This window comes from Enterobacter cloacae complex sp.6700776, from assembly GCF_048284255.1.
Lineage (GTDB): Bacteria > Pseudomonadota > Gammaproteobacteria > Enterobacterales > Enterobacteriaceae > Enterobacter > Enterobacter intestinihominis.
Genome location: NZ_JBLVYK010000002.1, coordinates 288981 through 345503, shown reverse-complemented (window position 1 = coordinate 345503; position 56523 = coordinate 288981). Strand labels below are relative to the sequence as shown.

Genomic DNA, 56523 nt, shown 5'->3' with positions numbered 1-56523 from the left:
GGGTATTACATCGGCTATAAGTACCAGAAAGGACTGGAGAAAGTCACCCCGGAAAAACGCGAGGAACTCAAAGGTTTTGCCCTCGATTTACTGATGGATCTGTATGACAACGAGCTGAGCTATACCGAGGAGCTGTACGCCGGAACGGGCTGGGAAGAGGACGTAAAAGCCTTCCTCTGCTACAACGCCAACAAGGCGCTGATGAACCTGGGCTACGAAGCGTTATTCCCACCGGAAATGGCGGAAGTGAACCCGGCGATCCTCGCGGCGCTGTCGCCCAACGCCGATGAAAACCACGACTTCTTTTCCGGGTCCGGCTCGTCGTACGTGATGGGTAAAGCGGTGGAGACGCAAGACGAGGACTGGGATTTTTAATGAATGAATTAACGTTCATTAATTAACTCTACATTTCATTATTTTCAGCCGAATATTCCACTACGTACTACACTGTAATTTCTCCTTCATATTCGCCTGAATCACACCGATTCAGGCGAAATTCTCCCATGCAGTAGCAAAAAATTGAGAAAAATTCAAAGCGCCCTCAGCCCTTTATTCATGGGAAATTCAGCCGTTTCGCTTGCGGTAAAATTCCGACCTCAGGCAGGTCCAGGGTTGTCTCAGATTCTGAGTATGTTAGGGTAATGCCAGTTAACTATTTACCATGGTAATCATATCGACATAAACAAATAACAGGACACTCTCTATTGCATGGCAATTAAATTAGAAGTGAAAAATCTTTATAAAGTATTTGGCGAGCACCCACAGCGTGCTTTCAAATATATTGAGAAAGGCCTTTCGAAAGAGCAAATTCTGGAAAAAACCGGGCTATCGCTTGGCGTTAAAGACGCCAGTCTGGCCATTGAAGAAGGCGAGATTTTTGTCATCATGGGATTATCCGGTTCGGGTAAATCCACTATGGTTCGCCTTCTCAATCGCCTGATTGAACCCACCCGCGGACAGGTGCTGATTGACGGCGTTGATATCGCCAGAATATCAGACGCGGAACTCCGCGAGGTGCGCAGAAAGAAAATTGCGATGGTGTTTCAGTCATTTGCACTGATGCCGCACATGACGGTACTCGATAATACCGCCTTTGGCATGGAGTTAGCCGGCACGCCCGCTCAGGAACGTCAGGAAAAAGCCCTTGATGCACTGCGTCAGGTCGGGCTGGAAAATTATGCTCATGCGTATCCGGATGAGCTCTCCGGCGGTATGCGTCAGCGCGTAGGATTAGCGCGCGCATTAGCGATTAATCCGGATATTTTATTAATGGACGAAGCCTTCTCGGCGCTCGATCCCTTAATTCGCACCGAGATGCAGGATGAGTTGGTAAAATTACAGGCCAAACATCAGCGCACCATTGTTTTTATTTCTCACGATCTGGATGAAGCCATGCGTATTGGCGACCGTATCGCCATTATGCAAAATGGTGAAGTGGTGCAGGTCGGCACACCGGATGAAATTCTCAATAATCCGGCGAATGATTATGTGCGCACCTTCTTCCGCGGCGTGGATATTAGCCACGTATTCAGTGCGAAAGATATTGCCCGCCGAACACCAAACGGCATTATTCGAAAAACGCCAGGTTTTGGTCCGCGCTCCGCGCTGAAGCTGTTGCAGGACGAAGACCGTGAATACGGTTATCTGGTTGAACGCGGCAATAAATTTGTCGGCGTTGTCTCCATCGACTCCCTGAAAACCGCCCTGAGCGAAAATCAGGGAATCGATGCGGCGTTGATTGACGCTCCGCTTGCCGTGGACGCCGAAACGCCGCTCAGCGAGTTGCTCTCTCACGTGGGTCAGGCGCCGTGCGCCGTGCCGGTTGTCGGTGAAGAACAACAGTACGTTGGCATCATCTCAAAACGGATGCTGCTACAGGCTTTAGATCGCGAGGGGACAAACAATGGCTGATCAATCAAACCCATGGGGCACCACTGAAGCAGCGGACAGCGCGGCGCAATCTGCCGATGCGTGGGGGTCGACGCCTGCGCCTGCCGATGGCGGCGGCGCGGCAGACTGGCTCAACAGCGCACCGGCGCCTGCCCCAGAGCATTTCAATATTATGGATCCGTTCCACAAGACGCTGATCCCGCTGGATAGCTGGGTAACGGAGGGTATCGACTGGGTCGTTACCCACTTCCGTCCGGTGTTCCAGGGGATCCGCATCCCGGTGGATTACATCCTGAACGGCTTCCAGCAGCTGATGCTGGGCATGCCCGCGCCGGTGGCGATTATCCTGTTCTCGCTGATCGCATGGCAGTTCGGCAGCGCGGGTATGGGGATCGCCACGCTCATCTCCCTGATTGCCATCGGCGCGATTGGCGCGTGGTCTCAGGCGATGATCACCCTGGCGCTGGTGCTGACCGCCCTGCTGTTCTGCGTGGCGATCGGCCTGCCGATGGGGATCTGGCTGGCGCGCAGCCCACGGGCCGCAAAAATTATCCGCCCGCTGCTGGATGCGATGCAGACCACGCCAGCGTTCGTTTACCTGGTGCCTATCGTGATGCTGTTCGGCATCGGTAACGTACCGGGGGTGGTCGTGACCATTATCTTTGCCCTGCCGCCGATTATTCGCCTGACCATTCTGGGCATTAACCAGGTGCCTGCGGATCTGATAGAGGCATCACGCTCGTTTGGCGCCAGCCCGCGTCAGATGCTGTTTAAGGTTCAGCTTCCGCTGGCGATGCCGACCATTATGGCAGGTGTTAACCAGACGCTGATGCTGGCGCTGTCGATGGTGGTGATCGCCTCAATGATTGCCGTTGGCGGGTTAGGTCAGATGGTACTGCGCGGCATTGGCCGTCTCGATATGGGGCTGGCGACCGTCGGCGGCGTCGGGATTGTGATCCTCGCCATCATTCTTGACCGCCTGACCCAGGCTGTCGGTCGTGATTCACGCAGTCGCGGCAACCGTCGCTGGTATACCACCGGCCCTGTCGGGTTACTCACCCGCCCATTCACAAAATAAGGAACAACGATGCGACATAACGTACTTTTTGCCACAGCGTTTGCGACCCTTGTCTCCACCAGCGCAGTTGCCGCTGACCTGCCGGGCAAAGGCATTACCGTGCAGCCGGTGCAGAGCACCATTTCGGAAGAGTCCTTCCAGACCCAGATTGTCAGCCGTGCGCTGGAGAAACTGGGCTATACGGTGAATACCGCCAGCGAAGTGGATTACAACGTGGGCTATACCTCTATTGCCTCCGGCGATGCCACCTTTACCGCCGTGAACTGGCAGCCGCTGCACGACGATATGTATGCCGCCGCAGGCGGTGACAAGAAATTCTACCGCGAAGGCACCTTTGTGACCGGCGCTGCGCAGGGATATTTGATCGACAAGAAAACCGCCGATAAGTATCACATCACCAATATTGAACAGCTGAAAGATCCGAAGATCGCCAAACTCTTTGATACCAACGGTGACGGCAAAGCCGACATGATGGGCTGCTCGCCGGGCTGGGGCTGTGAAGCGGTGATTAACCACCAGAACAAAGCCTTCGATCTGGCGAAGACCGTCGACGTGAGCCACGGCAATTACTCTGCGATGATGGCCGATACCATCGCCCGCTTTAAAGAAGGCAAGCCGGTGATCTACTACACCTGGACGCCGTACTGGGTGAGCGACGTGCTGAAGCCGGGCAAAGACGTGGTATGGTTGCAGGTGCCCTTCTCCTCCCTGCCGGGCGAGCAGAAAGATATCGACACCAAACTGCCAAACGGCATGAACTATGGCTTCCCGGTGAATACCATGCATATCGTGGCGAACAAAGCCTGGGCCGAGAAAAACCCGGCGGCGGCGAAGCTGTTCTCGGTAATGAAACTGCCGCTGGCAGACATTAACGCCCAGAACGCGATGATGCACGCGGGTAAATCATCCGAAGCTGATATCAAAGGCCACGTGGATGGCTGGATCAAAGCCCACCAGCAGCAGTTCGATGGCTGGGTGAAAGAGGCGCTTGAGGCGCAGAAGTAAAAATACTACCCCTCACCCTGCCCTCTCCCCAAAGGGGAGAGGGATAGGGTGAGGGGATCAAACCGCACCCAACCTAAACCGCACAATCCACCACGTAACAATCCCCCAACATTCACAATCATTGGTTATTATGTTTCCGGAAAAATAATCACTTAACTTACGATTCCTGAAACAAATGACAAAAACAACTCAAGGGCTTAGCCCCGCACTCATCCTTTTAATGTCCGTGGCAACGGGACTGGCCGTCGCCAGCAACTATTACGCACAACCTCTGCTTGATACTATCGCGCGTGCTTTCGATCTTTCAGCCAGCTCCGCCGGCTTTATCGTCACCGCTGCGCAGCTCGGCTATGCGGCCGGGCTGCTGTTCCTGGTGCCATTAGGCGATATGTTTGAGCGCCGGATGCTTATCGTCTCCATGACGCTGCTGGCCGCAGGCGGGATGTTGATCACCGCCAGCAGCCAGTCGTTAACGATGATGATTATCGGTACCGCGCTGACGGGGCTGTTCTCGGTGGTGGCACAAATTCTGGTTCCCCTCGCGGCGACGCTGGCTTCCCCGGAAAAACGCGGCAAAGTGGTTGGCACTATTATGAGCGGCCTGCTGCTGGGCATCCTGCTGGCGCGAACCGTTGCCGGGCTGCTGGCGACCCTCGGCGGCTGGCGCACCGTTTACTGGGTGGCAAGCGTGCTGATGGTTATCATGGCGCTGGCCCTGTGGCGCGGCCTGCCAAAGGTGAAGCAGGAAAATCACCTGAACTATCCGCAGCTCCTCGCCTCCGTTTTCAGCCTCTTCACCCGGGATAAACTCCTGCGCACACGCGCCGTTCTGGGGTGTCTCACCTTCGCCAACTTCAGCATCTTATGGACGTCGATGGCGTTTCTGCTCGCCGCGCCGCCGTTTAACTACTCAGAAGGCGTGATTGGCCTGTTCGGGCTGGCAGGCGCGGCTGGCGCACTGGGCGCGCGCCCGGCGGGTGGCCTGGCCGACAAAGGTAAATCTCATATGACCACCTCCGCAGGGCTGGTTTTACTCCTGCTCTCATGGGCGGCTATCTGGTACGGACACGTCTCAGTGCTGGCGCTAATTGTCGGTATTCTGGTACTCGACCTCACCGTGCAGGGCGTACATATCACCAACCAGACCGTGATTTACCGCGTGAAACCAGACGCCCGTAACCGTCTGACGGCCGGGTACATGACCAGCTACTTTATCGGCGGCGCGGCGGGCTCGCTAATCTCAGCCTCCGCCTGGCAGCATGCGGGCTGGACGGGCGTGTGCGCAATCGGCGCCATCGTGGCGGCGATAAATCTGCTGGTATGGTGGCGCGGCTATCACCGCCAGGAAGCAATTCACTAAGTTTTACATTGCTTTGGGCCCCCTGGGGTGTAAAGGGGGCCTGCATCTGTTAAGGTAACGGTAATCATTTATCCCAGAAATTTTACTGTGGGTGACATATTTACTACCGGCATGAATAGTTCAGACCCCAGTCCTCACATCCCCTCTTTCGCGGGTACACACCCCACACTTTCTGTGCTCACCGGGTCACGGATTTACCCGGCGCTTTCTGATGGTGACATACGTTTGGCGGATATAACCGCACAAATAATTCATTTACATTATTTGTCACTATCGTTACTATATCGGCTGTAATTAATGAGGTTATGCCCAAAATGGATAGTTCGTTTACGCCCATTGAACAAATGCTTAAGTTCCGCGCCAGTCGTCATGAGGACTTCCCGTATCAGGAGATCCTGCTGACCCGCCTGTGCATGCACATGCAGGGTAAGCTGCTGGAAAATCGTAACAAGATGCTGAAAGCGCAAGGGATTAACGAGACGTTGTTTATGGCGTTGATTACGCTTGAGTCTCAGGAAAACCACAGCATTCAGCCGTCTGAACTGAGCTGCGCGCTGGGTTCATCCCGTACCAATGCAACCCGTATTGCTGATGAGCTGGAGAAGCGCGGCTGGATCGAGCGCCGTGAGAGCGATAACGATCGCCGCTGCCTGCATCTGCAACTGACCGAGAAAGGTCACGAATTCCTGCGCGAAGTGCTGCCACCGCAGCATAACTGCCTGCACCAGCTTTGGTCTGCCCTCAGCACCGCCGAGCGCGACCAGCTTGAGCACATTACTCGCAAGCTGCTCACCCGTCTGGACCAGATGGATGAAGATGGCGTCATTCTTGAGGCGCTGCGCTAACGCGACGATCCGCTCAACATTCCAGATTGCAAAAGAAAAACTGACAGGCCAGCACGTGAAACTGCTGGCCTTTCTGACAACAGGTCGGCTCAGCCGATGTGAAAATAAAAAGATCGTGGAGAACAACAATGAGCGCAAATGCGGAGAACACCCCCCCGCAGCAACCGGTCAACAAGAAGGGCAAACGTAAGAGCGCCCTTATTCTGCTGACCTTGCTCTTTATTATTATTGCCGTGGCATATGGGATCTATTGGTTTTTAGTCTTGCGTCATGTTGAAGAGACAGACGATGCATACGTGGCAGGGAATCAGGTTCAAATCATGGCGCAGGTGTCAGGCAGCGTGACGAAAGTCTGGGCTGACAACACCGACTTTGTGAAAAAAGGGGATGTGCTGGTCACGCTCGACCCGACCGACGCCCAACAGGCGTTTGAAAAAGCACAGACGGCGCTGGCCTCCAGCGTTCGCCAGACCCGCCAGCTGATGATCAACAGCAAACAGCTTCAGGCCAATATCGACGTGCAGAAAACGGCCCTGGCCCAGGCGCAGAGCGACCTCAAGCGTCGTGTTCCTCTCGGCACCGCCAACCTGATTGGCCGTGAAGAGTTGCAGCACGCCCGCGATGCGGTGGCAAGCGCACAGGCGCAGCTGGACGTGGCGATCCAACAGTACAACGCCAACCAGGCGATGGTGCTGGGCACCTCTCTGGAAAACCAGCCGGCGGTGAAACAGGCGGCGACCGAAGTGCGTAACGCATGGCTTGCCCTGCAACGTACCAAAATCGTCAGCCCGATGACCGGTTACGTTTCCCGTCGTTCCGTGCAGCCGGGTGCGCAAATTAGCACCACCACGCCGCTGATGGCGGTCGTTCCGGCGAACAACCTGTGGGTGGACGCGAACTTCAAAGAGACCCAGCTGGCGCATATGCGTATCGGCCAGACCGCAACCGTGGTCAGCGATATCTACGGTGATGACGTGAAGTACACCGGTAAAGTAGTCGGTCTGGACATGGGGACCGGCAGCGCGTTCAGCCTGCTGCCTGCACAGAACGCCACCGGCAACTGGATCAAAGTGGTACAGCGCTTGCCTGTACGTATCGAGCTGGATCCTAAGCAGCTGGCAGACCATCCGCTGCGAATTGGCCTTTCCACGCTGGTGACGGTCGATACCGCCAACCGCGACGGTCAGATCCTCGCAAGCCAGGTGCGCAGCACGCCAGCTTATGAAAGTAACGCCCGTGAAATTAGCCTCGATCCGGTCAATAAGCTGATCGATGACATCGTGAAGGCAAACGCCGGTTAAGCCGAAGGTGAGCGTTATGCAACAGCAAAAGCCGCAAAAACCGCTTGAGGGGGCGCAGCTGGTCATTATGACCATTGCGCTGTCGCTGGCGACATTCATGCAGGTGCTGGACTCCACCATCGCAAACGTGGCGATCCCTACGATCGCCGGGAACCTTGGCTCATCGCTGAGCCAGGGGACCTGGGTCATTACCTCATTCGGGGTGGCGAACGCCATCTCTATTCCCATCACCGGCTGGCTGGCGAAGCGCGTCGGTGAAGTGAAGCTGTTCCTCTGGTCGACGATCCTGTTCGTGCTGGCCTCCTGGGCCTGCGGCATGTCCAGCAGCCTGACGATGCTGATTTTCTTCCGCGTCATCCAGGGGATTGTCGCCGGGCCGTTGATTCCGCTATCGCAGAGTTTACTGCTGAACAACTATCCGCCCGCCAAGCGCTCCATCGCGCTCGCGCTGTGGTCGATGACGGTGATTGTCGCCCCAATTTGCGGGCCAATCCTCGGCGGCTATATCAGCGATAACTATCACTGGGGCTGGATCTTCTTCATCAACGTACCCATCGGTGCGCTGGTGGTGCTGATGACGCTACAGTCTCTGCGTGGTCGCGAAACGCGGACCGAACAGCGGCGGATCGACGGCATCGGGCTGGCACTGCTGGTTGTCGGCATCGGCAGCCTGCAAATCATGCTCGACCGCGGCAAAGAGCTGGACTGGTTCGCCTCTACGGAAATCATCGTGCTGACGGTGGTCGCCGTGGTTGCCATTAGCTTCCTGATTGTCTGGGAGCTGACGGACGAAAATCCGATAGTCGACCTCTCGCTGTTTAAATCGCGAAACTTCACCATCGGCTGCCTCTGTATCAGCCTCGCCTATATGCTCTACTTCGGCGCGATTGTTCTGCTGCCGCAGCTGTTGCAGGAGGTGTACGGCTATACCGCAACCTGGGCGGGGCTGGCCTCCGCGCCGGTGGGGTTAATTCCGGTTCTGCTGTCGCCGATTATTGGCCGTTTCGCCCATAAGCTCGACATGCGCAGGCTGGTGACGTTCAGCTTCATCATGTACGCCGTGTGCTTCTACTGGCGCGCGTATACGTTTGAACCGGGAATGGACTTTGGCGCCTCCGCGTGGCCGCAGTTTATTCAGGGCTTTGCTGTGGCGTGCTTCTTTATGCCACTGACCACCATTACGCTTTCGGGCTTGCCGCCTGAGCGGATGGCGGCGGCATCGAGCCTGTCGAACTTCACCCGTACGCTGGCGGGCTCCATCGGGACATCGATCACCACCACGCTGTGGACCAACCGGGAAGCGATGCACCATGCCCAACTGACCGAAGCGGTGAACCCGTTCAACCCTAACGCTCAGCAGATGTATAGCCAGCTTGAGGGGATGGGGATGACGGAGCAGCAGGCGTCCGGCTGGCTTGCCCAGCAGATCACCAACCAGGGGCTGATTATCTCGGCAAACGAGATTTTCTGGATATCGGCGGGGATCTTCATCGTCCTGCTGGGGCTGGTGTGGTTTGCCAAACCACCGTTTGGTGCCGGTAGCGGGGGCGGTGGAGCGCACTAGCCCTGTGCACGGGTTGCCCGGTGGCGCTACGCTTACCGGGCCTACGAACGTAGGCCGGATAAGGCGTAGCCGCCACCGGCAAAACACCGCACCGTGTCCAAAACGCGACAGCGATTGTCAGTTCCGATAAAGCAGCGCGCCTGAAATTGATTCACGAGAGTGAAAAGACAACAGGAGCGTACCATGCTGAACACACCCGCGCCACGCGCTGGCTCTCGACAAACTTACGTCGAAGTGAGCACGCCGAACGTCTATCTCGACCAGATCGAATATTTCTGCCACCACTTCAGCTGCCGCAGCGACGTCTGTATCAGCGTGCATCCGCAAAACGATCGCGATACCGGCGTCGCCAGCGCGGAGCTGGCCGTGGTTGTCGTCATCAGTATTGTAGGCCCGGTCAGCGAAGCGCCACCGGGCATCCACAGGCACAATACTAAATGTGCAGTTCCTGAAGTTTTTCTTTTGGCAGGGCCAGCTCGTCGTTGCTGTTTACACGAACATCACGTTCGATGATATGGCGGGCAATCTCCTGAGCTTCTTCCAGAGAGTGCATCTGGTAAGTGCCGCACTGGTAAACGTTCAGCTCTGGGATCTGGTTCTGCTCTTTCACCTTCAGCACGTCTTCCATGGCCGCTTTCCACGCATCCGCGACGCGTTTCTCTTCAGGCTGACCAATCAGGCTCATGTAGAAACCGGTGCGGCAGCCCATCGGAGAGATATCGATGATCTCCACGCCGTTGCCGTTCAGGTGGTCGCGCATGAATCCGGCGAAAAGGTGTTCCAGCGTGTGAATGCCTTTCTCTGGCATCACTTCTTTATTCGGCACGCAGAAGCGCAGGTCGAAAACGGTGATCGTGTCGCCGTGCGGCGTGTTCATGGTCTTCGCCACGCGGACTGCTGGTGCTTCCATACGGGTATGGTCGACAGTAAAGCTATCTAATAACGGCATACGTCACCTCCGATAGTGATTTTTTTTAAAATAAACTGAACTCTTCTACAGAATGCGCGTCTGAGTATATGAAAGACGCGCATTTGTTATCATCATCCCTGAATTCAGAGATGTATATTTTGGCCACAGCGATGTGGCCTTTTTCTTTTGGTTCAGGCCTGCTTCGCCAGAAACGCCTCAAACGACTCCGTATCCGCCGCTTCGACCTCTTTCTGACGCACAACGGACGCATCGCGCTCTGCCACAAAATCCGCTTCGCTCAGGATCTCTAACGGCTCCTGCATCAGCATCTCACGGTACTCCGCTGAGAGTGAACGCCCTGTGCCACCAATTCCCTGTTCAATCATAGAACGCAGAATACGTGCTGAGAATGTCAGTTCCGGGTTATCGAAGCTTTCAACCAGTTCGTCGCAGACCTTCTGGTAAGCTTCGCCGCCGTACACGCTATCCAGCGTCTGGGCTACGCGCTTCAGGTCATGGAACAGATCCTTCCCTACCTTAGACAGTGGGAACTGGGCCGTTTCACAGCCAATACCTAACGTCAGACCCGGCTTGCGCCCTTCCAGAATCACGCGATTCCAGTTGGCACGAGTACACAGCAGTTCGTCGGAACTCATTTCCGGCGCATCCGCCAGTACGCACCAGACCATAAACAGGTCAAGGAAGCGAACCTGCTGCTCGTCAACGCCAATCGGTGAGAACGGGTTGATATCCAGCGAGCGCACTTCAATGTATTCGATCCCGCCGCGCTGTAGCGCATCCGACGGCGTTTCACCGCTGCGCGTCACGCGCTTCGGACGAATCGGCGCATACAGTTCATTTTCAATCTGCAATACGTTGGTGTTAATTTGCAGGCGCTTGCCGTCTTTTTCGAGGCCGATTTTTTCGTACTCTTCCGACGGGGTTTTTATCGCCCGCTTCAGGCCTGCCACATATTCGTGCAGATCGTTAAACGTAATTCCGAGATTGCTTTGCGACTTATTGGTATAGCCAAGGTCGCTCAGGCGCAGCGAGGTCGCGTACGGCAGATAGTACATGCCACACTCAGTCTTCTCGAACGGCAGCGTGGTCGGTTTCCCTTGCAGGAACGATGAACAGATAGCCGGGGACGCGCCGAACAGATACGGAATAACCCAGCCAAAACGGTAGTAGTTGCGGATCAGGCGGAAGTAGCCCGCGGAGATCGCTTCTTTATCCGTTTCACCGCACTTCGCCTGCCAGAACGCCATCGGCAGAGAGAAATTGTAGTGCACGCCAGAGATCGTCTGCATCAGTGCGCCGTAGCGATTTTTCAGTCCTTCGCGATACAGCGTTTTCAGCCGTCCAATATTCGAGGTGCCGTACTGAGCCAGCTCGATATCCTGCCCCTGCTCGATATAGCACGGCATGCTGAGCGGCCACATACGCTCGTCGCCGAGGTTGCGGGCGGTGAAGCGATGCACGTCGCGCATGATCGTCAGCATATGATCAATATCACCGTCTACTGGCGTAATGAACTCCAGCAGCGCTTCGGCGAAATCGGTTGTGATCCATTTATGTGTCAGCGCCGAGCCTAACGCCTTCGGGTGTCCCGTAGTCGCTAAGCTACCATCCGCATTTACGCGCAGCGTTTCGCGCTCAAGCCCACGCTGAATCCCCTTCAGTGCCTGAGGGTGATTTTCCAGCCAGGCCAGCGCCTGTGATACGTCCGGGATCAATTTGACCTCCCGCCTGTCAAAAAATTGTCACTCAGCATAATTGTAATGGTTGACGATTGAAGGTCGCGAATTCATTCCACCAATTAGTGCCACCACGTCATACCCTGTAGTGTTACCCATGCCAGTAAAACATAGCGTAACGCCTTGCCAAGGCACAAAAAAAAGAGCACCGGTCCCCAGGAGATGCGCAACCATCCCGCCAGCAGACACAGTAAATCGCCTATTACAGGCATCCAGCTTAATAACAGCGTGGCAGCGCCATAGCGTTTTAGCCAGCCCACTGCCTTTTCCTGCCAGCGAGATTTTTCGCGTAGCGGAAAGAAACGTCCAAGAATAACGTTAGTCAGCCCTCCAAGGCTATTACCCATTGTTGCTATTAAGACCAGCAACCAGGGCTGACTCACGCCGGACAACAGCATCGCCACCAGCACCACTTCCGAATTCCCCGGTAAGAGGGTGGAGCTTAAAAAACTGCTGGCGAATAATGAAGCGAGTGACAGCGCGTCACTCACAGTAAGCGAACATCCACCGCCGCCATTCCGGCATCACGCGCGGCCTGAATGCCAAAATCAGCATCTTCAAACACCACGCATTTTGCAGGTGGTACACCCATTAATTCTGCACAGCGCAGGAAGGTATCCGGTGCGGGTTTGTGATGTTTAACATGATCGGCAGCAACGACGGCAGAAAAATAGTGGCGCAGGCCAAGGTGTTTGAGTAGCGCTTCAGCAATCGCGCTCTCGCTGCCCGTACCGACAGACATAGGACGACGGCCGTGCCACTCCTTGACGACGTCAATGAGTGGTAAAGGCTGCACGGTGTCTAACAGTATGGCTTTTACCGCTTCGGTTTTTTCACGCGCGAGCTGGTGCGGGTCGAGATCGGCCTGATTCAGCTCAATCACGGCCTGTGCGATACGCCAGGTGGGCGATCCGTTGAGGGCAATCATCGCCTGTAAATCGAAACGCATACCGTAACGGCCCAGGACTTCGGTCCAGGCCTGACGATGCGTGGGTTCGGTATCCAGGAGGGTGCCGTCCATGTCGAAGATCAAACCGTCATACTGTGCGTACATCGTGCTCTCGCTAAACGATTAACAAAGCATTACTTTATCGTAAAAGGGGATTTTTGTCGCTGATTGCGAAGTGATAACAATGAGAGTGATTAAGAACTAAACATCGAAGGGGATCACAAGAAGAGATGGTGCATCCGGGAGGATTCGAACCTCCGACCGCTCGGTTCGTAGCCGAGTACTCTATCCAGCTGAGCTACGGATGCATCGGGATTTGCTGCTGTACTTCTCGATACTCATATCACTTCAAAAGCAATATGAATTAAAAAATGGTGCATCCGGGAGGATTCGAACCTCCGACCGCTCGGTTCGTAGCCGAGTACTCTATCCAGCTGAGCTACGGATGCATCGGGATTTACTGCTGTACTTCTCGATACTCATATCACTTCAAAAGCAATATGAAGTAAAAAATGGTGCATCCGGGAGGATTCGAACCTCCGACCGCTCGGTTCGTAGCCGAGTACTCTATCCAGCTGAGCTACGGATGCATCGGGATTTACTACTGTACTGCTCGATATTCATATCACTTCGAAAGCAATATGAAGTAATAGATGGTGCATCCGGGAGGATTCGAACCTCCGACCGCTCGGTTCGTAGCCGAGTACTCTATCCAGCTGAGCTACGGATGCAAAATGGCGGTGAGGCGGGGATTCGAACCCCGGATGCAGCTTTTGACCGCATACTCCCTTAGCAGGGGAGCGCCTTCAGCCTCTCGGCCACCTCACCACACAACGCCTCTTTCGAGTGCTTCGAGCAACTCGTTAAGAGCTTCTCGTCGCTGCGTGGCGCATATATTACTTTCTGGGACTTATAAGTCAAACAATTTTCCACATGCTTTTTTCGTTTGCACAATTCGCACGCAATTCGCATGTAAAAGCCGCAAAGAGAGTGTTTTATAAGCGGATTTTGCAGGCATCTTCACAGAATTGTGTTGAGAGAAGCGCGTCATTTGGATGAGATAAGATTATGAGAGTGGTCAAAAACGAAGCGTTTGAAATAGAACGGTAACTTTATGCAGGAAAAATAGCGGGAGGGTTGCGTCTCGCCCGACAGCGAGACGCGACAATATCAGTAACTGGACTGCTGGGATTTTTCAGCCTGGATACGCTGGTAGATCTCTTCACGGTGGACAGATACTTCTTTAGGAGCGTTAACACCAATACGTACCTGGTTACCCTTTACCCCTAAAACTGTCACGGTGACCTCATCCCCAATCATGAGGGTCTCACCAACTCGACGAGTCAGAATCAGCATTCTTTGCTCCTTGAAAGATTAAAAGAGTCGGGTCTCTTGTATCCCGGCATTATCCATCATATAACGCCAAAAAGTAAGCGATGACAAACACGTAAAGTGTAAGCAGTCACGGCATCACATTCTGTTAAACGTAAGTTTAGCCGATATACACAAACTCAACCTGACTTTATCGTTATCGATAGCGCAGTGAGCAAGACGCCATAACGTTACCGCTATGGCGTCTGCTTGTGCTTTGTAGTTATTACAGTTTCGCGCTTACCCAGCTTTCAACGCTGGCTAATGCCGCGGGAAGTGCCGCCGCATCCGTACCACCGGCTTGCGCCATGTCCGGACGACCGCCACCTTTGCCACCCACCTGCTGGGCGACCATGCCAATCAGTTCCCCTGCTTTGACACGATCCGTCACATCCTTAGAGACGCCCGCAATCAGAGAAACCTTACCCTCTGCGACCGTTGCCAGCACGATAACCGTCGAACCAAGCTGGTTCTTTAGATCGTCGACCATGGTACGCAGCATCTTAGGCTCAACGCCCGCCAGGTCGCTGACCAGCAGTTTGACGCCCTTAATGTCTACCGCTTTGCTGGAGAGGTTTGCGCTCTCCTGCGCCGCAGCCTGTTCTTTCAGCTGCTGGAGTTCTTTTTCCAGCTGACGGGTACGATCCAGCGCGACACGCACTTTCTCGCCCAGGTTCTGGCTATCGCCTTTCAGCAGCTGCGCGATCTCGTGCAGCTGGTCGCTCTGCGCATGCAGGCTGGCAATTGCACCTTCCCCGGTCACCGCCTCAATACGACGCACGCCTGCCGCCGTACCCGACTCGGAAACGATGCGGAACAAGCCGATGTCACCGGTGCGGGATGCGTGAGTACCGCCACACAGTTCGGTAGAGAAGTCGCCCATGCTCAGCACGCGAACGCGGTCGTCATATTTCTCGCCAAACAGCGCCATCGCACCTTTCTTCTTCGCTGCCTCAAGATCCATGATGTGGGTTTCGATTGGCAGGTTACGGCGGATCTGGGCATTCACCAGGTCTTCCACCGCACGAATTTCAGACGGCTTCATCGCTTCAAAATGCGAGAAGTCGAAACGCAGCACTTTGTCGTTAACCAGAGAACCTTTCTGTGCAACGTGCGTACCCAGCACTTCGCGCAGGGCTGCGTGCATCAGGTGGGTTGCCGAGTGGTTCAGACGAATGCGCGCGCGGCGAGCTTCGTCAACGTTGGCCTGAACGCCCTCGCCCACTTTCAGAGAACCGGAAACCAGTTTGCCCTGGTGACCAATTGCCTGACCGTATTTCTGGGTATCGCTTACGCTGAAGCTGAAGCCATTGCCTTTCAGTTCGCCTTTATCGCCAACCTGGCCGCCGGATTCCGCATAGAACGGTGTTTTATCCAGGATAACAACCGCGTCCTGACCTGCGCTAATGCTGTCTACGGCTTTACCGTCAACAAACAGCGCGGTCACGTTGCTGGTCAGAGCCAGCTCTTCGTAGCCTTTAAATTCAGACGCGCTATCAACGCGGATCATCGCGTTGTAGTCCGCGCCAAAACCGCTGGATTCACGCGCACGACGACGCTGCTCTTCCATTGCGGCTTCAAAGCCTGCTTCGTCAACTTTGATGTTGCGCTCGCGGCAAACGTCCGCCGTCAGGTCAACCGGGAAGCCGTAGGTGTCGTACAGGCGGAAAGCGGTTTCGCCATCCAGCGTGTCGCCCTTGAGTTTCGCCAGCTCGTCGTCCAGCAGCGCCAGTCCGCGCTCCAGCGTACGGGCAAACTGCTCTTCTTCGGTTTTCAGAACCTGTTCAACCTGCGCCTGCTGGCGTTTCAGCTCGTCACCGGCAGAGCCCATCACGCCAATCAGTGGCCCAACGAGTTTATAGAAGAAGGTGTCCTTCGCGCCCAGCATGTTGCCATGACGGATCGCACGACGAATGATACGACGCAGCACATAGCCACGGTTTTCATTCGACGGGATAACGCCGTCAGCAATCAGGAACGCACAGGAACGAATATGGTCTGCGATAACGCGCAGTGATTTGTTGTTCAGATCGGTTGCGCCCGTCACTTCGGCAACGGCTTTGATCAGGGTGCTGAACAGGTCAATCTCATAGTTGGAGTTAACGTGTTGCAGAACGGCCGCGATACGCTCAAGACCCATACCGGTATCTACGGACGGTTTTGGCAGCGGCTCCATGGTGCCGTCGGCCTGACGGTTGAACTGCATGAAGACAATGTTCCAGATCTCAATGTAGCGATCGCCATCTTCTTCCGCGCTTCCCGGAGGGCCGCCCCAGATGTGGTCACCATGATCGTAGAAGATCTCGGTGCACGGACCGCAAGGGCCGGTGTCACCCATCTGCCAGAAGTTATCAGACGCGTAAGGCGCGCCTTTGTTGTCACCGATACGGATGATACGTTCGCGAGGGATACCCACTTCTTTTTCCCAGATGTCGAACGCTTCGTCATCGGTCTCATACACGGTCACCCACAGACGCTCTTTCGGCAGATTAAACCAGTTTTCACCGGTCAGCAGTTCCCACGCATATTGAATGGCGTCGTGTTTGAAGTAGTCGCCGAAGCTGAAGTTACCCAGCATTTCGAAGAAAGTGTGGTGGCGCGCGGTGTAACCGACGTTTTCCAGATCGTTGTGTTTACCGCCCGCACGCACGCAACGCTGTGAGGTTGTGGCGCGGGAATAATTACGCTTGTCGAGACCAAGGAACACATCCTTGAACTGGTTCATCCCGGCGTTGGTAAACAGCAGAGTCGGGTCATTGTTCGGTACCAGGGAGCTGCTGGCAACAACCTGGTGTCCCTTACTATGGAAAAAATCGAGAAACGCCTGACGGATCTCAGCGGTGCTCTTGCTCATAATTATCCTGAAATCAAGCTAACGAAATGTCGCAGCAGATCTGTATCTGTAAACAGTTGGACGGACCAGCTACTGGAAAAAGTGGGAATAAGATAAGTTTTCTTTAGTGGGAAGTAAAATCCCGCATGCGTTCAATCGGTAAAATTACGCCAGATATCCTGAATATCTTCCATCAGGAAGCCGCGGTAGAGCAAAAAGCGCTGGATTTTAACTTTTTCTGAAAATTCACGCGGCAGCGGCTCACCGTACTTTCGTACCGCCTGCTCACGCGCCAGTTCGCACCAGTCGATTTCACTTTCGCGCATGGCTTTTTCAATCGATTCACGGGCTACACCTTTCTGGTTCAGCTCCTGGCGGATACGCGCTGGCCCATAGCCTTTACGACCACGGCTGGCAAGAAAGCGAGCGGCAAAACGGCCGTCATCCAGATAGTGATGCTCGTAGCACCAGGCAACCACGCGGTCATAATCTTCCGCGGTGGCATCAATGTCTTCCGGACCGTTTTTGCTCATGACGGGCGCTGACAGTTTCCGCCGCAGCTCCTGTTCGCTATGGTCACGCACGGCAAGAATACGCACGGCCCGATCCAGCAAGCGTGAGTAGGCTGGTCGGCGTGATGTCGGTTCACTCATAAAAAACCTGTCGATTCAGAAATGCAAAAAGGGCCGCATCAGCAGCCCTTCATTTTTATCCGAGAGGATTAAAAGTCTTCGTTGGTTTCTTCAGCATCCGCGCCGTCGACCACGAAATCAGGTTTAGAGTCCTGGTTGCTCAGCAGGAGTTCACGCACCTTCTTCTCAATCTCTTTCGCCGCCGCCGGGTTCTCTTTCAGCCAGGAGATAGCATTCGCTTTACCCTGACCAATCTTGTCACCGTTGTAGCTGTACCATGCGCCCGCTTTTTCAATCAGCTTCTCTTTCACGCCCAGGTCAACCAGCTCGCCGAGGAAGTTGATACCTTCGCCGTAGAGGATCTGGAATTCAGCCTGTTTGAACGGTGCTGCGATTTTGTTCTTCACAACCTTCACGCGGGTTTCGCTACCGACGACGTTATCCCCCTCTTTCACCGCGCCGATACGGCGGATATCCAGACGGACAGAAGCGTAGAATTTCAGAGCGTTACCGCCGGTGGTGGTTTCCGGGTTACCGAACATTACACCAATTTTCATACGGATCTGGTTGATGAAGATCAGCAGCGTATTGGACTGCTTCAGGTTACCCGCCAGCTTACGCATCGCCTGGCTCATCATACGTGCCGCGAGGCCCATGTGAGAGTCACCGATTTCACCTTCAATTTCTGCTTTTGGCGTCAGCGCCGCAACGGAGTCGACGATGATCACGTCAACCGCACCTGAGCGCGCCAGCGCGTCACAAATTTCCAGGGCCTGCTCGCCGGTGTCCGGCTGTGAGCACAGCAGGTTGTCGATATCAACGCCCAGTTTACGGGCATAGACCGGGTCCAGCGCGTGCTCGGCATCGATAAACGCACAGGTTTTACCTTCGCGCTGTGCCGCCGCAACAACCTGCAACGTCAGGGTGGTTTTACCCGAGGATTCCGGACCGTAGATTTCTACGATACGGCCCATCGGCAAACCGCCAGCGCCCAGTGCGATATCAAGAGAAAGCGAACCAGTGGAGATAGTTTCCACGTCCATGGAACGGTCTTCACCCAGGCGCATGATGGAGCCTTTACCGAATTGCTTTTCGATCTGGCCCAGTGCTGCCGCCAACGCTTTCTGTTTGTTTTCGTCGATAGCCATTATTACTCCTGTCATGCCGGGAGAAGCAACTGCGCTTCACCATGGACTTCTGTTCTGTTGAGGCAATTATACTGTATAGTCATACAGTATCAAGTATTTTGTAGAAATTGTTGCCAGAGCGTTTTTAACGCGTATTCCGTTGCCTGACGACGCACGCTTTCGCGATCGCCGCTGAAGCATTCCCGGCGGGTGATCCCTTCACCTTTTGAGGTGGCAAAGCCAAACCAGACGGTGCCGACAGGCTTCACGTCGCTGCCGCCGTCCGGCCCCGCGATACCGCTGATGGAGATAGCGTAATCTGCGCGCGCCTCTTTCAGCGCGCCAATCGCCATTTCGATCACCACCGGCTCGCTGACCGCGCCATGCTGCTCAAGCGTGGCTTCACGCACGCCAATCATCTGCGCTTTAGCCTCGTTACTGTAGGTCACAAAGCCGCGTTCAAACCAGGCGGAACTGCCAGCAATATCGGTAATTGCTTTCGCCACCCAGCCGCCGGTGCAGGATTCTGCGGTCGTAAGAGTCGCGCCGCGCTGTTTCAGCGCCAGCCCCACCACTTCGCTTAGCTGCATCAATTCATGGTCAGTCATTCTCGCTCCAGGCCTTAGAAAAACATGCAGCACAAGATAGCACTTTCTCATCAAATATGGGGATGCGCGTCGGGTTTTACGAGGGGGCTTCAGAAAAAAGCCGATGCGGGCGCACCGGCCAGAGAGACGCTTATTTCATGCTGTTAGCGAGGGTGTCCACATTGTGGCAAAACGCCTTGACGTAGGTGTCCGCCACGCCGCCCTTCGCGGACAGCGCTTCCGGGTAAAGTTCACCGCCCGGCAGGGCGCCCGTGGCGGTCGCAATCTGCTTCACCAGGCGCGGGTCAAGCTGGTTTTCCATAAACCAGGTTTTCACGCCGTCAGCTTTAATCTGATTGATGATCTCCGCTACCTGCGCCGCGCTGGCTTCACTCTCAGACGACAGCCCCTGCGGCGCCATAAACGTCACGCCGTAGGCGCGGCTGAAATAGCCGAAGGCGTCGTGGCTGGTCAGCACTTTGCGCTTCGCCTGTGGGATGTCGCTGAAACGCTTTTTAGCCCAACCGTCCAGCTGAGAGAGCTGCGCAATATAGGGTTTACCGGTAGCTTCAAGCGCCGCCGTATCTTCAGGATCGGCCTTCACCAGCCCAGAGAGAATATTTTGCGCATACAGCGCGCCGTTCGCCGCGCTGTTCCACGCGTGCGGATCGGTCACGGTTTTACCGTCCTCTTCCAGCGTGTGCGTTTTCACGCCGTCCGAAGCAACCACCAGCTGGCCTTTGAATCCGGAGGCTTTCACCAGACGATCGAGCCAGCCTTCCAGCCCCAGCCCATTGACCACCACCACGTCGGCTTTACTCAGCGCCGCGCTGTCTTTGGGCGAGGGTTCGAAAGTATGGGGATCACCGTCCGGCCCCACCAGCGTCGTCACCTTCACACGATCGCCGCCAACCTGCTGCGTGATGTCTCCCAGGATGGAAAAGCTGGTCACCACATTAAGCGTTTTCGCCATTACGCCGTGCGTCATCATGCCGAGCGCGAGCGCCACGGCTAACCCTGTACGTTTCATCGTTTCCCCTTGCGTTAAAAAAGCGCCCGCAGGCTATCCGCCAGCCTGCTGCGCGTGCCAAATAAAACGGAAATAAAGAACAATGCGCTGGCGGTCAGCACAATGGAGGGCCCGGCGGGCAGACTCACTGCCCAGGAAAGGCTTAAGCCCAGCCACGCGCAAAAAATACCGCTGATACCCGCCATCAGAAGTAACCCTGGCAGGGTGCGCACCCAGCAGCGTGCCGCCACGGCGGGCAACATCATCAGCCCGACGGCCATCAACGTGCCGAGCACCTGAAAACCGGCCACCAGGTTGAGCACCAGCAGCGCCAGAAACAGACCGTGTAACATCCCGGGCAGCCAGCGCGCGTTCACCTGCAACCACGCGGTATCGAACGCTTCGCTGACCAGCCCACGATAAAACATCGCCAGCGTGAGGAGCGTGAACATGCAAACGCCCGTCACGAACAGGGCTGACGCGCTATCCACGGCGAGAATGGAGCCAAACAGAAGATGAAGCAGATCGACATTTGAACCGCGCAGCGACACCAGCGTGACGCCCAGCGCCAGGGAACCCAGGTAAAACCCCGCGAAGCTGGCATCCTCTTTAAGGGGCGTGCGGCGGCTGACCAGCCCGGCCACCAGCGCAACGGCGATCCCGGCAATAAACCCGCCGACAGTCATTGCCAGCAGCGACATACCGCTGAGCAGATAGCCCACCGCGACACCCGGCAAAATGGCATGAGAAAGGGCGTCCCCCATCAGGCTCATCCGACGCAGCTGAAGGAATACGCCCAGCGCCGTGGTGCTGACGGAGAGCGCCAGGCAAACCACCAGCGCACGGCGCATAAAGCCGTACTCAATAAACGGCTGGAAGAATGTATGCCAGATCATGCCACCCTCACCCGCTCGGTTTTCCATTGGGGAATATCAGCGTCCAGACGTAACGTCTGCGGGAAGTGACGTGCTACGCGCTCGCTGTCATGCAGAACCGCCAGCAGGGTCTGCCCCTGCATATACATCTCCAGCATCAGATCCATCAGCACGTTGCAGGTCGCTTCATCGACGCCGGTGAAGGGTTCGTCCAGCATCACCAGCGGTGCCTGCTGCACTAAAACGCGGGCAAACAGCATGCGCTGGAATTGCCCGCCGGAGAGTTCATCGATGGTGGATAACGCCATGGACGCCAGCCCCACGCGCTCAAGCGCGCCGGCAATGCGCATGCGGGTATCCCGACGAAAACCGGCAAATAGCGAGATTTCTGGCCAGCAGCCCATGCTCACCACGTCCTGCACGGTCAGAGGAAATTGCGCCTCCAGCGCGTGACGCTGCGCCAGCCAGCCCACCACCGGACGTCTCCCCTGCCAGCGAAACGTACCGCTGACGGGCGGAAGAAAGCCAGCGAGCGTTTTCAGCAGCGTGGATTTGCCGCAGCCGTTGGCCCCGACGATGGCGGTCATGCTCCCGCGTTCAATCACGCCGGACAGTGCGCGCGTAACGGGCTGGCGATCGTAACCCGCCACCAGGTCGTTCATCACGATCATGGCAACGCCACCGCCCAGCGCACGGCCAGGCCGAGAAACAGAATGAGCATCAGCGCCAGCAGCAGACGAACCGGGGATGAGAGAGAAAACAGGGACATGGATATCTCAATTAAAAATTATGTTATAACATAACAATAATGAAAGACGATTAAGATGTAAACGGCGGGAGTGAAATGGGAATGTGGCGAAATGTTTCTGCAAACTTCCCTCTCCCGTGAGAGAGGGTCAGGGTGAGGGCATCAGGCCGCACCGTGTGGGCAGCCATGCCGGGTGGCGGCGTTGCCTTACCCGGCCTACCCGTCGGGGTAACTTACTGGCTAAACGGTGACGCTGCCGGCACACGCGCCTGAGACACCGCCAGCCCCAGCTGCCACACCGCCATCGCATAGTGCGTGCTGTGGTTGTAGCGGGTAATGGTGTAGAAGTTCGGCAGTCCGAACCAGTACTGATAACCGGTTCCGACATCCAGGCGCAGCAGGCTCACCTGGTCAACATTGCCCAGCGGCTGCGACGGCGTTAAGCCTGCCGCTGCCAGCTGCGCCACGCTGTATTTGGTTTTAAATCCGTTTTCCAGACCAAACGCCTCGCCGTTTGCCTGCACCGCCACCTGGCCGCCCGGCGTCCAGCCGTGCGCTTTGAAGTAGTTGGCCACGCTGCCAATGGCGTCTTCGGGATCCCACAGGTTGATGTGACCATCCCCGTTAAAATCTACCGCGTACTGCTTATAGGAGGACGGCATAAACTGGCCGTAGCCCATCGCACCGGCGAACGACCCTTTCAGATCTAACGGATCGTCCTGTTCGTCTCGCGCCATCAGCAGGAAGGTTTCCAGTTCAGAGGAGAAATACTCGGCGCGGCGCGGGTAGTTGAAGGAGAGCGTCGCCAGCGCATCGAGGATGCGGGTTTTACCCATAATGCGTCCCCAGCGAGTCTCGACCCCAATAATACCGACGATGATCTCCGGCGGCACGCCATAGACCTGCCACGCACGATTCAGGGCGTCTTCATACTGATTCCAGAACACCACGCCATTTTGCACGTTGTCCGGGGTAATAAACTGTTTGCGATAGCGCAGCCACGCCCCGTTTGGCCCGGTCGGCACCTGGGCCGTCGGCGCCTGCCTGTCCATCAGGCGCAGCACGTAGTCCAGACGCTTCGCCTGAGACAAAATGGCATGCAGCTGCTGGCGATCAAAACCGTGCTTGCTCACCATTTTATCGATGAACTGTTCGGCCGCAGGGTTATTCGCGAAGTCGCCGCCCATCTGCATCATATTGTGCTGCGGCTCAAGCAGGAACCCGCCGGAAGGCGCGCCCGCCGTTTGTTGAACAGCTTCAGTCCTGGGTTTGCTACTACAGGCGGACAGGAGAATAAGCGCAGGTAACAGCGCTGCATAACGACGCTTGAACATGTGGCATCCATTTAACGAGTTCGGTAAGAACCCAGTATGGTAAAGCATCCGCAACACCTCAAGGAAGCGGTACACACCTCCCCAACGCAAATCCGCGCTTTTTTCCATCGAAAATCATTCGCCCCACCAATTATCTTTCAAATTAATCCATTTTTCTTTTATTGTGAGATCTATTTAACACTTTAAAAGCTTTCAATTTGATTATTATTAGCCCCGAACAGACAAAAACAAACGCCCTACAGGAGAGAAGAATGATAGAAACCATCACCCACGGCGCCGAGTGGTTCATCGGGCTTTTTCAGAAAGGCGGCGAGGTATTCACCGGCATGGTGACCGGGATCCTGCCCCTGCTGATCAGCCTGCTGGTAATCATGAACGCGCTGATTAACTTTATCGGCCAGCAGCGTATTGAACGCTTCGCCCAGCGCTGCGCCGGAAACCCGCTGTCCCGCTACCTGATCCTGCCCTTCATCGGCACCTTTGTGTTCTGCAACCCGATGACCTTAAGCCTCGGCCGCTTTATGCCAGAGAAGTACAAGCCGAGCTATTACGCCGCCGCCTCCTACAGCTGCCATTCCATGAACGGCCTGTTCCCGCACATCAACCCCGGCGAGCTGTTCGTTTATCTCGGGATCGCCAGCGGCCTTACCACGCTTGGCCTGCCGCTCGGCCCGCTGGCGGTGAGCTACCTGCTGGTCGGTCTGGTCACCAACTTCTTCCGCGGCTGGGTGACGGATCTCACCACCGCCATTTTTGAGAAAAAAATGGGCATCCAGCTTGAACAGAAAGTCCATCTTTCAGGAGCCACAGCATGAACCGGATCCGCATTGAGAAAGGCACGGGCGGCTGGGGCGGCCCGCTGGAGTTCGACGCCACCGAAGGCAAAAAGATTGTGTACATCACCGCAGGCACGCGCCCGGCGATCGTCGACAGGCTGCACGAGCTGACGGGCTGGGAAGCGGTCGACGGCTTCAAGGAAGGCGAACCGCCGGAAGCGGAAATCGGCGTGGCGGTGATCGACTGCGGCGGCACGCTGCGCTGCGGCATCTATCCGAAGCGCCGCATTCCGACGGTAAATATTCACTCCACCGGGAAATCCGGCCCGCTGGCGCAGTACATCCTTGAGGATATTTATGTCTCTGGGGTGAAGGAGGACAACATCACGCTGGTGAATGGCACATCCGCGCCGCAAAAAGCGGCCCCGCGCGAGTACGACACCAGCAAAAAAATCACCGAGCAGAGCGATGGCCTGCTGGCGAAGGTCGGGATGGGGATGGGGTCCGCCGTGGCGGTGCTGTTCCAGTCCGGGCGCGACACCATCGACACGGTGCTGAAAACCATTCTGCCGTTTATGGCGTTCGTCTCGGCGCTGATCGGTATCATCATGGCCTCCGGCCTCGGCGACTGGATTGCCCACGGCCTCGCCCCGCTCGCCAGCCACCCGCTCGGCCTGGTGACGCTGGCGCTGATCTGCTCCTTCCCGCTGCTGTCGCCGTTTCTCGGCCCGGGCGCGGTGATTGCCCAAGTCATCGGCGTGCTGATTGGCGTACAGATTGGTCTGGGCAACATTCCCCCGCACCTCGCTCTGCCAGCCCTTTTCGCCATTAACGCTCAGGCGGCGTGCGACTTCATCCCCGTCGGGCTGTCGTTGGCCGAAGCACGTCAGGACACCGTGCGCGTGGGCGTCCCCTCCGTGCTGGTGAGCCGCTTCCTGACGGGCGCGCCCACGGTGCTGATTGCCTGGTTTGTCTCCGGCTTTATTTATCAATAAGAGGTTCCTGCCATGACCGTGATTTACCAGACCACCATTACCCGCATCGGCCAGAGCGCGGCCGATGCGCTGAGCGACCAGATGCTGATCACCTTCCGCGAAGGGGCGCCTGCGGATATCGAAGAGTTTTGCTTTATCCACTGCCACGGCGAGCTAAACGGCGAGCTGAAGGCCGGGAGCCAGCTTGAGCTGGGCGAGGCGCGCTATGCCGTGACCGCCGTCGGCGACGTCGCTGAACAAAACCTGCGCGAGCTGGGGCACATCACCCTGCGTTTTGACGGGCAGCCGCAGGCGGAGTATCCCGGCACGGTTCACGTTGAGGGGCCGGTTCCGCAGGCTGTCACACCAGGCTGTACGTTAAAATTTGTTGCGTAATTAAGGAGAAACACATGAGTCAGGTTGCCGTTGTCATTGGTGGGGGACAAACCTTAGGCGAGTTCCTCTGCCGTGGGCTTGCCGCAGAGGGTTATCGCGTGGCGGTAGTGGACATTCAGAGTGAAAAAGCCGCCCGTGTGGCGGACGCCATCAACACCGAGTTTGGCGAAGGGATGGCGTACGGATTTGGTGCCGACGCCACCAGCGAGCAGAGCGTGATGGCGCTGGCCCGCGGCGTGGACGAGATATTTGGGCGTATCGACCTGCTGGTCTACAGCGCGGGGATCGCGAAAGCGGCCTTTATCAGCGATTTCGAACTGGGGGATTTTGACCGCTCGTTGCAGGTGAATCTGGTGGGCTATTTCCTCTGCGCCCGTGAGTTTTCCCGGCTGATGATCCGCGATGGTATTCAGGGGCGCATCATTCAGATCAACTCGAAATCCGGGAAAGTGGGCAGCAAGCACAACTCCGGCTACAGCGCGGCGAAGTTTGGCGGCGTGGGGCTGACGCAGTCTCTGGCGCTGGATCTGGCCGAATACGGCATCACCGTTCACTCGCTGATGCTGGGTAACCTGTTGAAATCGCCGATGTTCCAGTCCCTGCTTCCGCAGTACGCCTCCAAGCTCGGCATCAAAGCTGAAGAAGTGGAGCAGTACTACATCGACAAAGTGCCGCTCAAGCGCGGGTGTGATTATCAGGACGTGCTGAACATGCTGCTGTTTTACGCCAGCCCGAAAGCCTCGTACTGCACCGGGCAGTCGATTAACGTCACCGGTGGGCAGGTGATGTTCTGATCGAGCGGCCTGATGCCCTCACCCTAACCCTCTCCCACCGGGAGAGGGAACAAAACAAGGAGCCGATATGGTAACCGCATTAATCACCTTCGCCGCCCTCGCCTGGATCTGCCAGATGGCGTTTGGCGGCTGGCAAATCCATCAGTTTAACCGCGCCTTTGACGCCCTGTGCCAGAAAGGCCGTGTGGGCGTCGGGCGTTCCGGCGGACGCTTCAAACCGCGGGTTGTCGTCGCTGTTGCGCTGGATGAAAACAATAAGGTCTGCGATTCCCTCATCATGCGCGGCATGACCGTCTTTGCCCGCCCGGTGAAAATCCAGGCGATCAACGGCATTTTGCTGCATGAATTACAACCTGATGTGATCTTCCCCCATGATTCACTCTGTCAGAATGCACTATCATTAGCGCTTAATCTGAAACATGGATAATTTCGTTGTGAAAGTTATAAACTTGCGGAATTATCATTTCGCAACGTAAGGAACGAAGCGCCTATGAAACCACGTCAGCGGCAGGCGGCCATACTTGAGCATCTGCAAAAGCAGGGAAAGTGCTCGGTAGAGGATCTGGCCCACTACTTTGACACCACCGGCACGACAATACGCAAGGACCTGGTGTTGCTCGAAAACTCCGGCGCCGTCATTCGTACATACGGCGGCGTGGTGCTCAATAAAGACGAAGCCGACCCGCCTATCGATCACAAGACGCTGATTAATACGCACCAGAAAGCGCTGATTGCCGAAGCTGCGGTCAAATTTATCCAGGACGGCGATTCCATCATCCTCGACGCTGGCAGTACCGTCCTGCAGATGATCCCGCTGCTCAGCCGCTTTAATAACATCACCGTGATGACCAACAGCTTGCACATCGTCAATGCCCTGTCAGAGTTCGACAGCGAGCAGACCATCCTGATGCCCGGTGGCACCTTCCGTAAAAAATCCGCGTCGTTTCACGGGCAGCTGGCGGAGAATGCCTTCGACCACTTCAGCTTCGATAAGTTGTTTATGGGCACGGACGGCATCGACCTCAACGCGGGCGTGACCACCTTCAACGAGGTGTTCAGCGTCAGCAAAGCGATGTGCAACGCCGCGCGGGAAGTGATTTTGATGGCGGACTCGTCGAAGTTTGGCCGTAAAAGCCCCAACATTGTCTGTAGCCTTGAAAGCGTCGATAAGCTGATTACCGACGCAGGTATCGATCCGGCATTTAAAAAAGCGCTGGAAGCGAAGGGCATCGACGTGATCGTAACCGGAGAGAAAAATGAGTGATTTTCTGTTAAACGCAGGCCGCCAGACTCTGCTGCTGGAGCTACAGGAAGCCAGCCGCCTGCCGGAGCGTCTGGGTGAGGATTTTGTTCGTGCAGCCAACACCATTATCCACTGCGAGGGCAAAGTGATCGTGGCGGGTATCGGTAAATCCGGTCATATCGGCAAGAAGATTGCCGCGACGCTTGCCAGCACCGGCACTCCGGCGTTCTTCGTGCATCCTGCCGAAGCGCTGCACGGCGATCTGGGGATGATCGAAAGCCGCGACGTGATGCTGTTTATCTCCTACTCCGGTTCAGCCAAAGAGCTGGATCTCATCATCCCTCGCCTGCAAGAAAAATCGGTAGCCCTGTTAGCGATGACCGGCAAATCCCGTTCGCCGCTGGCGCTGGCCGCGAAAGCAACGCTGGATATTTCCGTTGAGCGCGAAGCCTGCCCGATGCACCTGGCACCGACCTCCAGCACCGTCAACACGCTGATGATGGGCGACGCGCTGGCGATGGCGGTGATGCAGGCGCGCGGTTTTAATGAGGAAGATTTCGCCCGTTCCCATCCTGCTGGCGCGCTTGGGGCACGTCTGCTCAACAAGGTTCACCACCTGATGCGCACGGACGATGCCATTCCTCAGGTCAAACTCGACACCAGCGTGATGGACGCCATGCTGGAGCTGAGCCGCACCGGTCTGGGGCTGGTTGCGGTATGCGACAACGACCGCCAGGTGAAGGGCGTCTTCACCGACGGCGACCTGCGCCGCTGGCTGGTGGGCGGCGGCAAGCTGGAGGCGCGGGTATCCGAAGCAATGACCCGGGGCGGGCTGACGCTGAATGCCGACAGCCGCGCCATTGAAGCCAAAGAGGTGCTGATGAAGCGCAAAATCACCGCTGCGCCGGTGGTGGACGAGCACGGCAGGCTGTGCGGCGCGATCAACCTGCAAGACTTCTACCAGGCGGGGATTATTTAACCCTTAAGCCCCAGACGTTTCGCCAGCCTGTGAAGGTTGGCGACGTCCATCTCCAGCGCCCGCGCGCATGCCGCCCAGCTGCGGTTATTCTGCTCCAGGGCGCGGGTGATCATCTGACGCTGGAACGCATCCGTCGCCTCGCGCAGGTTTTCGTTCACGCTCTCAGGTATCACCGGCTTCACGGACGGCGTCGTTTCCTCATGCAGCGCGAAATGGCGCGCATGAATAACCACTTCATCCCCCGAACGCGTAGCCCGCGCCAGCACCACCGCGCGGTGAATCGCATGTTCCAGTTCACGCACGTTACCCGGCCAGCCGTAGCTCAGCAGGTGCGTCCTCGCGCCGGGGCTTAGCACCACGCGGGAAAGCCCCATTTTGAGCCGACACTGTTCGCAGAAAAAGCCCGCCAGCAGCACCACATCATCGCCCCGCTCGCGCAGCGGCGGCACCGTGAGCGGGAACACGCTCAGACGGTGGAACAGATCGGCGCGGAAATTGCCCGCCAGCACCTCTTCGCGCAGATCGCGGTTCGTCGCCGCCAGCACGCGCACATCCACGCGTAAGCTGCGATCGTCACCCACGCGTTGAATATCGCCATACTGCAACACCCGCAGCAGTTTGGCCTGGAGCGAAAGGGAGAGTTCGCCAATTTCATCGAGGAACAGCGTGCCGTTATCAGCCATTTCGAACTTGCCGCTGCGGTTGCTGATCGCCCCGGTAAAGGCCCCTTTGACGTGTCCGAACAGCTCGCTTTCCGCCACGCTTTCCGGCAGCGCCGCGCAGTTGAGATACACCAGCGGGTTCACCGCACGGGGCGAGGCTTCGTGGATCGCTTTCGCCACCAGCTCTTTACCGGTGCCGGTCTCCCCGAAGATCAGCACGTTCAAATCAGACGCGGCGACAATCTCAATCTCTTTTTTAAGCTGCGCCATGCCCGGCGAAAGGCCAATCATTTCGGTGTGCGCCACCTGCTCAAACGCCGTCGGGCTACCCGGAAGAATATTCTGGCTCTCCAGCTGTTCTATCAGCAGGGCGTTGTTCAGCGCCCCGGCCGCCAGCGCGGCAATCAGCCGTAGCTCTTCGTCGCTGAAGGTATCGAACTGATCCGGCGACATGCCGTCGAGGGTTAACGCGCCAATCAGGTTCTGCCCGGCAAACAGCGGCAGGCCGATACAGGCGTGAACCTTCAGGCTCTCCTGGCCGGGGATCAGGCCGTCGTACGGATCGGGCAGATCGCTGTCTGCCGGGAAACGCACCACGTCACCCGCACGGGCGATGGTTTCCAGACGCGGGTGGCCCTCCAGGGTAAAGCGCCGCCCGAGTACGTCCTTCGCCAGACCGTCGATAGCCAGCGGAATAAACTGCCGCCCTTCGTAACGCAGCAGCGCCGAGGCATCGCAGTCCAGCACGTGGCGCAACGTGGAGATCAGCCGCTGAAAGCGGTCCTGATGACCAATACCGGTTTGCAGTTCTATGGCGATCTTCGCCAGCACATCTACGGAAAAGCTCATCTCTGCCTCACTGTCAATTTGACAACACATAGTGTCATATTGACAATTTTTAAGATAGTCAAAATGACTACCTATTAGGGAGAATAAAAATATAAATACATTATTTTCAATGAGTTAAAAAACTGGCACGCAACTTGATATATGACAGTCATCTTATTTGAAAACGCCGTATTAAGTTGAGGTTGCTATGTCTATTCTGGTTAAAAATAACATTCATTGGGTGGGTCAACGTGACTGGGAAGTACGTGATTTTCACGGGACGGAATACAAAACGCTGCGCGGCAGCAGCTACAACAGCTATCTCATTCGCGAAGGTAAAAACGTCCTGATCGATACCGTCGATCACAAATTCAGCCGCGAGTTCGTGCAGAACCTGCGCAGCGAAATCGATTTGAATGACATCGACTACATCATCATCAACCACGCGGAAGAGGATCACGCCGGGGCGCTGACCGAGCTGATGTCCCACATTCCGGATACCCCGATCTACTGCACCACCAATGCCATTGACTCCATCAACGGCCACCACCACCATCCAGAGTGGAACTTCCACACTGTAAAAACCGGCGACACGCTGGATATCGGCAACGGCAAACAGCTGATCTTCGTGGAAACCCCAATGCTGCACTGGCCGGACAGCATGATGACCTACATGACCGGTGACGCGGTGCTGTTCAGCAACGACGCCTTCGGCCAGCACTACTGCGACGAACGTCTGTTCAACGACGAAGTGGATCAGACCGAGCTGTTCGAACAGTGCCAGCGCTACTACGCCAACATCCTGACGCCGTTCAGCCGTCTGGTCACGCCAAAAATCACCGAGATCCTCGGCTTCAACCTGCCGGTGGATATGATTGCCACCTCCCACGGCGTGGTATGGCGTGAAAATCCAACCCAGATCGTCGAGCTGTACCTGAAGTGGGCGGCGGACTATCAGGAAGACCGCATCACCATCTTCTACGACACCATGTCCAACAACACCCGCATGATGGCGGACGCCATTGCCCAGGGCATCAACGAAGTGGACCCGAACGTGGCAGTGAAAATCTTCAACGTGGCGCGCAGCGATAAGAATGAGGTATTGACCAACGTCTTCCGCTCCAAAGGCGTGCTGGTGGGTACCTCCACCATGAATAACGTGATGATGCCGAAAATTGCCGGACTGGTGGAAGAGATGACCGGCCTGCGCTTCCGTAACAAACGCGCCAGCGCCTTTGGTTCACACGGCTGGAGCGGCGGCGCGGTAGACCGTCTCTCCACCCGTTTACAGGATGCCGGTTTTGAGATGTCCCTGAGCCTGAAGGCGAAATGGCGTCCGGATCTCGACGCGCTGGAAATCTGTCGCCAGCACGGTCGCGACATTGCCCGCCAGTGGGCGCTTGCGCCGCTGCCGGAAACCGCACCCGCCGCGGCTGCTGCGCCGGAAGCCGTAGCAGAAGCCGCTCCTGCCGCTGCCGACCTCGGCCCCTGCATGCAGTGCAGCGTCTGCCAGTGGATTTACGATCCCGAGCTGGGCGAGCCGTTGCAGGATGTCGCGCCGGGTACACCGTGGAGCGAGGTGCCGGACAACTTCCTCTGCCCGGAATGTTCCCTCGGAAAAGACGTCTTTGATGAACTGGCAACGGAGGCAAAATGAGCCACGGCATCGTCATTATCGGCTCGGGCTTTGCCGCCCGCCAGCTGGTGAAAAATATCCGCAAACAGGATGCTAACGTGCCGTTGACGGTGATCGCCGCCGACAGCATGGATGAGTACAACAAGCCTGATTTAAGCCACGTCATTAGCCAAAATCAGCGCGCCGACGATCTCACCCGCCAGACGGCGGGGGAGTTTGCAGAACAATTTAATCTGCGTCTGTTTCCGTACACCTGGGTCACCGATATCGACGCCGACGCCCACGTGGTGAACGCGAAAGATAAAACCTGGCAGTACGACAAGCTAGTGCTGGCGACGGGGGCATCTGCGTTTGTGCCGCCGGTTGAGGGCCGCGAGTTGATGGTCACGCTCAACAGTCAGCAGGAGTATCAGGCCAGCGAGACCCTGTTACGCGACGCCATGCGGGTGATGATTGTCGGCGGCGGGCTGATTGGCACCGAGCTGGCGATGGACTTCTGCCGGGCGGGAAAATCCGTCACCCTTGTTGACCACGCGGCCAGCATTCTGTCAGCGCTGATGCCGGCAGAAGTAAGCAGTCGCTTACAGCATCGTTTGACCGACATGGGCGTGCATCTGCTGCTGAAATCGCAGTTGCAGAGCCTGAGCAAAACCGAAACCGGCATTTGTGCGACGCTCGACCGCACCCGCAGGGTGGAAGTGGATGTGGTTATTGCGGCGACGGGGCTGCGCCCGGAAACCGCGCTGGCGCACCGCGCAGGCGCAGAGATCAATCGCGGCGTGAAGGTAGACAGCTACCTGCAAACCACCCAGCCGGACATTTATGCCCTGGGCGACTGCGCGGAAATTAACGGCCAGGTGCTGCCGTTCCTGCAACCGATTCAGTTAAGCGCCATGTTCCTGGCGAAAAACCTGCTCGGCGGCAACGCCCCGGTGAAATTACCCGCCATGCTGGTGAAGGTAAAAACGCCGGAACTACCGCTGCATCTCGCAGGTGAAACGCAGCGTCAGGATCTGAACTGGGAGATTGCCCTTTCGGCTCAGGGCATGGTAGCTCGCGGCACCGATACTGTCGGTCAGATGCGCGCCTTTGTGGTCAGCGAAGACAGAATGAAGGAGGCCTTCGCGCTGCTGAAATCGTTACCTGCTTAACCCTCGTCATGCCGGGTGGCGCTCCGCTTACCCGGCCTACTCAACACCATAACGGCAAACCTTGTAGGCCCGCGCAAGCGTAGCGCCGCCGGGCAAAAACAGGGCTGCGTGGTTCAGGACCGCACCACCAGCGCGTCATAACCGCGCCAGCGGTAGTTCGCCATTGAGATCAGCCAGCAGGCGACAAACAGCCCGACCACCACAAACCCGGCGTCGCCCAGGTTATCGTTCACCGCGCCAATCAGATCCCACACGCCGCCGCTGAGGGCGAACTTGTCCATCAGCAGACCCAGCGCTTCCAGCCCGCCGATAAACAGCGCCACCACCACCGAAGTGCCGGTGATGGTCATGTTGTAGTACAGCTTGCGCTGCGGCTTGTTAAACGCCCAGCCGTAGGCACCCACCATCAGCAGGTTATCGAGCGTATCCACCAGCGCCATGCCGCTGGCGAAGAGCGCCGGGAAGATCATGATCGACCACACCGACATCCCGCTGGAGGCGCTGGCGGCGGAGATCCCCAGTACGCCGATTTCGGTGGCCGTGTCAAAGCCGAGGCCAAACAGGAAGCCCACCAGATACATCTGCCAGCTTTTATTGACGAGGCGGAAGGTTTTGCCGAACAGCCAGTTCATGACGCCACCCTGGGCAGGCAGCGTGATGTCGCCCTGCACGGGCCTGCCGTGTTTCAGTGCCTGAAAACTGCGCCAGACGCCGCGCAGGATCACCATATTCACCAGCGCCATCGCCAGCAGGAAGGTGGCGGAGACGGCGGTGCCAATCAGGCTGCCGGTTTCGTGGAACCATTCCATATTTTTCTGAAACGCCGTGGCGGTGGCGGCGATGGCAATGGAGGCCAGCACCACGATGGTGGAGTGTCCGAGGGAAAACCATGCGCCCACGCCGGACGGGCGCTTGCCCTGCTGCATCATCTTACGCGTCACGGTATCAATCGCGGCGATATGGTCGGCATCCACCGCATGACGCAGTCCGTAACACCAGGCCAGCAGGCTGGCCGCCATCAGCGCCGTACTGCCGCTAAAGGTGTGCCACGCCAGCCCCCAGGCCAGCAGGTTAGCCATCACCAGAGCCAGCAGCAGGCACGCTGCACGAGGTTCATTGCGTAAAAGTCGTAACATTTTAAATCCTTTGTGAACATGATCGGGCGGCAGCAACCACCGCCTGCCCGAAGGAGATCGCTCCGTCGCCTGCGGGCAGGCGCGAAGGAAAAAGAAGCGTGAAATCAGAAAGGTAATGACGAAAGCGCGCGCGTAGCAGGCGGTTGTGAAGGACACCTCCGCTGAAGCACACCGTAGAGAGCGACCGTCGGCGCGCATGCGTTGCCGCCAGTTCGCTCAGCCCTTTTGCCAGCGCATCGTGAAAGGCCCAGGCGCGCTCGCCGGGTTCCGCCCGCCAGGCCAGCCACTGCTGCCAGAACAGCGCAAGGTTATCCGTCTTGAGCGTCACCGGATGATCAACCCCTGCACAGCGTTCGGCCAGCGCCTCCAGCCGGCACGCGGCTTCGCCCTCATAGCGTTGCGTTTCAATGCCCAGCGCACAGGCCACGGCGTCGAACAGACGACCACAGGAGGAGGCCCGCGGCGCATTGATACCGCGCGACACTGCCGTTGCCAGCAGCGGCCAGTTTTGACACTGTACCGCCTCTGTTTCCGGGTACTGCTGCCAGTCAGGTACGAACGCCAGACAGTGGGCGAGCAAATTGCGCCACGGCTGTTTTGCCGCCAGATCGCCCCCCGGCAGCGCAACGGCTGGCAGACCGCCCAGCGGTTCGCAGTCGCGATAGTTCACCCGCAGGCACTCGCCGCCCCACAGCGCGCCGTTCTCACCCATGCCGATCCCATCCAGCGTCAGGGCAATAACATCCCCGCCGTCGAGCGGCCAGCCGTTCTCCGCCAGACACGCTGCTGCATGCGCATGATGATGCAGCACGGTCTCAACGGGCAGCGCCTGCGCCCGGGCCCACTGTCGGGCGTGATATCCCGGATGGGCATCGCACACCACACGCTCTGGCTGGAAGGCGTAGATGTCCTGCATCGTCGAGAGCGCACTGCGCCACTGCGCCTCTACGCCCTCGTCGCTCAGATCGCCAAAATGCTGGCTCGGCACCGCCTGGTTGCCACGTACCAGGCAGAAGGTATTTTTCATCTCCGCGCCGGTGCATAACATGGGCGAGATGTCGCGGAATCCGGCGGGCAATGTGATGGCATCCGGCACAAAACCGCGTGCGCGACGCAGCATCGCACCGTCCCGATCCATTACTGAATCATCCATCCGTTGCAGGATGTCGCGGTTGTGCAGCAGGAAGCCGTCAGCGATGTCACTGAGTTCTTCCAGCGCCTGCTGGTTGCTTATGGCGGGTGGATGGCCGCTGAGGTTGCCGGAGGTCATCACCAGCGGGCGCTGGCAGTCCAACATCAGCAAATGCTGGAGCGGGTTCGCAGGTAGCATCACGCCAATTGTATTCAGCCCCGGCGCAATCTCCTCAGGAAACGCAGGAAGGCAGGCTTTTGGCGTCAGCACAATCGGCGCAGCGGGTGAACCTAACAGCGTCTGGATGGCCTCCGGCAGATCGTTCGCATGCGGGATCATTACCGCCAGCGGCTTGGTCGGGCGCTGCTTGCGTGCCCGCAATTTCCGAATCGCCTGTGGGTTAAGCGCGTCGCAGACCAGGTGAAATCCGCCCAGCCCTTTGACCGCCACAATCCCGCCGTTTTTCAATCTCTCCACCGCCGCGCTTAACGCCGATTCGCGGGTGGTGGCAGCATCCCCGGCTTGCCACTCCAGCTGCGGCCCGCAGTCCGGGCAGGCCACCGGCTGGGCGTGAAAACGCCGGTCAGCCGGGTTGCGGTACTCCGTTTCACAGGGCACACAGAGCGGGAATGGCGCCATTGACGTGGCCGGGCGGTCATAGGGCATGGCGCGGATAATGGTAAACCGCGGCCCGCAGTGGGTGCAGTTGATAAACGGGTAGCGATAACGGCGCTCGCGCGGATCGCGCATCTCCGCCAGGCACGCGGGACAGGTGGCGGCATCCGGGACGATTTGCGTATCCATCGCCCCGCTCTCGCTGTGGCGGATGACAAACTCGTCCGGCAGCGTATTCCATCTGTACGGCTGCGTTTCAACGCGGTCGATGCGCGCCAGCGGTGGGCAGTCCTGGCGCAGTCTCGCGGTAAAGTCACCCCCACTACCCGCGAGACGCACCAGGACACCCTCTCCGTCGTTGCACACGTCGCCCGCCAGCCCCAGCTGGTGTGCAAGCTGCCAGACGAAGGGACGAAATCCTACCCCCTGCACCTTGCCGCGCACCCGAAGCTGTACGCCGTTAACGCGCATTGCAGCTTAAAACAGCAGCGATGACGAGGTGTCGAACGCCGCACGGCGGCGTTTTTCGGCACTCATCTGTTCGAGCTTGTCGCGATCGACGCAGACCAGCGCATGCGTCGGACAGGCTTCCATACACGCCGGACCGGCGTCGCGGTGGTAGCAGAGGTCACATTTATTGGCTTCGGCTTTCTCCGCGCGCACGCTCAGCCCGATACCGCTGTTGCGCACCACCGGGCGAACGACCACCTCCATCGCGCCATACGGACACGCCACCACACAGGTTTTGCACCCGATGCAGCGCTCCTGCATCACATGCACGAAGCCTTTCTCGCGCTTAATCGCCCCGTTCGGACAGACGTTGGCGCACGGCGCGTCTTCGCACTGGCGACAGATAGCGGCGGTGGAAATATTCACGCCTTTAATGACGTGGATGCGCGGCAGGAAGGTGTCGGGGGTCAGGGAGGCGCAATCCTGCTCCGCCTGATGGGACACCACGCACGCCACTTCACAGGTACGGCAACCAATGCATTTGCTGGCATCGGCCATAATAAAACGGTTCATCTGCTTCTCCGGCATAACTGTTATGCGCGAAGCTATTCATAAACCGTGCCAATATTTAATACATTGATTTTAAAGCGAAATAAAAAAGAAGAGGATCTGTCATCGTCATTTGTGACGATGACAGATGTCGACGTCAGCGATGCGGGCCGTCAATGACGGAGCCGCGCAGGATAAGCTCGCCGGAAAAAGTTTGCTGAGGCTTAAACTCACCGCCGTCGAGCATGAAGATCAGGCGGCTGATGGTCTCCTGGATCATCTCCGTTACCGGAATACGCACGCTGGAGAGGGACGGCACGATATAGGGCGCGATTGCCACGTCGTCAAAGCCGATGACGGACACCGCGCCCGGCGTGGCGACGCCGCTCTCGTGCAACTGCCTGATGGCGCCAATCGCCATATCGTCGTTACTCGCCACCAGCGCGGTAAACGTTTCGCCGCGGGTGAGCAGCTGAGAGACCGCCGCCGCGCCGCTGGCCGGGCTCCACTTCCCTTCGGCGATCAGCGCGTCACGCAGGGCAATGCCGTGCTGCGCCAGCGCGTCCTTGTAGCCGGAAAGACGCTCCACGCCGGTGGGGGAATCCAGCGAACCGGTGATAAACGCAATCTCCCGGTGGCCTTTCGCGATCAACTGCGATACTGCGTCCTGACACGACGCTTTATGATCGGACCAGACGCTGTGGCTGCTGTTTTTCCGCAAACGGCGGTTGAGCACCATAATCGGCTGCTCGCATTTCTCAATAATTTCGTCCAGCGCTTCCACGCTCAGAAAACGCGGGTAGATGATCACCGCGTCGCAGCGCATGTCGAGCAGGTACTGGATCGCCTCGCGCTCCTCTTCGGCGCTGTGCTTGCCGTCCGCCAGGATCAGCTGACGCCCCTTCTCTTCCGTCATCCGCGCGGCGTTAAACAGCAGCTCGCTAAAGTAGACCCCATGGTACAGGGTGTTTGTCACCACCAGCCCCAGGGTCTGGGTGCGTTTGGTCGCCAGGTTTCGCGCCAGCAGATTGGGGCGATACCCGCTCTCTTCGATGGCCTGAAACACGCGGTCTTTCGTCTCCTGGCTGACGTAACCGTTCCCCGACAGCACCCGGGAGACCGTCGCTTTCGACACGCCTGCCCGCTTCGCCACTTCCAGCATCGTGGTCATAGTGTTATTCCATTCAAATCTGATGAGCCGCAGTGTACTTCACCGCAGAAAAATTGTCGCAGCGGCGTTATCACGCTTTTTTCGGCCACGAGTGATCGTCATCACGAAACGAAAAAATGTATAAAAAGTGGTCTTGTTTCATTAAAAGAAACTCATGATGATTATGTGAAACCGGTTTCCTACACTTCTCACAACGATAACAGGATCACATCCGATGGCAAAAAATTACGCTGCGCTGGCAAATGACGTGGTTAGCGCGCTGGGCGGTAAAGAGAACATCATCGCCGTCACCCACTGCATGACGCGCCTGCGCTTCGTTCTGAAAGACGAAAGCCTTACCGACGCCGCGCGTCTGAAAAGCATCAGCGGCGTGCTCGGCGTGGTGCGCAACGACAACCAGTGCCAGGTGATCATCGGCAACACCGTGTCCCAGGCATACCGTGAAGTGGTGAGCCTGCTGCCCGCCAACCTGCAACCTGCCGTAGCGGAAGGTCCACAGAAGCTTACGCTGCGCCGGATTGGCGCCGGGATCCTCGACGCGCTGATCGGCACCATGTCTCCGCTGATCCCGGCGATCATCGGCGGGTCGATGGTCAAGCTGCTGGCGATGATCCTTGAGATGACCGGCGTGCTGGGCAAAGGTGACCCGACGCTGACGATCCTGACCGTTATTGGCGACGGCGCGTTCTTCTTCCTGCCGCTGATGGTGGCGGCTTCCGCAGCGGTGAAGTTCAAAACCAACATGTCCCTGGCGATAGCCATTGCGGGCGTACTGGTTCACCCGAGCTTTATCGAGCTGATGGCGAAAGCGGCGCAGGGCGAGCATGTAGAATTTGCCTTAATTCCGGTGACGGCGGTGAAATACACCTATACCGTTATCCCGGCCCTGGTGATGACCTGGTGCCTGTCGTATATCGAACGCTGGGTGGATCGCATCACCCCGGCAGTGACGAAAAACTTCCTCAAGCCGATGCTGATCGTGCTGATTGCCGCCCCGCTCGCCATCGTACTGATTGGCCCGCTCGGGATCTGGATCGGCAGCGCCATCTCCGCGCTGGTCTACACCATTCACGGTTATCTGGGCTGGCTCTCCGTTGCCATTATGGGCGCGCTGTGGCCGCTACTGGTGATGACCGGGATGCACCGCGTGTTTACGCCGACCATCATCCAGACCATTGCCGAAACGGGCAAAGAAGGGATGGTGATGCCGTCGGAAATCGGCGCCAACCTGTCGCTCGGCGGTTCATCGCTGGCGGTGGCGTGGAAAACCAAAAACCCGGAGCTGCGCCAGACGGCGCTGGCGGCTGCGGCCTCCGCCATCATGGCGGGGATCTCTGAACCGGCCCTGTACGGCGTGGCGGTACGTCTGAAACGTCCGCTGATTGCGAGCCTGATCAGCGGCTTTATCTGCGGCGCGGTGGCCGGCATGGCCGGTCTTGCCAGCCACTCCATGGCAGCGCCGGGGCTGTTCACCAGCGTGCAGTTCTTCGACCCGGCCAACCCGATGACCATCGTCTGGGTGTTTGGCGTGATGGGTCTGGCTGTGGTGCTGTCGTTCGTGCTGACCCTGCTGTTAGGGTTTGAAGATATCCCGGTAGAAGACGAAGCCGAAAAAGCACGCGCCCTGCAAACCGCACCGGTACAGAACAAAGCAGCAGAAGCATAAACTGAAAGCGAGGTAAGAATGTCTGTTTTTCCACAAGGATTTTTATGGGGCGGCGCGCTTGCCGCCAACCAGAGTGAAGGGGCTTACCGTGAAGGCGGCAAAGGACTGACAACGGTCGATATGATCCCCCACGGCGCAAACCGTCTGGCGGTAAAAGTCGGCAAGGAAAAACGGTTTTCGTTGCGTGACGACGAATTTTACCCGAGCCACGAGGCGATTGATTTTTACCATCGTTACAAAGAAGACATTGCCCTGATGGCGGAGATGGGCTTTACGGTGTTCCGCACCTCGATTGCCTGGAGCCGCCTCTACCCGAACGGCGACGAACCGTTGCCAAATCAGGAGGGCATTGCCTTCTACCGCGCGGTGTTCGAGGAGTGCAAAAAGTACAACATCGAGCCGCTGGTGACGCTCTGCCATTTCGACGTGCCGATGCACCTGGTGACGGAGTACGGCTCCTGGCGCAACCGTAAGATGGTGGATTTCTTCGCCCGCTACGCCCGCACCTGCTTCGAGGCGTTTAACGGGCTGGTGAAATATTGGCTGACCTTCAACGAAATCAACATTATGCTGCACAGCCCGTTCTCCGGCGCGGGGCTGGTGTTTGAGGAAGGGGAAAACGAAGACCAGGTGAAATACCAGGCCGCGCACCACGAGCTGGTGGCGAGCGCGCTGGCGACCAAAATCGCCCACGAGGTGAACCCGGAAAACCAGGTCGGCTGCATGCTGGCGGGCGGCAATTTTTACCCCTACTCCTGCAAGCCGGAAGACGTGTGGATGGCACTGGAGAAAGACCGCGAGAACCTGTTCTTTATCGACGTGCAGGCGCGCGGCAGCTATCCGGCCTACTCCGCCCGCGTGTTCCGCGAGAAAGGGGTGGTGATTGTGAAAGACCCCGGCGACGACGACCTGCTGAAAAACACCGTCGACTTTGTCTCGTTCAGTTATTACGCCTCGCGCTGCGCGTCGGCGGATATGAACGCGGGCAACACCAGCGCGGCGAACATCGTGAAGTCCCTGCGCAACCCGCATATTCAGGTGAGCGAGTGGGGCTGGGGCATCGACCCGCTCGGGCTGCGCATCACCATGAACATGATGTATGACCGCTACCAGAAGCCGCTGTTCCTGGTGGAAAACGGCCTCGGGGCGAAGGACGTCATTGATGAAAACGGCGAGATCAACGACGACTACCGCATCAGCTACCTGCGCGAGCATATCCGTGCGATGGGTGACGCGATTGAGGACGGCGTCCCGCTGATGGGCTACACCACCTGGGGCTGCATTGACCTGGTCTCGGCCTCAACCGGGGAGATGAGCAAGCGCTATGGATTTGTCTACGTCGACCGCGACGACGCCGGGAACGGCACGCTGGATCGAAAGCGCAAGAAATCGTTCTGGTGGTATAAGAAGGTGATTGCGAGTAACGGGGCGGATCTGGCGTAGCCTGTTTTGCCGGGTGGCGGCGTTGCCTTACCCGGCCTACAAACTGCTCGATGCGGTTTTCACCCTCTCCCCTCTGGGGAGAGGGCCGGGGTGAGGGGCTGAAAACCCCCGTCCCCAACCCACCCTGCAAGCCGTGAATACACCACGTCCACCGCCTCTTTCACTGGCGGCGTCATCGGATAATAAAACCCGACGATGTCCGGCTGAATGCCCAGAAACAGCACCTCACCCACGTCGTCTTTAATCTGATCCACCAGGTAGTTCAGCGGCATGTTGTGGGTGGTCATCATAAACATCTCCGCGATGTCGTCCGGGTCAATCAGGCGGATCTCGCCGGGGTTGAGCCCCATATCGGTGGCATCGACGATTAACAACCTGTCCGGGCGCAGCTCGCGAATGGCCACCACGTCGTTTTCCGGCGCGCTGCCGCCGTCAATCACCACCCAGTTGCCCGGCGGGTTCGCGGCGCACATCTCCGCCAGCAGCGGGCCCGCGCCGTCGTCGCCCATCATGCTGTTGCCGACACACAGTAAAACGTCAGTCACGTAATCTCCTCACCATCAGGTAGATGGCGCTCTCCTGATGAATATCGTGCAGCATGCCGAGCAGCGTTTTGCTCCACGCCTGCTGCGCCGGGTTTTGCCTGCTCAGCGCCGCGTCAAAGGCGTTGGCGAGCATCGTGATATGGTTGGCGTCGATGACGATCTCACCGTACTTCGGCACGCCCTCCATTTTGCGCCGCGCCGTGCTGCCCTCCTCCAGCGTGGCGATCCACGCCAGGTACTCGGGCCACGGGCAGCTTAACGCCGCCTCCAGGCAGTCGATCACCCCGAGGTGGTGCCCAATCGCCAGGCTGTAATAGACCACCTGCTGCGCCGCATCCGGCGTGGCATCGTTCTCATCAATAAACTTACGACTCAGCTGGCTGAACACCACCGTTTCACTCATCGGATACGCGCCTCATCCACAATACTGTTCAGGTTTGCCACGATCTCATTGAGACGCGGATCGTTCTCGGCCTCCAGCCAGCGCGCCACCTGATGGTCGCCCTGGCTCAGCAGACGCAGATAATCGTCTGCAATCTGACGGCCATAGCGGTAACCCGCCAGCCTGCGCGCCGTGCGATCGATCTTCACCCGCAGCGGCTGCACCATATCCGGGTGCAGGAGAGTGGCTGGCTGGTTGTCCAGCTCGCCCGGCTCGCGGGCGTGGATCTTCTGCTCCAGCAGGCCGAGCGCCATGGCAAAACCGTATAGCGTGGCGGCGGGCGTCGGCGGGCAGCCCGGAATGTAAACGTCCACCGGCACGATTTTGTCGGTGCCGCCCCAGACGCAGTAAAGATCGTGGAAGATGCCGCCGCTGTTGCCGCAGGCGCCGTAGGAGATGCAGATTTTCGGATCCGGCGCAGACTGCCAGGCGCGCAGCGCAGGCGAGCGCATCGCGCGGGTGACCGCGCCGGTGAACAGCAGGATATCCGCGTGGCGCGGGGACGGCACCACTTTGATGCCGAAGCGTTCGGCGTCAAACAGCGGTGACAGGGTGGCGAAGATTTCGATCTCACAGCCGTTGCAGCCGCCGCAGTCCACGCGATAGACGTAGGCCGAGCGTTTGATTTTTTTCAGCAGCGACGCCTTCATGCTGGCGATGGACTCCTCCACCGTCAGCGGTACCGGAATGCCGTTAGCGTCGCGCGGGCCGAGTAAGTTTTCCATCAGCTGGCCTCTCTCATATGACGGGTTAAATCGATGCGGTCAGACGGCAGCAGGCATTTCTGACGTTTGCACTCCGGGCAGGTTTCGAAGCTTTCACGGTGATGCTCCGCACGCACGTCGCCGTTGTGCTTCAGCAGCGCGATGGCGTAGTCGATCTCTTTTTGCACGGCGAACGGACGCTTGCAGACGCGGCAGTTGCACAGCGCAAAGCGCGACTGCTGGAGGAAATCCTCTTTTTTCCACACCGCCAGCTCGTACTCCTGAGACAGGCGAATGGCTACCGTCGGGCAGACCTCCTCGCAGCGGCCGCAGAAGATGCAGCGCCCGAGGTTAAATTGCCAGGCCAGCTCGCCGGTTTTCAGGTCCGTTTCCACCGTTAAGGCATTCGACGGGCAGGCGTTGACGCAGGCCGCGCAGCCGATGCACTGCTGCGGGTTGTGCTCCGGCTTGCCGCGAAAGTTTTTATCCACCGGGATCGGCTCCAGCGGATAACTGCTGGTCTGCGCGCCGGTTTTGATCACTTTTTTGATAAAGGTAAACATGACGAGTCCTTATTTCAGCGGCGAGTTCTTACGCTCGATGCTGTAGCGCTCAAGCTCTTTGTACGGCACCACCTGGCTTTTCTTCTTGCGTACGTCCACGACGGTCATGCGGTCGGTGCAGGAGTAGCACGGGTCGAGGCTGCCGATGATCAGCGGCGCGTCAGAGACGGTGTTACCGCGCAGCATGTAGCGCAGGGTTGGCCAGTTGGCGTAAGTCGCCGCACGGCAGCGCCAGCGGTAGAGCTTCTGGTTGTCGCCGGTCATGCTCCAGTGAATGTCATCCCCGCGCGGCGCTTCGGCGAATCCGAGGGCAAAGCGGTTTGGAATGTAGGTGAAGCCTTCCACCATCAGCGGGCCGCCCGGCAGGTTATCAAGGCCGTAGTCGATCATGTTCAGCGCGGTAAACACCTCGTTGATGCGCACCTTCAGGCGGGAGATGACGTCGCAGCCCTGCTCGCTGTGCACGGTCATCGGCAGCAGGCCGTAGCCGACGAACGGGTGATCGGCGCGGGTGTCGCGGGCGTGGCCGCTGGCGCGCACCATCGGGCCGACGTTGCTGAAGTCGCGGGCGATTTCCGGGTCAAGACGACCAATCCCGACGGTGCGCTGCTCAATGTTTGGCGTGCTGAGCAGCATGTCCACCAGTTCCTGCACGTCGCGGCGCATCTGCTGCGCCAGCTGGCGGGTCTGGATCATGTCGTCTTTCAGCAGGTCGCGGCGGATCCCGCCGATCAGGTTCAGGCCGTAGGTTTTACGCGCCCCGGTGAGGATCTCCGCCATCTTCATTGATGCCTCACGCACGCGGAAGAACTGCATAAACCCGGAGTCAAAGCCGACGAAGTGGCAGGCCAGGCCGAGGTTCAGCAGGTGTGAGTGCAGGCGTTCCACCTCCAGCAGAATGGCGCGGATCATCTGCGCGCGTTCCGGCACCACGATCCCCATGCCGTTCTCCACCGAGGTGGTGTAGGCGGTGCTGTGGGCAAAGCCGCAGATGCCGCACACGCGGTCAGAAAGAAACGTGACTTCGTTGTAGCCCATGCGGGTCTCCGCCAGCTTCTCCATGCCGCGGTGGACGTAGAACAGGCGGTAGTCGGCGTCGATAATGTTTTCGCCGTCGACGAACAGGCGGAAGTGGCCCGGTTCGTCAGAGGTGACGTGCAGCGGGCCGATCGGCACCACATTATTCTTCTTGCTGCCCAGCTCGTTGATGAACTCGTAGGTTTCGCTGTCGGTTGTCGGGGCCGGACGCTGGCGGTAATCCATGCTGTCCTTGCGCAGTGGATAGAGTTCATCCGGCCAGTCGTCCGGCAGCACCAGGCGACGCTCGTCAGGCAGACCAACCGGCACCAGGCCGTACATGTCGCGCACTTCGCGCTCGCCCCAGACGGCGGCGGGTACGCGCGGCGTGACGGACGGGTACTCCGGCTTGTTCGGGTCAACTTCGACGCGCACGGTGAGCCAGCACTTCTCGCCCTGCTCCATCGACATCACGTAGTACACCGCATAGTTGCCGCACAGCTGACGCTCGTCGTTGCCGAACAGCACCGACAGCCAGCCGCCCTGCTGGTAGTAGAGAAACTCCACCACTTCCGGGAGGTAGTTCACCTTAATGGTGACGGTTACCTGGTCTTTGGTTTGCCAGGACTCCTCCAGCACCACGCCCGGGAAAGCCTGATGCAACGCGGCGAGATACTGCTGACCTTTCTTTTCTTCAGACATAAACACTCTCTTTAATCACGCCACCAGCAAGGAGACGAACGCTAAAAATGCAAAACCAAAACCAGCCCAGGTAATGCGTGACGTTTCGACAAAACGCAGGCGCGCCATGCTGTTTTCAAACAGGGCAATCACCAGCACGCCGATAAGCAGCTTGAGCGCAGCCACCACAACGGCCAGCAGCAGGCCGCCCGCAGAGAAGTGCGTCATCTGCCCCCACGGGAAGAAAACGCCGACGAACATCTGCAACACCACCAGCTGCTTGAGGCTGATGCCCCACTTCAGCACCGCAAAGCCGTAGCCGCTGTACTCGGTGAGTGGCCCCTCCTGCAATTCCTGCTCCGCTTCCGCGAGATCGAACGGCAGCTTGCCCATCTCGATAAAGGTGGCGAACGCGCAGGCGCAGAGCGCCAGCACCAGCGGGAGCGAACGTGAAACCGGCCAGTGGTAAACGGTGTCGGTGATGAAACTGATGTGGGTCGAGCCAGCAACCTGCGCGGCGACCCACAGCCCCAGCAGCAGAATTGGCTCAACCAGCACGCCGAGCATCGCCTCGCGACTGGCGCCGATACCCGTAAACGGGCTGCCGGTGTCCAGGCCCGCAATCGCAAAGAAGAAACGCGCGATGGCGAAGAGGTAGATCAGCGTAATCAGATCGCCAAGCACGGGCAGCGGCGAGCCCACCGTCACTACCGGCAGCGCGGTGGCGATGGTCAGCATCACGCCGACCATCACGAACGGTGTCAGGCGGAACACCCAACCTGAGGCATCCGGCGCGACGCTCTGACGGGAGAGCAGCTTGAAGAGATCGCGGTACTCCTGGAGCACGCCAGGCCCGCGACGGTTGTGCAGCCGGGCGCGCGCCACGCGCGTGATGCCCGACAGCAGCGGCGCGGCGGCGAACAGCACCAGCGCCTGAAGTATTGCCAGTAACAAACTCATGTCAGGCTCCTCGTGAAATGACAATCACCACCAGCACCGCCAGCTCGATCAGCGCCAGGCGGCGGAACAGCACGGGCACGGCGGCACTCTGCCAGCCCGGCACCCAGCGCACCGGGTTCAGCCAGTGGCGCAGCTTCAGCACGGCGGCGAAGTTCTCCTTCACCGGCATGGCGAAACCGTGGGCGGTGATGACCATCGACTGCTCGTGTTCGTAGCCGCAGGCCCACGCCGCGCCGCGCGAGCGGGAGGCGAGACGGTCGCGTCTGAAGAACAGCATCAGCACGAACGGCAGGAGCGGCGCGGCAATCAGCAGCAGCGCCATCATCGGCTGGGACACGACGGTATGCGCCGTAGCCAGCGGCAGCGGAATGGCGTGGCCCAGAAGCGGCAGCAGCCACGGCGCGGCAACCCCACCTGCGATACAGCACAGCGCCAGCGCGACCACGCTGGTGGCCATCAGCACCGGGGCGCAACAGGCGTTTTCCGCTTCGCGGGTGCGCGGCGCGCCCAGGAAGGTGACGCCGTAAACCTTCGCCATACACATCACCGCCAGTGCCCCGGTAATCGCCAGCCCAACCGCCAGCAGCGGGCCGAGCAGCCGCGCGATAAACGCGTCGCTCTGGCCGAGCGCGAAGAAGGATTGATAGATCACCCACTCCCCGGCAAAGCCGTTCAGCGGCGGCAGCGCGGCCATCGCCATCAGCCCGACCAGCATCGCCAGCGAAATGACGGGCATTTTTTTGCCAATCCCGCCGAGCTTTTCAATATCGCGGTGCCCGGTGCGAAACCAGACGCTGCCCGCGCCGAGGAACAGGGTGCTTTTAAACAGGCTGTGGTTGATAAGGTGATACAGACCGCCAATAAACCCGGCGGCAATCAGCGCCGGCTGGTTGAGCGCCAGCCCGCTGACGCCCGCGCCCATGCCGAGCAGGATGATGCCGATATTCTCCAGGGTGTGGTACGCCAGCAGGCGCTGGATGTTATGCTCCATCAGGGCGTACAGCCCGCCGACAAATGCGGTGATCATCCCCGCAATCAGCAGCGCCACGCCCCACCACAGCGGCGGCTGGCCGCCCGTCAGGGTTATCGTCAGGATGCCGAACAGACCGACCTTCATTACCACGGTGGAGAACAGCGCGGCAGCCGGGGCCGAGGCATTGGCATGCGCCTGCGGCACCCAGCCGTGCAGCGGGATAATCCCGGCCAGCAGGCCAAAACCGATTACGCCCAACAGCCAGACGTCATTCCCCAGCGGCTGGCCGTTAAGCACGGCAAAGTCCAGCGTGCCGAAACGCTGCCACACCAGCCAGCAGGCCAGCGCCAGCAGCAGCGTGCCGAGTCGTCCGAGCGCAAACCACAGCTTGCCGGAGGCGCTGCATCCGGTCAGGAACACGCCGCACAGGGCCATGATTTCAGCCATCACCACCAGCGCGCCGAGGTTGCTGGCGACAACGGTGCAGACCGCGGCGGCCATCAACAGGTTGACCAGCAGGCCGTTGGCGTTGGTGTGCTGATGGCGGTGCCAGTCGATATTAAACAGGCTGATAAACAGCCCACACAGACCAAAGGTGACCAGCCAGATGGCATTTAGCGGCGTAAGCTCAACGGCGTGGTGAATCAGCGGGATGAGGGTGTCGACGGATTGGCCGTCGATCAGGACAGCGCCGCCCGCCGCCAGCGTCATCAGGCTGCCGACCGCTCCGCCGATACCGGCGATCCAGCCGCTCAGCGTTTTATGGAAGGAGAGGAGCAGTGCCAGGACAGCGGCGACGGCAAACCAGGCCACGCCGCTGGTCATCATAACTATCGCGTTCATTTCGCCCCCTCGTTAAGCGCCCGCAGCAGCGAAAGATCGCCGACGTCAGTATTGATGGTCAGCTCGCGCTTGCGTTTGCTGGTGCGGGCGATGTCGCGAATATTAACCAGAATTAACGCTTTGGTCGGACAGGTGCGCACGCAGGCCGGACCTTGTTCATCGAAGCTGCACAGGTCGCACTTCACCGCGACGGCGCGAATGCCCGGCACCCAGTCCAGCAGCGTGCTCACGCGTGCCGGTGCCGGTGGCGCAGGCGGCGCTTTCGGGGTGTTGGCATTCGCCGGAATATGCAGCGGACGGCTGCCGGAAAACTCAATGGCACCGAACGGACAGGCGATGCCGCACAGCTTGCAGCTCACGCACAGGCTTTCGTTCAGCTGTACCGCGCCGTCAACGCGGGTGATGGCATTGACGGGACAGACGCCTGCGCATGGCGCGTCTTCACAGTGGTGACAGAGCTGCGGGGCAGACTCTTTCTCATTACGCATGACGCGCAGGCGCGGCATGGACTGTAGCCCGTGCAGGCGGTGCGTTTCCGAGCACGCCGCCTCACAGGTTCGACAGCCAATACAGACCGTCGAGTCAGCAATTACAAAACGGTTCACCGGGTCATCCTCTGGTGATGGTCATTTTTGACGAAAAAAAACTGTCTTATCGACACTTCTCGACACTCGCTCTTCAGGCCACGTTCGCGGAGGATTTTCCGTCGATCAGCTGTTTCAGGTTGATCGGCTGATCGTGCTCAACGGCAGCGTAGAGGCCGTTATAAACCGGCGCGATTTTCTCCAGATAGTGCTCCAGCACCTGCTGGCGATCGCGGGTGCTGACGTGACCGTCCACCATGCCGTCGGCCATCAGTTGGGCTTTCGCAATACACTGTTTTTCACCCTCTTTTGTCTCAACGTAATACTCAATGGTGTGGCTGTTGAAGCTCTCCGCCAGGGTGACAAAAATCGTGAAGTGACCAAACAACACAAAGCGCATATCCCCCTGCGCCGCGCAGCTCATGGCATGGTGCAGACGGGCTTTTGACAGGGTGATCCCCTGAATCAGAGAGTTGCAGTAGAGGTGCCACTGATCCTGAAGCTGCTGATGACGTTGCGCGATGTAATCCGCTTTTTCGCTAATTTCCCAAATAGTCATAAAAGGTATCCGGTTAATGGAGTTAGCGGCTGTTAAGCAGATTTCGTGCCAGTTTTTAATTTATTGATTTAAATGGATTTTAAAGAGATGCGCACTGTCACCGCTGCGGTGTCGACGTGTCATTTCGACAGCGTTGACATCGTCACGCCGTAACGCAAATCAAGCTGGCACTGTTATTGCATTGAAGGGGCAATTCATTAAGGAGGCGTCATGCACGAAATCACCCTCTGCCAGCGGGCACTGGAACTTATCGAACAGCAGGCTGTGCAGAACCATGCGAAGCGCGTGACCGGCGTCTGGCTGAAGGTCGGGGCGTTTTCCTGCGTCGAGACCAGCGCCCTCATCTTCTGTTTTGAGCTGGTGTGCCGCGGCACGCTGGCGGAGGGTTGCGCACTGCATATCGAGGAGCAGCAGGCGGAGTGCTGGTGCGAGCAGTGTCAGCAGTACGTCACGCTGCTGTCATCGAAGGTACAGCGCTGTCCGCAGTGCCAGAGCAGCGGGCTGCGCATCGTGGCGGATGACGGTATGCAGATCCAACGCCTCGAAATCGAGAAGGAGTAATGTATGTGTAGTACCTGCGGTTGCGCTGAAGGCAACCTGTATATAGAAGGGGATGAACACCGTCCCCACTCCGCGTTTCGCTCCGCACCCTTTTCTCCTGCCCCGCGTCCCGCGGCGGCACTGACCGGCATCACCTTTGCGCCGCAGCGTTCAGACGCGGGCGACCTGCATTACGGCCACGGCGAAGCAGGCACCCACGCGCCGGGCATCAGCCAGCGCGAGATGCTGGAGGTGGAGATCAATGTGCTGGACAAAAATAACCAGCTCGCCGCTCGCAATCGCGCCCGCTTTGCCGCCCGTCAACAGCTGGTACTGAACCTGGTCTCCAGCCCCGGCTCCGGTAAAACCACCCTGCTGACCGAAACCCTCAAACGACTGAATAAACGTGTCTCCTGCGCCGTTATCGAAGGCGATCAGCAAACGGTAAACGACGCGGCGCGCATCCGCGAAACCGGTACGCCCGCGATTCAGGTCAACACCGGCAAGGGCTGCCACCTGGATGCGCAGATGATTGCCGACGCCGCCCCGCGCCTGCCGCTGGCGGATAACGGCATCCTGTTTATTGAAAACGTCGGCAACCTGGTCTGCCCGGCAAGCTTCGACCTCGGCGAGCGGCATAAAGTGGCGGTGCTCTCCGTGACCGAAGGGGAAGACAAGCCGCTGAAGTATCCACATATGTTTGCCGCCGCCTCCCTCATGCTGCTGAACAAAGTCGACCTGCTGCCGTACCTGAATTTCGACGTGGATAAGTGCCTGGCTTACGCCCGGGAAGTGAACCCGGACATTGAGATCCTGCTGGTTTCCGCCACGCGCGGCGACGGGATGGACGCCTGGCTGAACTGGCTGGAGAGCGAACGATGTGCATAGGCGTCCCCGGACAAATTCATTCCATCGTCGGCAGTCAGGCCAAAGTGGAGGTCTGCGGCATCCTGCGCGATGTCGATCTGACGCTGGTGGGCAGCCACGATGAGACCGGCGCATCGCGTCTCGGCCAGTGGGTGCTGGTCCACGTGGGGTTTGCCATGAGCGTGATTAATGAGGAAGAAGCACGCGACACGCTGGACGCGCTACAGAATATGTTCGACGTTGAGCCGGACGTGGGTGCCCTGCTGTATGGTGAGGAACGATAACACATGCGTTACGTTGATGAATATCGCGCGCCTGAGCAGGTGTTGCAGCTTATCGATCGCCTGAAAACCCGCGCGTCCCTGCTGGACTACACGAAAGAAAAACCGCTGCGGATCATGGAGGTGTGCGGCGGACACACCCACGCCATCTTCAAATTTGGCCTCGACCAGCTGCTGCCGGAGAACATCGAATTTATCCACGGCCCCGGCTGCCCGGTGTGCGTGCTGCCCATGGGGCGCATCGACAGCTGTCTCGACATCGCCAGCCGCCCCGGTGTGATTTTTTGCACCTTTGGCGACGCCATGCGCGTACCGGGAAAAAATGGCTCGCTGCTCCAGGCGAAGGCGCGCGGCGCGGACGTGCGGATCGTCTACTCACCGATGGATGCCCTGACGCTGGCGATGGCTAATCCTGAGCGTAAGGTGGTCTTTTTCGGGCTGGGTTTTGAAACCACCATGCCCGCCACCGCTATCACTCTCCAGCAGGCGAAAGCCCGCAACGTCACTAACTTTTACTTTTTCTGCCAGCACATCACGCTTATTCCCACGCTGCGTAGCCTGCTTGAAGCGCCGGACAACGGCATCGACGCCTTCCTGGCACCAGGACACGTCAGCATGGTGATCGGCACAGAAGCCTACGGTTTTATCGCTGAACAGTACAATCGTCCGTTAGTGGTGGCTGGTTTCGAGCCACTTGATCTACTGCAAGGCGTGACCATGCTGGTTGAGCAGAAAATAGCGGCCCTGAGTGCGGTGGAAAATCAGTATCGCCGCGTGGTGCCCGATGCAGGTAACAGACGGGCACAGCAGGCGATAGCCGACGTGTTTAGCGTCGAAGGCGACAGCGAGTGGCGCGGACTGGGGCTGATTGCCGAATCCGGCGTACACCTGACGCCCGCGTATCGCACCTTCGACGCCGAAGCGCATTTCCGCCCGCAGCCGCAGAAGGTGTGCGACGATCCCCGCGCCCGCTGTGGCGACGTACTCACCGGCAAATGCAAACCTCATCACTGCCCGTTATTTGGCAACGCCTGTAACCCGCAAACCGCGTTTGGCGCGCTGATGGTCTCTTCCGAAGGGGCATGCGCCGCGTGGTATCACTATCGCAACCAGGAGTGTGAAGCATGAACACGGTGGAAATGGCGCACGGAAGCGGTGGACAGGCGATGCAGCAGTTGATTAACAGGCTGTTCATGGAAGCCTTTAACAACCCCTGGCTCGCCGAGCAGGAAGATCAGGCGCGTATTGACCTCGCGGCCCTGACCGCCCACGGCGACAGGCTGGCGTTCTCTACCGACAGCTACGTGATTGACCCGCTGTTCTTCCCGGGCGGCGATATCGGCAAGCTCGCCGTCTGCGGCACGGCAAACGACGTGGCCGTCAGCGGCGCGATCCCCCGCTACCTCTCCTGCGGGTTTATCCTCGAAGAAGGGTTACCTATGGAGACGCTCACGGCGGTGGTCAACAGCATGGCGCACACCGCCCGCGAGGCGGGGATCGCCATCGTGACCGGGGATACCAAGGTGGTGCAGCGCGGCGCGGCGGATAAGCTCTTCATTAACACCGCCGGAATGGGGGCGATCCCCGCCGACATTCACTGGGGCGCGCAGCAGCTTTGTGCAGGCGACGTGCTGATTGTCAGCGGCACGCTGGGCTGCCACGGGGCAACCATCCTGAACCTGCGCGAAGGCCTGGGGCTGGACGGGGAACTGCGCAGTGACTGCGCGGTACTCACGCCGCTGATCCAGACGCTGCGCGACATGCCGGGCGTAAAAGCCCTGCGCGACGCCACGCGAGGCGGCGTGAATGCCGTCGTACACGAATTTGCCGCAAGCAGCGGCTGTGGAATTGAACTGACCGAGCGCGGCCTGCCCGTTAAGCCTGCTGTACGCGGGCTGTGCGAGCTATTAGGGCTAGACCCGCTTAACTTTGCCAACGAAGGTAAGCTGGTGATCGGCGTGGAACGCACGGCGGCGGAAGCCGTACTTGAACAACTGCGCGCACATCCCTTAGGGAAAGACGCGGCCATCATCGGCGACGTGGTTGAGCGCAAAGGGGTGCGCCTGACCGGGCTTTACGGCGTGAAGCGCACGCTGGATCTGCCGCACGCTGAACCGTTACCCCGAATTTGCTAGACCGCGCCAAAAGCGGTCAGCGCTGAATGTCTCTTTTTTGCCAGTTTCTATTGGAAAGCAATAATGCCGTATACACCGATGAGCGATCTTGGACAGCAGGGCCTGTTTGACATCACGCGCACACTTTTACAACAGCCCGACCTCGGCGCGCTGAGCGATGCCCTGACGCGGCTGGTCAGGCAATCAGCGCTGGCGGACAGCGCCGCCATTGTGCTCTGGCATAGCGCAACCCACCGCGCGAGCTATTTCTCAACGCGTGATAACGGCAAAATCTTCGAATATGAAGATGAAACGTTTCTGGCCCACGGTCCGGTGCGACGTATTCTCTCCCGCCCGGAAGCGCTGCACTGCAATTTTGACCAGTTTCGCCAGGCCTGGCCGAAGCTGGCAGAGAGCAACCTTTACCACCCGTTCGGCCACTACAGCATGCTGCCGCTGGCGGTGGAAGGGCAAATTTTTGGCGGCTGCGAGTTTATCCGTAATAACGACCAGCCCTGGACCGAGGCGGAGTACGAGCGGTTGCATACCTTCACGCAAATTGTGGCCGTCGTGGCAGAGCAGATCCAAAGCCGCGTCACCAATAACGTGGATTACGACCTGTTGAGCCGCGAGCGCGATAATTTCCGCATTCTGGTCGCCATCACCAATGCCGTGCTGTCGCGTCTCGATATGGACGAACTGGTGAGCGAAGTCGCCAAAGAGATCCATCACTATTTCAGGATCGATGCTATCAGCATTGCGCTGCGCGGCAACCGTAAGGGCAAGCTGAACATCTACTCCACCCACTACCTCGACGAAGCTAACCCGGCGCACGAGCAAAGCGAAGTGGACGAAGCGGGAACCCTGTCTGAACGGGTATTTAAAAGCAAAGAGATCCTGCTGTTAAACCTCAGCGAGCAGGATCCGGTAGCGCCCTACGAGCGGATGCTGTTTAACACCTGGGGCAACAAGATCCAGACCCTGTGCCTGCTGCCGCTGATGTCCGGCAACACCATGCTCGGCGTGCTTAAACTGGCGCAGTGCGATGAAGCCGTATTTACCACCGCCAACCTGAAGCTGCTGCGCCAGATCGCCGAACGTATCTCCATTGCGCTGGATAACGCCCTCGCCTATCAGGAGATCCACCGTCTGAAAGAACGGCTGGTGGACGAAAACCTGGCGCTGACCGAGCAGCTCAACAATGTGGACAGCGAGTTTGGCGAAATCATCGGACGCAGCGATGCCATGTACAACATCCTCAAGCAGGTGGAGATGGTGGCGCAGAGCGACAGCACGGTGCTGATCCTCGGTGAAACCGGCACAGGAAAAGAGCTGATTGCCCGGGCGATCCACAACCTGAGCAACCGCAACAGCCGCCGGATGGTGAAGATGAACTGCGCGGCGATGCCTGCGGGCTTACTGGAAAGCGACCTGTTCGGCCACGAGCGCGGCGCGTTTACCGGCGCCAGCAGCCAGCGGCTGGGCCGTTTTGAACTGGCGGATAAAAGCTCATTGTTCCTCGACGAAGTGGGCGATATGCCGCTGGAGCTTCAGCCTAAGCTGCTGCGCGTTTTGCAGGAGCAGGAGTTCGAGCGCCTCGGTAGCAACAAGCTAATCCAGACCGACGTGCGTCTGATTGCCGCCACCAACCGCGATCTGAAAAAAATGGTCGCCGACCGCGAGTTTCGCAGCGATCTTTACTATCGTCTGAACGTCTTCCCGATCTGCCTGCCGCCGCTGCGCGAACGCCCGGAAGATATTCCGCTGCTGGTGAAAGCCTTTACCGCGAAGATTGCCCGCCGGATGGGGCGAAATATCGACAGTATTCCTGCCGAAACGCTACGCACCCTTTCGGCGATGGAGTGGCCGGGGAACGTGCGCGAGCTGGAAAACGTCATTGAGCGCGCGGTCCTGCTGACGCGCGGGAACGTGCTCCAGCTCTCCCTGCCAGAGGTTACTCTCTCTGAAACGACCGTGGCCGCAAGCGAGCTTGCGAAAGAGGGAGAAGATGAATATCAGCTCATTATGCGAGTGCTGAAGGAGACCAACGGCGTGGTAGCCGGACCGAAAGGTGCGGCGCAACGGCTGGGGCTGAAGCGTACCACTCTGCTCTCGCGTATGAAGCGTCTGGGAATCGATAAAGAGAGCCTGAAATAACCCGTCATTCCGGCGGCGAGCGTCAGCGGGTACATATCGCTCCCGCGCTGGCGCACGGATATTTGGTGCTCTTTTTCTGTCTGCCTGCGCCGCGCCGTCGCCCTGAGCGTGATTTGTCGTCCACTGCGGCGCTGAGCCGGTTATTTTTTGGGCCGATACTTTTCCGGTAATTCCGGAACCGGACGACGATCGTCGATCAGATGTCGGATGGTCAGAATCGGATGACGCCATAACATACGTGGCCCTGCCCAGCGCATTACCTGCTTCATCTCTTCCCGTCGGGCGGGCTGATAACAGTGCACCGGGCACTGTTTGCAGGCAGGTTTTTCCTCACCAAACACGCATTTATCCAGCCGCTTATCGGCATAAGCCTTAAGCGCCGAATAGTGCCCCTCTTCCTTTATGGCGTATGGACACCTGTTTTCGTACAGGGCGATCATTCTGGCGATCGTCTTTTTTTCTCGTGAAATACGTTTACCGGACATAACGTCGTCCTCAACAATAAAGTGTATTTATAATACCTTTTTATCCGCACATTTTCAGTTATTGCATTCCGTTTTCTGAAGCGTCCTTCCAGAATTACCCCTCCCCTCGCTGCGTTTTACTGGTATTTTATACAGGTGTAAATAACCGCATTCACCGGAGAGCTTATGCAACAGATCGCGATCGCCAAACCCTATCGGCACTTAAAAGTGGGTTACTTCAGAAAACGTCATGAAGACCGTAAAACGAAAATTCCAAAACGCTACAGCGTACACGCAGCGCTAAGCCTGAAAGGCGACTGGCTTGAACAAGCGGGATTTACCACCAACTCGCAGGTTCGGGTGGGCGTCGAGCACGGAAAAATCATCATTGAATTAATAGCGGAAGATGCCTCGTAAAGTCGTGACTTTTTTCTGCGCCGCACCTTTTTTTCATGCGACAATAGAAGGAACAATCGGCCATTGAGCCGCTCAAAGCGTAATATTTTCAAAGAAATGGATATCATAACTCCATGAGCACAATCGACAATTTCGACGCGCATACGCCGATGATGCAGCAGTACCTGAAGCTGAAGGCACAGCATCCGGAAATTCTGCTGTTTTACCGTATGGGCGATTTTTACGAGCTTTTTTATGACGATGCGAAACGTGCGTCTCAGCTGCTCGACATTTCTCTGACGAAACGTGGCGCGTCGGCAGGCGAGCCCATCCCGATGGCGGGTATCCCGCATCACGCGGTTGAAAACTATCTGGCGAAGCTGGTGAACCAGGGCGAGTCTGTCGCTATCTGCGAACAAATTGGCGACCCGGCCACGTCGAAAGGCCCCGTTGAGCGCAAGGTCGTACGCATCGTGACGCCGGGAACCATCAGCGATGAAGCCCTGCTTCAGGAGCGCCAGGATAACCTGCTGGCGGCGATCTGGCAGGACGGTAAAGGGTTTGGCTACGCCACGCTGGATATCAGCTCCGGTCGTTTTCGCCTGAGTGAACCGGCTGACCGTGAAACCATGGCGGCTGAACTACAGCGCACTAATCCGGCAGAACTGCTTTATGCAGAGGATTTCGCCGAGATGGCGCTGATTGAAGGTCGCCGCGGCCTGCGTCGTCGTCCACTGTGGGAGTTCGAAATTGATACCGCGCGCCAGCAGCTGAACCTGCAATTTGGCACGCGCGATTTGATTGGCTTTGGTGTGGAAAATGCCCCGCGCGGGCTATGTGCCGCAGGCTGCCTGTTGCAGTACGTGAAGGATACGCAGCGTACCGCCCTGCCCCATATCCGTTCAATTACCATGGAGCGTCAGCAGGACAGCATCATCATGGATGCCGCCACGCGCCGCAACCTGGAGATCACGCAGAACCTCGCTGGCGGCATGGAAAATACGCTGGCGTCGGTTCTTGACAGCACGGTTACCCCCATGGGCAGCCGTATGCTCAA

Annotated in this window: 55 protein-coding genes, 5 tRNA genes and 1 pseudogene (2 of these 61 running past the window's edge); 28 read left to right on the top strand and 33 right to left on the bottom strand. The window is 58.1% G+C overall.

Going from position 1 to position 56523, the window contains the following annotated elements; translation table 11 throughout:
- From nrdF to ACNQ0T_RS05650, 9 genes and pseudogenes are all read left to right on the top strand, one after another.
- Positions 1-375 carry the final stretch of a class 1b ribonucleoside-diphosphate reductase subunit beta gene (nrdF, locus tag ACNQ0T_RS05690; protein WP_022649130.1) on the top strand. It extends 585 nt beyond the left edge of the window, so the window shows 375 of its 960 coding nt (coding positions 586-960); its start codon lies beyond the left edge, outside the window; the stop codon is at positions 373-375.
- Between the two features lie 333 nt (positions 376-708).
- On the top strand, positions 709-1911 hold the full coding sequence (gene proV / locus ACNQ0T_RS05685; RefSeq protein ID WP_022649131.1) for a glycine betaine/L-proline ABC transporter ATP-binding protein ProV: 1203 nt from the start codon (positions 709-711) through the stop codon (positions 1909-1911).
- Positions 1904-2968 carry a glycine betaine/L-proline ABC transporter permease ProW gene (proW, locus tag ACNQ0T_RS05680; RefSeq protein WP_022649132.1) on the top strand — a complete coding sequence of 355 codons (1065 nt, stop codon included), beginning with the start codon at positions 1904-1906 and terminating at the stop codon, positions 2966-2968. The genes proV and proW overlap by 8 nt, the downstream gene beginning before the upstream one ends.
- A gap of 9 nt (positions 2969-2977) precedes the next feature.
- Positions 2978-3973 (top strand): glycine betaine/L-proline ABC transporter substrate-binding protein ProX, encoded by a 996-nt coding sequence (gene proX, locus ACNQ0T_RS05675; protein WP_017382774.1) that lies wholly within the window; start codon positions 2978-2980, stop codon positions 3971-3973.
- A 175-nt stretch (positions 3974-4148) separates the two neighbouring features.
- Entirely contained in the window at positions 4149-5333 is a 1185-nt protein-coding gene (locus ACNQ0T_RS05670; RefSeq protein WP_063152639.1) for an MFS transporter, read from the top strand.
- Positions 5334-5647: 314 nt separating this feature from the next.
- Complete coding sequence (gene emrR / locus ACNQ0T_RS05665) at positions 5648-6178, top strand: multidrug efflux transporter EmrAB transcriptional repressor EmrR (protein ID WP_017694792.1); 531 nt, start codon at positions 5648-5650, stop codon at positions 6176-6178.
- Positions 6179-6306: 128 nt separating this feature from the next.
- Complete coding sequence (gene emrA / locus ACNQ0T_RS05660; RefSeq protein WP_022649133.1) at positions 6307-7479, top strand: multidrug efflux MFS transporter periplasmic adaptor subunit EmrA; 1173 nt, start codon at positions 6307-6309, stop codon at positions 7477-7479.
- A 16-nt stretch (positions 7480-7495) separates the two neighbouring features.
- Entirely contained in the window at positions 7496-9043 is a 1548-nt protein-coding gene (gene emrB, locus ACNQ0T_RS05655; RefSeq protein ID WP_022649134.1) for a multidrug efflux MFS transporter permease subunit EmrB, read from the top strand.
- Positions 9044-9271: 228 nt separating this feature from the next.
- Positions 9272-9415 (top strand): annotated as a pseudogene (locus ACNQ0T_RS05650) (hypothetical protein); the annotation flags it as partial.
- 61 nt (positions 9416-9476) lie between these two features.
- Here the strand turns inward: ACNQ0T_RS05650 and luxS are convergent.
- The 18 genes from luxS to mltB form a co-directional block, all read right to left on the bottom strand.
- Positions 9477-9992, bottom strand: coding sequence for an S-ribosylhomocysteine lyase (gene luxS / locus ACNQ0T_RS05645; RefSeq protein ID WP_003862180.1), 516 nt, complete (start codon positions 9990-9992; stop codon positions 9477-9479).
- A gap of 152 nt (positions 9993-10144) precedes the next feature.
- On the bottom strand, positions 10145-11689 hold the full coding sequence (gene gshA, locus ACNQ0T_RS05640; protein WP_022649137.1) for a glutamate--cysteine ligase: 1545 nt from the start codon (positions 11687-11689) through the stop codon (positions 10145-10147).
- 83 nt (positions 11690-11772) lie between these two features.
- A complete protein-coding gene (locus tag ACNQ0T_RS05635; RefSeq protein ID WP_417929735.1) occupies positions 11773-12201 on the bottom strand; it encodes a YqaA family protein in 429 nt (142 codons plus the stop codon).
- A complete protein-coding gene (gene yqaB, locus ACNQ0T_RS05630) occupies positions 12198-12764 on the bottom strand; it encodes a fructose-1-phosphate/6-phosphogluconate phosphatase (RefSeq protein ID WP_045308455.1) in 567 nt (188 codons plus the stop codon). The genes ACNQ0T_RS05635 and yqaB overlap by 4 nt, the downstream gene beginning before the upstream one ends.
- 126 nt (positions 12765-12890) lie before the next feature.
- Positions 12891-12967, bottom strand: a tRNA-Arg gene (locus ACNQ0T_RS05625).
- A 64-nt stretch (positions 12968-13031) separates the two neighbouring features.
- Positions 13032-13108, bottom strand: a tRNA-Arg gene (locus ACNQ0T_RS05620).
- A gap of 64 nt (positions 13109-13172) precedes the next feature.
- A tRNA-Arg gene (locus ACNQ0T_RS05615) sits at positions 13173-13249 on the bottom strand.
- Between the two features lie 64 nt (positions 13250-13313).
- Positions 13314-13390 (bottom strand) — tRNA-Arg (locus ACNQ0T_RS05610).
- A gap of 4 nt (positions 13391-13394) precedes the next feature.
- Positions 13395-13487: transfer RNA gene (locus ACNQ0T_RS05605), tRNA-Ser, on the bottom strand.
- Positions 13488-13829: 342 nt separating this feature from the next.
- On the bottom strand, positions 13830-14015 hold the full coding sequence (gene csrA, locus ACNQ0T_RS05600) for a carbon storage regulator CsrA (RefSeq protein ID WP_000906486.1): 186 nt from the start codon (positions 14013-14015) through the stop codon (positions 13830-13832).
- 241 nt (positions 14016-14256) lie between these two features.
- Positions 14257-16884 carry an alanine--tRNA ligase gene (alaS, locus tag ACNQ0T_RS05595; RefSeq protein WP_022649139.1) on the bottom strand — a complete coding sequence of 876 codons (2628 nt, stop codon included), beginning with the start codon at positions 16882-16884 and terminating at the stop codon, positions 14257-14259.
- A gap of 131 nt (positions 16885-17015) precedes the next feature.
- A complete protein-coding gene (gene recX, locus ACNQ0T_RS05590) occupies positions 17016-17516 on the bottom strand; it encodes a recombination regulator RecX (RefSeq protein WP_017382782.1) in 501 nt (166 codons plus the stop codon).
- Positions 17517-17584: 68 nt separating this feature from the next.
- Positions 17585-18643, bottom strand: coding sequence for a recombinase RecA (gene recA / locus ACNQ0T_RS05585; RefSeq protein WP_022649140.1), 1059 nt, complete (start codon positions 18641-18643; stop codon positions 17585-17587).
- 89 nt (positions 18644-18732) lie between these two features.
- Positions 18733-19230 (bottom strand): nicotinamide-nucleotide amidase, encoded by a 498-nt coding sequence (gene pncC / locus ACNQ0T_RS05580; protein WP_003862172.1) that lies wholly within the window; start codon positions 19228-19230, stop codon positions 18733-18735.
- Between the two features lie 130 nt (positions 19231-19360).
- Complete coding sequence (locus tag ACNQ0T_RS05575; RefSeq protein ID WP_417929733.1) at positions 19361-20239, bottom strand: metal ABC transporter substrate-binding protein; 879 nt, start codon at positions 20237-20239, stop codon at positions 19361-19363.
- Between the two features lie 14 nt (positions 20240-20253).
- Positions 20254-21114: a metal ABC transporter permease gene (locus ACNQ0T_RS05570; RefSeq protein ID WP_022649142.1), complete on the bottom strand. Its 861-nt coding sequence runs from the start codon at positions 21112-21114 to the stop codon at positions 20254-20256.
- The gene (locus ACNQ0T_RS05565) at positions 21111-21764 is read right to left on the bottom strand and encodes a metal ABC transporter ATP-binding protein (protein WP_063146452.1); all 654 of its coding nucleotides are present in this window, start codon (positions 21762-21764) and stop codon (positions 21111-21113) included. The genes ACNQ0T_RS05570 and ACNQ0T_RS05565 overlap by 4 nt, the downstream gene beginning before the upstream one ends.
- Before the next feature lie 310 nt (positions 21765-22074).
- Positions 22075-23175: a lytic murein transglycosylase B gene (gene mltB, locus ACNQ0T_RS05560; RefSeq protein ID WP_022649145.1), complete on the bottom strand. Its 1101-nt coding sequence runs from the start codon at positions 23173-23175 to the stop codon at positions 22075-22077.
- Between the two features lie 251 nt (positions 23176-23426).
- On the opposite strand from mltB, the gene srlA reads away from it, so the two are divergent.
- From srlA to gutQ, 7 genes are all read left to right on the top strand, one after another.
- Positions 23427-23990, top strand: a complete 564-nt coding sequence (gene srlA / locus ACNQ0T_RS05555) for a PTS glucitol/sorbitol transporter subunit IIC (protein WP_003862164.1) — start codon at positions 23427-23429, stop codon at positions 23988-23990.
- A complete protein-coding gene (locus ACNQ0T_RS05550; protein ID WP_022649146.1) occupies positions 23987-24946 on the top strand; it encodes a PTS glucitol/sorbitol transporter subunit IIB in 960 nt (319 codons plus the stop codon). Before srlA ends, ACNQ0T_RS05550 begins: the two co-directional genes overlap by 4 nt.
- A gap of 12 nt (positions 24947-24958) precedes the next feature.
- Entirely contained in the window at positions 24959-25321 is a 363-nt protein-coding gene (gene srlB, locus ACNQ0T_RS05545) for a PTS glucitol/sorbitol transporter subunit IIA (RefSeq protein WP_022649147.1), read from the top strand.
- Between the two features lie 14 nt (positions 25322-25335).
- Complete coding sequence (gene srlD / locus ACNQ0T_RS05540) at positions 25336-26115, top strand: sorbitol-6-phosphate dehydrogenase (protein WP_023298456.1); 780 nt, start codon at positions 25336-25338, stop codon at positions 26113-26115.
- Positions 26116-26182: 67 nt separating this feature from the next.
- The gene (gutM, locus tag ACNQ0T_RS05535) at positions 26183-26542 is read left to right on the top strand and encodes a transcriptional regulator GutM (RefSeq protein WP_023298457.1); all 360 of its coding nucleotides are present in this window, start codon (positions 26183-26185) and stop codon (positions 26540-26542) included.
- 63 nt (positions 26543-26605) lie between these two features.
- Complete coding sequence (gene srlR / locus ACNQ0T_RS05530) at positions 26606-27379, top strand: glucitol operon DNA-binding transcriptional repressor SrlR (RefSeq protein ID WP_015571676.1); 774 nt, start codon at positions 26606-26608, stop codon at positions 27377-27379.
- Positions 27372-28337, top strand: coding sequence for an arabinose-5-phosphate isomerase GutQ (gutQ, locus tag ACNQ0T_RS05525; RefSeq protein WP_023298458.1), 966 nt, complete (start codon positions 27372-27374; stop codon positions 28335-28337). The genes srlR and gutQ overlap by 8 nt, the downstream gene beginning before the upstream one ends.
- Here the strand turns inward: gutQ and norR are convergent.
- Positions 28334-29848: a nitric oxide reductase transcriptional regulator NorR gene (gene norR, locus ACNQ0T_RS05520; RefSeq protein ID WP_023298459.1), complete on the bottom strand. Its 1515-nt coding sequence runs from the start codon at positions 29846-29848 to the stop codon at positions 28334-28336. The two genes, gutQ and norR, sit on opposite strands and share 4 nt — an antisense overlap.
- Before the next feature lie 187 nt (positions 29849-30035).
- Here norR and norV point away from each other — a divergent pair, with 187 nt between their 5' ends.
- Together norV and norW are read left to right on the top strand one after the other, a co-directional pair.
- Positions 30036-31484 (top strand): anaerobic nitric oxide reductase flavorubredoxin, encoded by a 1449-nt coding sequence (norV, locus tag ACNQ0T_RS05515; protein WP_022649152.1) that lies wholly within the window; start codon positions 30036-30038, stop codon positions 31482-31484.
- Positions 31481-32614 carry an NADH:flavorubredoxin reductase NorW gene (gene norW, locus ACNQ0T_RS05510; RefSeq protein ID WP_154849446.1) on the top strand — a complete coding sequence of 378 codons (1134 nt, stop codon included), beginning with the start codon at positions 31481-31483 and terminating at the stop codon, positions 32612-32614. Before norV ends, norW begins: the two co-directional genes overlap by 4 nt.
- Before the next feature lie 113 nt (positions 32615-32727).
- On the opposite strand, the gene ACNQ0T_RS05505 is transcribed toward norW, so the two are convergent.
- The 4 genes from ACNQ0T_RS05505 to ACNQ0T_RS05490 all read right to left on the bottom strand — a co-directional run bounded on the left by ACNQ0T_RS05505 (position 32728) and on the right by ACNQ0T_RS05490 (position 37667).
- Positions 32728-33750 (bottom strand): HoxN/HupN/NixA family nickel/cobalt transporter, encoded by a 1023-nt coding sequence (locus ACNQ0T_RS05505; RefSeq protein WP_045308758.1) that lies wholly within the window; start codon positions 33748-33750, stop codon positions 32728-32730.
- Between the two features lies 1 nt (position 33751).
- Positions 33752-35968 carry a carbamoyltransferase HypF gene (hypF, locus tag ACNQ0T_RS05500; RefSeq protein WP_417929731.1) on the bottom strand — a complete coding sequence of 739 codons (2217 nt, stop codon included), beginning with the start codon at positions 35966-35968 and terminating at the stop codon, positions 33752-33754.
- 6 nt (positions 35969-35974) lie between these two features.
- Positions 35975-36520 (bottom strand): electron transport protein HydN, encoded by a 546-nt coding sequence (gene hydN, locus ACNQ0T_RS05495; protein WP_017382793.1) that lies wholly within the window; start codon positions 36518-36520, stop codon positions 35975-35977.
- 133 nt (positions 36521-36653) lie between these two features.
- Positions 36654-37667, bottom strand: a complete 1014-nt coding sequence (locus tag ACNQ0T_RS05490; RefSeq protein ID WP_038416589.1) for a LacI family DNA-binding transcriptional regulator — start codon at positions 37665-37667, stop codon at positions 36654-36656.
- Positions 37668-37881: 214 nt separating this feature from the next.
- On the opposite strand from ACNQ0T_RS05490, the gene ascF reads away from it, so the two are divergent.
- A complete protein-coding gene (gene ascF, locus ACNQ0T_RS05485) occupies positions 37882-39333 on the top strand; it encodes a PTS cellobiose/arbutin/salicin transporter subunit IIBC (RefSeq protein WP_069596900.1) in 1452 nt (483 codons plus the stop codon).
- Between the two features lie 18 nt (positions 39334-39351).
- Entirely contained in the window at positions 39352-40776 is a 1425-nt protein-coding gene (locus ACNQ0T_RS05480) for a 6-phospho-beta-glucosidase (protein WP_023298466.1), read from the top strand.
- Positions 40777-40835: 59 nt separating this feature from the next.
- On the opposite strand, the gene hycI is transcribed toward ACNQ0T_RS05480, so the two are convergent.
- The 9 genes from hycI to hycA form a co-directional block, all read right to left on the bottom strand.
- Positions 40836-41321 carry a hydrogenase maturation peptidase HycI gene (gene hycI / locus ACNQ0T_RS05475; protein WP_022649159.1) on the bottom strand — a complete coding sequence of 162 codons (486 nt, stop codon included), beginning with the start codon at positions 41319-41321 and terminating at the stop codon, positions 40836-40838.
- Positions 41314-41724, bottom strand: a complete 411-nt coding sequence (locus ACNQ0T_RS05470; protein ID WP_023306820.1) for a formate hydrogenlyase maturation HycH family protein — start codon at positions 41722-41724, stop codon at positions 41314-41316. The genes hycI and ACNQ0T_RS05470 overlap by 8 nt, the downstream gene beginning before the upstream one ends.
- A complete protein-coding gene (locus tag ACNQ0T_RS05465) occupies positions 41721-42488 on the bottom strand; it encodes an NADH-quinone oxidoreductase subunit B family protein (protein WP_022649161.1) in 768 nt (255 codons plus the stop codon). The genes ACNQ0T_RS05470 and ACNQ0T_RS05465 overlap by 4 nt, the downstream gene beginning before the upstream one ends.
- Positions 42488-43030: a formate hydrogenlyase complex iron-sulfur subunit gene (locus ACNQ0T_RS05460; RefSeq protein ID WP_003862138.1), complete on the bottom strand. Its 543-nt coding sequence runs from the start codon at positions 43028-43030 to the stop codon at positions 42488-42490. The genes ACNQ0T_RS05465 and ACNQ0T_RS05460 overlap by 1 nt, the downstream gene beginning before the upstream one ends.
- Before the next feature lie 9 nt (positions 43031-43039).
- Positions 43040-44749 (bottom strand): formate hydrogenlyase subunit HycE, encoded by a 1710-nt coding sequence (hycE, locus tag ACNQ0T_RS05455; RefSeq protein WP_022649163.1) that lies wholly within the window; start codon positions 44747-44749, stop codon positions 43040-43042.
- Between the two features lie 15 nt (positions 44750-44764).
- Positions 44765-45688 carry a respiratory chain complex I subunit 1 family protein gene (locus ACNQ0T_RS05450; RefSeq protein ID WP_022649164.1) on the bottom strand — a complete coding sequence of 308 codons (924 nt, stop codon included), beginning with the start codon at positions 45686-45688 and terminating at the stop codon, positions 44765-44767.
- 1 nt (position 45689) lies between these two features.
- Positions 45690-47504: a formate hydrogenlyase subunit 3 gene (gene hycC / locus ACNQ0T_RS05445; RefSeq protein ID WP_417929729.1), complete on the bottom strand. Its 1815-nt coding sequence runs from the start codon at positions 47502-47504 to the stop codon at positions 45690-45692.
- Positions 47501-48109, bottom strand: a complete 609-nt coding sequence (locus ACNQ0T_RS05440) for a 4Fe-4S dicluster domain-containing protein (protein ID WP_022649166.1) — start codon at positions 48107-48109, stop codon at positions 47501-47503. Before ACNQ0T_RS05440 ends, hycC begins: the two co-directional genes overlap by 4 nt.
- 73 nt (positions 48110-48182) lie before the next feature.
- Positions 48183-48647 (bottom strand): formate hydrogenlyase regulator HycA, encoded by a 465-nt coding sequence (hycA, locus tag ACNQ0T_RS05435; RefSeq protein ID WP_022649167.1) that lies wholly within the window; start codon positions 48645-48647, stop codon positions 48183-48185.
- 210 nt (positions 48648-48857) lie between these two features.
- On the opposite strand from hycA, the gene hypA reads away from it, so the two are divergent.
- The 6 genes from hypA to flhA all read left to right on the top strand — a co-directional run bounded on the left by hypA (position 48858) and on the right by flhA (position 54606).
- Complete coding sequence (gene hypA, locus ACNQ0T_RS05430; protein WP_171932417.1) at positions 48858-49208, top strand: hydrogenase maturation nickel metallochaperone HypA; 351 nt, start codon at positions 48858-48860, stop codon at positions 49206-49208.
- A 3-nt stretch (positions 49209-49211) separates the two neighbouring features.
- On the top strand, positions 49212-50075 hold the full coding sequence (hypB, locus tag ACNQ0T_RS05425; protein ID WP_032625971.1) for a hydrogenase nickel incorporation protein HypB: 864 nt from the start codon (positions 49212-49214) through the stop codon (positions 50073-50075).
- Positions 50066-50338: a HypC/HybG/HupF family hydrogenase formation chaperone gene (locus ACNQ0T_RS05420; RefSeq protein ID WP_417929726.1), complete on the top strand. Its 273-nt coding sequence runs from the start codon at positions 50066-50068 to the stop codon at positions 50336-50338. Before hypB ends, ACNQ0T_RS05420 begins: the two co-directional genes overlap by 10 nt.
- Positions 50339-50341: 3 nt before the next feature.
- On the top strand, positions 50342-51463 hold the full coding sequence (gene hypD, locus ACNQ0T_RS05415; RefSeq protein WP_417929724.1) for a hydrogenase formation protein HypD: 1122 nt from the start codon (positions 50342-50344) through the stop codon (positions 51461-51463).
- Positions 51460-52470 (top strand): hydrogenase expression/formation protein HypE, encoded by a 1011-nt coding sequence (hypE, locus tag ACNQ0T_RS05410; protein WP_022649172.1) that lies wholly within the window; start codon positions 51460-51462, stop codon positions 52468-52470. The genes hypD and hypE overlap by 4 nt, the downstream gene beginning before the upstream one ends.
- A 63-nt stretch (positions 52471-52533) precedes the next feature.
- Positions 52534-54606, top strand: a complete 2073-nt coding sequence (flhA, locus tag ACNQ0T_RS05405; RefSeq protein ID WP_023330179.1) for a formate hydrogenlyase transcriptional activator FlhA — start codon at positions 52534-52536, stop codon at positions 54604-54606.
- Positions 54607-54746: 140 nt separating this feature from the next.
- On the opposite strand, the gene ACNQ0T_RS05400 is transcribed toward flhA, so the two are convergent.
- Positions 54747-55091: a nitrous oxide-stimulated promoter family protein gene (locus tag ACNQ0T_RS05400; RefSeq protein WP_063200636.1), complete on the bottom strand. Its 345-nt coding sequence runs from the start codon at positions 55089-55091 to the stop codon at positions 54747-54749.
- 165 nt (positions 55092-55256) lie between these two features.
- Here ACNQ0T_RS05400 and ACNQ0T_RS05395 point away from each other — a divergent pair, with 165 nt between their 5' ends.
- Together ACNQ0T_RS05395 and mutS are read left to right on the top strand one after the other, a co-directional pair.
- Entirely contained in the window at positions 55257-55487 is a 231-nt protein-coding gene (locus tag ACNQ0T_RS05395; protein ID WP_022649175.1) for a SymE family type I addiction module toxin, read from the top strand.
- A gap of 113 nt (positions 55488-55600) precedes the next feature.
- A protein-coding gene (gene mutS / locus ACNQ0T_RS05390) for a DNA mismatch repair protein MutS (protein WP_048966184.1) crosses the window boundary here: on the top strand, positions 55601-56523 show its 5' portion. The gene runs 1639 nt beyond the window's last position; only the first 923 of its 2562 coding nucleotides appear in the window; the start codon lies at positions 55601-55603; its stop codon lies beyond the right edge, outside the window.

Excerpts from the sequence above, each read along its gene's own strand:
- ascF (WP_069596900.1), top strand. The coding sequence starts at position 37,882 with ATGGCAAAAAATTACGCTGCGCTGGCAAATGACGTGGTTAGCGCGCTG.
- norR (WP_023298459.1), bottom strand. The coding sequence starts at position 29,848 with ATGAGCTTTTCCGTAGATGTGCTGGCGAAGATCGCCATAGAACTGCAA.
- recX (WP_017382782.1), bottom strand. The coding sequence starts at position 17,516 with ATGAGTGAACCGACATCACGCCGACCAGCCTACTCACGCTTGCTGGAT.
- ACNQ0T_RS05505 (WP_045308758.1), bottom strand. The coding sequence starts at position 33,750 with ATGTTACGACTTTTACGCAATGAACCTCGTGCAGCGTGCCTGCTGCTG.
- hypE (WP_022649172.1), top strand. The coding sequence starts at position 51,460 with ATGAACACGGTGGAAATGGCGCACGGAAGCGGTGGACAGGCGATGCAG.
- ACNQ0T_RS05575 (WP_417929733.1), bottom strand. The coding sequence starts at position 20,239 with ATGAAACGTACAGGGTTAGCCGTGGCGCTCGCGCTCGGCATGATGACG.
- hypA (WP_171932417.1), top strand. The coding sequence starts at position 48,858 with ATGCACGAAATCACCCTCTGCCAGCGGGCACTGGAACTTATCGAACAG.
- emrA (WP_022649133.1), top strand. The coding sequence starts at position 6,307 with ATGAGCGCAAATGCGGAGAACACCCCCCCGCAGCAACCGGTCAACAAG.
- ACNQ0T_RS05460 (WP_003862138.1), bottom strand. The coding sequence starts at position 43,030 with ATGTTTACCTTTATCAAAAAAGTGATCAAAACCGGCGCGCAGACCAGC.
- ACNQ0T_RS05420 (WP_417929726.1), top strand. The coding sequence starts at position 50,066 with ATGTGCATAGGCGTCCCCGGACAAATTCATTCCATCGTCGGCAGTCAG.
- ACNQ0T_RS05470 (WP_023306820.1), bottom strand. The coding sequence starts at position 41,724 with ATGAGTGAAACGGTGGTGTTCAGCCAGCTGAGTCGTAAGTTTATTGAT.
- ACNQ0T_RS05565 (WP_063146452.1), bottom strand. The coding sequence starts at position 21,764 with ATGATCGTGATGAACGACCTGGTGGCGGGTTACGATCGCCAGCCCGTT.
- ACNQ0T_RS05570 (WP_022649142.1), bottom strand. The coding sequence starts at position 21,114 with ATGATCTGGCATACATTCTTCCAGCCGTTTATTGAGTACGGCTTTATG.
- hypD (WP_417929724.1), top strand. The coding sequence starts at position 50,342 with ATGCGTTACGTTGATGAATATCGCGCGCCTGAGCAGGTGTTGCAGCTT.
- hypF (WP_417929731.1), bottom strand. The coding sequence starts at position 35,968 with ATGCGCGTTAACGGCGTACAGCTTCGGGTGCGCGGCAAGGTGCAGGGG.
- gutQ (WP_023298458.1), top strand. The coding sequence starts at position 27,372 with ATGAGTGATTTTCTGTTAAACGCAGGCCGCCAGACTCTGCTGCTGGAG.
- proV (WP_022649131.1), top strand. The coding sequence starts at position 709 with ATGGCAATTAAATTAGAAGTGAAAAATCTTTATAAAGTATTTGGCGAG.
- hycC (WP_417929729.1), bottom strand. The coding sequence starts at position 47,504 with ATGAACGCGATAGTTATGATGACCAGCGGCGTGGCCTGGTTTGCCGTC.
- gutM (WP_023298457.1), top strand. The coding sequence starts at position 26,183 with ATGGTAACCGCATTAATCACCTTCGCCGCCCTCGCCTGGATCTGCCAG.
- norW (WP_154849446.1), top strand. The coding sequence starts at position 31,481 with ATGAGCCACGGCATCGTCATTATCGGCTCGGGCTTTGCCGCCCGCCAG.
- emrB (WP_022649134.1), top strand. The coding sequence starts at position 7,496 with ATGCAACAGCAAAAGCCGCAAAAACCGCTTGAGGGGGCGCAGCTGGTC.
- hycA (WP_022649167.1), bottom strand. The coding sequence starts at position 48,647 with ATGACTATTTGGGAAATTAGCGAAAAAGCGGATTACATCGCGCAACGT.
- flhA (WP_023330179.1), top strand. The coding sequence starts at position 52,534 with ATGCCGTATACACCGATGAGCGATCTTGGACAGCAGGGCCTGTTTGAC.
- norV (WP_022649152.1), top strand. The coding sequence starts at position 30,036 with ATGTCTATTCTGGTTAAAAATAACATTCATTGGGTGGGTCAACGTGAC.
- ACNQ0T_RS05490 (WP_038416589.1), bottom strand. The coding sequence starts at position 37,667 with ATGACCACGATGCTGGAAGTGGCGAAGCGGGCAGGCGTGTCGAAAGCG.
- ACNQ0T_RS05400 (WP_063200636.1), bottom strand. The coding sequence starts at position 55,091 with ATGTCCGGTAAACGTATTTCACGAGAAAAAAAGACGATCGCCAGAATG.
- ACNQ0T_RS05465 (WP_022649161.1), bottom strand. The coding sequence starts at position 42,488 with ATGGAAAACTTACTCGGCCCGCGCGACGCTAACGGCATTCCGGTACCG.
- emrR (WP_017694792.1), top strand. The coding sequence starts at position 5,648 with ATGGATAGTTCGTTTACGCCCATTGAACAAATGCTTAAGTTCCGCGCC.
- hycE (WP_022649163.1), bottom strand. The coding sequence starts at position 44,749 with ATGTCTGAAGAAAAGAAAGGTCAGCAGTATCTCGCCGCGTTGCATCAG.
- pncC (WP_003862172.1), bottom strand. The coding sequence starts at position 19,230 with ATGACTGACCATGAATTGATGCAGCTAAGCGAAGTGGTGGGGCTGGCG.
- ACNQ0T_RS05450 (WP_022649164.1), bottom strand. The coding sequence starts at position 45,688 with ATGAGTTTGTTACTGGCAATACTTCAGGCGCTGGTGCTGTTCGCCGCC.
- yqaB (WP_045308455.1), bottom strand. The coding sequence starts at position 12,764 with ATGTACGCACAGTATGACGGTTTGATCTTCGACATGGACGGCACCCTC.
- ACNQ0T_RS05395 (WP_022649175.1), top strand. The coding sequence starts at position 55,257 with ATGCAACAGATCGCGATCGCCAAACCCTATCGGCACTTAAAAGTGGGT.
- hydN (WP_017382793.1), bottom strand. The coding sequence starts at position 36,520 with ATGAACCGTTTTATTATGGCCGATGCCAGCAAATGCATTGGTTGCCGT.
- ACNQ0T_RS05480 (WP_023298466.1), top strand. The coding sequence starts at position 39,352 with ATGTCTGTTTTTCCACAAGGATTTTTATGGGGCGGCGCGCTTGCCGCC.
- csrA (WP_000906486.1), bottom strand. The coding sequence starts at position 14,015 with ATGCTGATTCTGACTCGTCGAGTTGGTGAGACCCTCATGATTGGGGAT.
- ACNQ0T_RS05670 (WP_063152639.1), top strand. The coding sequence starts at position 4,149 with ATGACAAAAACAACTCAAGGGCTTAGCCCCGCACTCATCCTTTTAATG.
- ACNQ0T_RS05550 (WP_022649146.1), top strand. The coding sequence starts at position 23,987 with ATGAACCGGATCCGCATTGAGAAAGGCACGGGCGGCTGGGGCGGCCCG.
- proX (WP_017382774.1), top strand. The coding sequence starts at position 2,978 with ATGCGACATAACGTACTTTTTGCCACAGCGTTTGCGACCCTTGTCTCC.
- srlA (WP_003862164.1), top strand. The coding sequence starts at position 23,427 with ATGATAGAAACCATCACCCACGGCGCCGAGTGGTTCATCGGGCTTTTT.
- luxS (WP_003862180.1), bottom strand. The coding sequence starts at position 9,992 with ATGCCGTTATTAGATAGCTTTACTGTCGACCATACCCGTATGGAAGCA.
- alaS (WP_022649139.1), bottom strand. The coding sequence starts at position 16,884 with ATGAGCAAGAGCACCGCTGAGATCCGTCAGGCGTTTCTCGATTTTTTC.
- proW (WP_022649132.1), top strand. The coding sequence starts at position 1,904 with ATGGCTGATCAATCAAACCCATGGGGCACCACTGAAGCAGCGGACAGC.
- srlB (WP_022649147.1), top strand. The coding sequence starts at position 24,959 with ATGACCGTGATTTACCAGACCACCATTACCCGCATCGGCCAGAGCGCG.
- hypB (WP_032625971.1), top strand. The coding sequence starts at position 49,212 with ATGTGTAGTACCTGCGGTTGCGCTGAAGGCAACCTGTATATAGAAGGG.
- mltB (WP_022649145.1), bottom strand. The coding sequence starts at position 23,175 with ATGTTCAAGCGTCGTTATGCAGCGCTGTTACCTGCGCTTATTCTCCTG.
- recA (WP_022649140.1), bottom strand. The coding sequence starts at position 18,643 with ATGGCTATCGACGAAAACAAACAGAAAGCGTTGGCGGCAGCACTGGGC.
- srlD (WP_023298456.1), top strand. The coding sequence starts at position 25,336 with ATGAGTCAGGTTGCCGTTGTCATTGGTGGGGGACAAACCTTAGGCGAG.
- srlR (WP_015571676.1), top strand. The coding sequence starts at position 26,606 with ATGAAACCACGTCAGCGGCAGGCGGCCATACTTGAGCATCTGCAAAAG.